Here is a 56,155-nt window from a genome sequence, read left to right as displayed (position 1 = left end):
CGACCTTGCCAGCCGGATGCAGGGCACGCCCGCGGTCGAACTCGATCTGCCGGACGACCGCCTGCTGACCGCGATCCTCGCCAAGCTCTTCGACGACCGCCAGCTCACCCCTGCGCCGGACGTCATCCCCTACCTCGTGAGCCACATCGACCGCTCCTTCGAGGCCGCCCGCCAGGTCGTCGCGCTGCTCGATTCCGCCGCGCTTTCCCGCAAACGGGCCATCACCCGCCCCTTTGCCCGCGACGTGCTGGACAAGGCAGGTCTCTGACGGCACAGTCGTCACCTTATCGTTACGTCGCAATCGCATAAGGGCCCTATGACAAACGCCGATTTCCTCAAGTCAACTGCCCCGGCCCCCGTGACGATCGACGGCCTCGACATCACCGGCCCCGGGCGATTCTTCAACCGAGAGCTCAGCTGGCTGGGCTTCAACTGGCGCGTCCTCGAAGAGGCGCAGAACCCCCGCGTGCCTCTGCTGGAACGCCTGCGCTTTCTGTCGATCTCGGCCAACAACCTCGACGAGTTCTACAACGTCCGCGTCGCGGGCCTGCGCGAGCTTGCCCACGCCGGCAACACCACCCCCGCCGCCGATGGCCTCACCCCAGCCGAACAGCTTGTCCTGATCGACGAGGATGCGCGCAAGCTGTTGGCCCAGCAACAGGGCACGCTCGAAGATCTCCGGCAAGAGATGGAGGCCGAGGGCATCATCATCCTCGACATCGACAGCCTCACGAAAGAGGACCGCGCCCATCTCAGCGAGATCTTCCTCGAACAGGTTTTCCCGGTCCTGTCGCCGCTGGCCGTCGACCCCGCGCACCCGTTCCCGTTCATCCCCAATCTCGGCTATTCTCTGGCGCTCCAGATGCAGCGCAAGTCAGACAAGCGCCCGCTTCAGGCGCTCTTGCCCATCCCCAACCAGATCGACCGCTTCGTCACCGTCCCGTCCGAGCCGGGCCAGTACCGCGCCCTCCCGCTCGAAGACCTGCTGCTTTTGAACCTCGATCACCTCTTCCCGGGCTACACCTACAAGGCCCACTGCAACTTCCGCGTCCTGCGCGACAGCGATCTGGAAGTCGAGGAAGAGGCCGAAGACCTCGTGCGCGAATTCGAGGTGGCCCTGAAACGCCGCCGCCGCGGCGAGGTGGTTCGCCTGAAAATCTCCTCCGGCGCGCCCGAGGAATTGCGCCGCACCATCATGCACAAGCTCGAAGTCCGCCCCGAGGAGGTGGTCGAGGTCGACGGCATGATCGGGCTCGCCGATCTCAAGGAAATGGTGCTCGACAGCCGCCCCGACCTGCTGTGGCCCAGCTTCACGCCCCGCGTGCCGGAACGGGTGCAGGACCATGACGGCGACATGTTCGCCGCCATCCGGCAAAAGGACATGCTGCTGCACCACCCCTACGAGACCTTCGACATGGTCATCCGCTTCCTGACGCAGGCGGCCCGCGACCCCGACGTGGTGGCGATCAAGCAGACGCTCTACCGCACCTCCAAGGACAGCCCCATCGTCGAGGCGCTGTGCGAGGCTGCCGAGGACGGCAAGTCCGTGACCGCGCTGGTCGAACTCAAGGCCCGCTTTGACGAGGCCGCCAACATCCGCCAGTCGCGCCGGCTGGAACGCGCGGGCGCCCACGTGGTCTATGGCTTTCTCGACCTCAAGACCCACGCCAAGATCTCCACCGTGGTCCGGCGCGAGGGCGACAAGCTGGTGACCTACACCCATTACGGCACCGGCAACTATCATCCCATCACCGCCAAGATCTACACCGACCTCAGCCTTTTCACCTGCGATTCCTCGCTGGGCCGCGATGCCACCAAGGTATTCAACTACCTTTCCGGCTACGCCCAGCCCGAAAAGCTGGAAAACCTCGCCATCTCGCCCACCACGCTGAAACCTCGCCTGCTGGAAATGATCGAGGCCGAGTGCGAGCACGCCAAATCCGGCAAACCGGCCGAGATCTGGGCCAAGATGAACTCGATCATCGAACCCGATGTCATCGACGCGCTCTATGCCGCGTCCCAGGCCGGCGTGAAGATCTGCCTTGTCGTGCGCGGCATCTGCGGCATCCGCCCGGGGATAAAGGGGCTTTCGGAAAACATCCGCGTCAAGTCCATCGTCGGGCGCTTTCTGGAACATTCCCGCATCGTCTGCTTCGGAAACGGCGCCGGCCTGCCCTCGAAAAAGGCCAAGGTCTACATGTCCTCCGCCGACTGGATGGGCCGCAACCTCAACCGCCGGGTCGAGACCCTGGTCGAGATCACCAACCCCACCGTCAAGGCCCAGATCGTGGGCCAGGTCATGGCCGCCAACCTTGCCGACGTCGCGCAAACCTGGGTGATGTCCCCCGACGGCAGCTTCCAACGCGAGTTGACCGAGGAAGGCACCTTCGCCTTCAACTGCCACCGCTTCTTCATGGAAAACCCGTCGCTATCGGGCCGTGGCTCCGCCGGGGCGGCGGACGTGCCCAAACTCACCCATACCGACGATTGACCCTTGCGGCCCCCTGTCGCATATAAAGGGTCGTTACCAAGCCGGGGATGTCATGGACGGCACGACCGATCCTGAACACAGCGAATGGGGCCCCTTCGGGCGCCCGCTCTTCGACAAGGACGCGGCCAAGGCGCTCAGCCGTGTGGGCGTGGTCGACGTGGGCTCGAACTCGGTCCGCATGGTGGTGTTCGACGGCGCCGCCCGCAGCCCGGCCTATTTCTATAACGAGAAAATCATGTGCGGGCTGGGCCAGGGCCTGTCGGAAACCGGCCGGCTGAACCCCGAGGGCCGCGAACGCGCGCTGGCCGCCATGAAACGCTTTTCCCGTCTGGCCGAGAACATGGGCACCGGCCCGCTCACCGCCGTCGCCACCGCCGCCGTGCGCGAGGCCACCGACGGCGACGCCTTCCGCGAGGAAATCGAGCGCGAGACCGGCGTCCATCTCTGGGTCATCGACGGCCCCGAGGAGGCGCGCCTCTCGGCCCAGGGCGTGCTTCTGGGCTGGCCCGGCTCTTACGGCCTCGTCTGCGACATCGGCGGCTCCTCCATGGAACTGGCCGAAATCAACGGCGGCCAGGTCGGCCGCCGCCTGACCTCCCGCCTCGGCCCCTTCTCCCTGCAAGAGGTCAAGGGCGGCAAGAAGGCCCGCAAGGCTTTCATCAAGGACACGCTGGAGCGGATGCACGACGAACTGGGCGAGCAGAAGAACCGCCTCTTTCTCGTCGGCGGCTCGTGGCGGGCCATCGCCAAGATCGACATGGAACGCCGCGGCTATCCGCTGCACGTCCTGCACGAATACCGCATGACGCCCAAGGACGTGCGCAAGACCGCAGACTACATCGCCGACAGCGACCCCGAGGATCTGCGCAACCGCGCCGGCGTTTCCTCGCAACGTATGGCGCTTGTGCCCGACGCCGCCGAGGTGCTGCGCCGCCTGGTCAAGACCTTCGGCCCCCGCGACATCGCCATCTCCAGCTACGGCATCCGCGAGGGGCTCTTGTACGAACAGATGCCCCAGCAGCTACGCGACCGCGATCCCCTGATCGAGGCGTGCCGCTTTGCCGAGGCCAAGGATGCCCGCCTGCCCGGCTATGGCCGCGCCATCTATCACTTCGTCGAGCCGCTTTTTCGCAGCGCCCGCCCCGACAAGCTGCGCATCATCCGCGCCGCCTGCCTGCTGCACGACGTCAGTTGGCGCTCGCATCCCGACTACCGCGCCGAGGATTGCTTCGACAACGCCACCCGCGCCAATCTCGGCGGGCTCAAGCATTCCGAACGGGTGTTCCTGGGTCTCGCCCTCCTGCACCGCTATTCCAACAAGCGCGAGGGCACCCAGTTCGAGAAATTGGCCGGGCTTCTGGACGAGCGCGGCCAGCATCAGGCCGAAGTTCTGGGCAAGGCCATGCGCTTTGCCGCGATGTTCTGGCTGCGCAAGGACACCCAGCTGGGCGAGTTGACATGGCATCCCAAGAAGAAACAGCTGGTCCTGCGCCTGACCGAAGAGGCCGTGCCGCTCTACGGCGAGGTGGCGCAGACGCGCCTCGCCTCGCTGGCCGACACGCTTCAGGCCGAGTTCGAGGTCAAGCTGCTGCGCCCGCGCCGCGCCCGGACCTAAATCTCGATCTCGCCGTCGCCATCCGGATCGACGTCATCTTCCAAAGGCATCTTGCGCCGGATAATGATGTCACCGTTATCAAGGATTTCGGGCGCATGATAATTGCTCAGGTCGTCGATCTCGCCCAGCAGGTCGGCAAAGGCCGGGCCCATCTCCTGCACGAAATTGCGCACGGCGGGCTCCATGTCCTGCGCCAGCCCTTCCAGGTCGCGCAACGCCGGCTCCATCTCGCGCATGATGCCTTCCATGAACATCTGCGCACCGCGTTCCATCAGGTTCATGCCCTCACTCTCGCCTTCTTCCTGCGCCAGTACGGGTGAGGCAGTGGCAAGGGTCAGCGACAGGGCGGCAATGGACAGAGTCTGTTTCATACTCCCAATATAGCGCGTTCGGTGACAATTTTAAGATCATAGGTCGATATCCAGCGTGACCGGAAAGTGATCGGACGCCGCCAGCAGCGCATCGCGCAGCTCTGGCACCTTCCAGCATTCGGGATCCTCGAACGGATGCCAGATGCGCCATATCGGCGCCTTCGCCCGCAACCCCTGGAAATCATAATGTAATCCAGCAACGCCTGAAGATAACGCCCCTCGTCCTTCAGATAGAACCGCGCCGAACTGTGCTGCGCGCCAATCCGCTGGTTCAACGCCCGCCGCGCGTGCGGATCGTAAAGCCGCAACTCGCCCGCCTCGGCGCTGCCCATGATCACCTCGATCGACGAGCGGCCAAAGAGGTTCTCGTACTCGTCCAGCCCCGGACCGTCGTTCAGGTCCCCCAGCAGCATCAGGTGCTCGCCCTCTTCCAGATGTGCCCGCACCCGCTTGCGTAACCACACCGCCTGCGCCTGCTGCTTGCGCCGGTTCGCGATGGCCAGCCGCATCACCTCGTCCCGCGTGGTCGCCCCGTGCGGCGCCTTCGATTTCAGATGCGCCCCGATCATGCGAAAGCTGAACCCGCCCCGCACCTCCACCGCCACCTCCAGCGGCGGCTTGGAGAACACCACCAGATCCTCGGTCGCGTCGATATCCAGGTCGATTCGGAACACTCCGTCGAACCGCGGCGCTTCGCTCGATCCCTTCTTGCCGGTCTCCTCGCCCCTCGGGTCATGCCTGCACGTCATTACGTCCGGATCATACAGCAGCGCGATCTCCTGCTGCGTGTCGTTCACGAACCCCATCAGCGCCTTGCGTGCCCGCAAGCCCATCATCGCCGCGAAGCCTTCCAGCGCGGTCACGGTATTGCGCTTGCGGCCACTGTCCGGCGCCTCGATCACCATCACCGCATCGGCATCCATAGCCGCGAACACCATCCCCAGCGCCGCCAGCTGATCGCCCCGCGTCACGCCATACCGCGCCGAGGGCCCGTCATCGTCCAGCACCGCGTCATGCGCATCGAACAGCGCATTGAACCACTCGACGTTATACGTCGCGAACCGCATCGCTCAGGCCGCCTCGCGCTGGATCTGCTCCCACGCGTCGTTCACGTCCGTCAGCCGCTTCTCGGCCAGCTTGATCGCCTCCTGCGGCACGCCGCGTGCCACCATCCGGTCGGGATGCATCTCGCGTACCTTGTTGCGCCAGACCTTGCGGATCTCGGGCAGCGGCGTCTCGGGTGTCACCCCCAGCACGGCATAGGGGTCAGGCTTGGCATCCGGTACGAAACGGCTGCGCAGCGTGCTGAACTCCCGCTCCGGCAGGCCGAATATCTTCGCAACCTCCGACAGGAACACGTCCTCGTTCGGATGGTACACCCCGTCGGCCACCGCGATGTGGAAAAGCCCTTCCAGAAGGTCGTTCAGGGTCGCTTCATCTCCGCCGAACATCGCCTTGATCCGGCGCGCATACTCCTCGAACCCCGCCACGTCCTGCCGCGCCAGGTTGAACACCTTCGCCGCGCCCGCCTCGTCGTCTCGGGCGATCTGGAACACCTCGCGGAACGCCGTCACCTCGTCCCGCGTCACCTGGCCATCCGCCTTGGCCATCTTGGCCCCCAGCGCGATCACGGCAATCGCGAACGCCACCGTCCGCTCGGGTGGCGTGCGCAGACGGTCGAACACGCTGGCCAGCGTCTCGCCACTGGCCAGCGCCGACAGCGCCTCGGATATGCGACTCCAGATCGACATGGCGATCAACCTAAGCCGCGCGGCCTTCGGGGGACAGGAGTTTCTGCATCAGGAAAAGGTCGATGCGCCGCCCGAATTTCAGCCCGGCCTGCGCCACACGCCCCACCTCGGTGAACCCGATCTTGCGGTGAAAGGCGATCGCACCTTCGTTCTCCGCACTGATCCCGCCGATCAGGGAATGCACACCGCCCCTGACCGCGTGATCCTCCAGCGCTTCCATCAGCGTCCGGCCCACGCCCCGGCGCTCGGCTCCGGGGTGCAGCAGCACCGTATGCTCCAGCGTCTCGCGATAGCCCGACCCGCTGCGAAACGGCCCGTAGGTGGCATAGCCCAGCAGCCCGCCTTCGTCCTCGGCCACCAGAAACCCGTGCCCCGCCTCGTCGCGCGTCTTCACGGCCAGCGCAACTTCCAGAATGGTCTTTTCATCTTCGGTAAAGCTGACGGTGGTCTCACGAATGTAGTGATTGACGATCCCGGCCAACGCCTTGGCGTCGCCGGCTTCCGCCGCCCGCACCTTCATGCCAGCACGCACGCCCCGCGCGGCGTGGTCAGCTCGGCCACAAGCGCCGCGGCCCCCGTCTCATAGACGACGCGGCCGTCGCTCAGCACTGGCGCCAGCGCGTCCTCCAACGCCCTCGCATCGGGGTGCGTCACCACCAGCCGGTCCAGCCGGCATCCCGAGGCCGGCAACATCTGCGCCGGATGCTGCGCGCATTGCCATTCGATCACCGCCGGAAAGAGGTTGTCCCACGGCAGCCGCCCATCCTCCGGCACCGCCATCTGCCAGCGCAGTTCTCCTCGCGCCAGCGGCACCGGTACGCCCGCCTGCGGAAAGCGCTCCACCACAGCGCCAAGGTCCGGCGTGTTGCAGATCCAGTTCGTCGGCCTGGGCCGCCCCCCGAACCGGTCCAGATCGAACCACCGCGCGTACCCCGGCTTGGGCGCGTCGGGGTCGATCGCGATGACCTCCAGGTAGAGCCCCTCCTCCAGCCCCAGCAGCATGTTATGCGTGCCGAAATGCGCGTGTTGCCCGCCGGGCCGCAAAGCCACGCCCAGCGCCTCCTCGGCATAGGCGCGGCCCTCGTCCAGCGTCTCGGCCGCCACCGCGAAATGATCCAGTCTCAGCATGTCCTACCCCAATGTCAGCCGGTACAGCACCCAGAGCGCCGCCAGCACCGTCGGATAGAACGTCGCCGCAAATCCAAAGGCCCGCAAGGCCGGCGCGACATGATACCCCACCCAGAACGCCAGCCGCGCCACGGCAAAGCCGATCCCCAGTGCCAGCACCGTGCCCGCGCCCAGGAAGAACCCCACCAGCGGCCAGATGCACAAGGCCAACACAACCTGCTCGACCGTGTTCTGCAAAACGCGCGCATCCACCGCTGCACCGTCCCTGAGCGGCTGACCGTCGATCGCCGCATTGTCAAAGAACCGCCGCTGCGCCAGCCGGCCGATCATCATCGCCAGCACCACGCCGGGGCCAAAGGCCGCCCCCATCAGCGTCGGCTGCATCATCGCCATCGGCACAGGGATCTGGCGGCCGATCCACAGCACCGCAACCGCCCAGACCAGCCCCGCCGCCATGCCGACCAGGATCTTGGAGCGCTTTTGCATCAGGCCGCCCGCGCCTCGCGGATCAGCCGCAGGATATCCTGCGCCGCCTCGGGGATGTTGGTGCCGGGACCGAAGATGGCCTTCACGCCCACGCCTTTCAGGAACTCGTAATCCTGCTGCGGAATGACCCCCCGCAGATCACGATAATGTCGCCCGCGTCCTTCTCCTTCAGCGCATCGATCAGCTGCGGCGCCAGCGTCTTGTGCCCCGCCGCCTGGCTGGAAATCCCGATCACGTGCACGTCGTTGTCGATGGCGTCCTGCGCCGCCTCGTCCGGCGTCTGGAAAAGCGGGCCCACGTCGACGTCAAACCCGATATCGGCGAATGCCGTGGCGATCACCTTGGCGCCCCGGTCATGCCCGTCCTGCCCCATCTTGACGACCAGCATCCGCGGCCGCCGCCCCTCGTCCTCGGCAAAGGCCTCCACCGATTTCTGGATCGCCGCGAACCCCTCGTCGCCCTCGTAGGCCTTGCCATAGACCCCGGCCAGCGTCTTCACCTCGGCGCGGTGCCGTCCGAATTCCTTTTCCATGGCCATGCTGATTTCCCCCACAGTAGCCCTTGCGCGGGCCGCTTCCACCGCGGCCTCCAGCAGATTGCCGCCGTCCCTGGCGCGGCGCGTCAATTCATCCAGCGCCTTGGTGCAGGCATCCTCGTCACGCTCCGCGCGGATACGCTCCAGCGCCTCGACCTGCCCCTTGCGCACCTTGACGTTGTCCACGTCCAGGATGTCGATCGGGTCTTCGCGGTCCTTGCGGTACTTGTTGACGCCGACGATCACCTCGTCGCCCCGGTCGATCATCGCCTGCCGTGTGGCCGCCGATTCCTCGATCCGCAGCTTAGGCATGCCGCTGGCCACGGCCTTGGTCATGCCGCCCATCTCCTCGACCTCTTCCATCAACTCCCAAGCCTTCTCGGCCAGCTCGGCGGTCAGGCTTTCCACGTAATAGGACCCCGCCAACGGATCGACCACCGCCGTCACGCCGGTTTCTTCCTGCAGGATCAGCTGCGTATTCCGCGCGATCCGCGCGCTGAAATCCGTGGGCAGCGCGATGGCCTCGTCCAGCGCGTTGGTGTGCAGGCTCTGCGTGCCGCCCAGAACCGCGCTCATCGCCTCATACGCGGTGCGCACCACGTTGTTGTAGGGATCCTGCTCCTGCAAGCTGACTCCGCTGGTCTGGCAGTGGGTCCGCAGCATCTTCGAGCGGTCGTTCTTGGCCCCGAACTCCGTCATGATCCGGTGCCACAGCAGGCGCGCCGCCCGCAGCTTTGCCGCCTCCATGAAGAAATTCATGCCGATGGCGAAAAAGAACGACAGCCGCCCGGCAAAGCGGTCGACGTCCATTCCCGCCTCGATGGCGGCCTTCACGTATTCCCGGCCATCCGCCAGCGTATAGGCCAGCTCCTGCACCAGGTTCGCGCCGGCCTCCTGCATGTGATAGCCCGAGATGCTGATCGAGTTGAAGCGCGGCATCTCGTTGGCGGTGAACTCGATGATATCGCTGACGATCCGCATGCTGGGTTCGGGCGGATAGATATAGGTATTGCGCACCATGAACTCTTTCAGGATGTCGTTCTGGATGGTGCCCGACAGGGCGCTGCGGTCGTGCCCCTGCTCCTCGCCCGCGACAATGAAACTGGCCAGCACGGGGATCACCGCGCCGTTCATGGTCATGCTGACACTCACCTGGTCCAGCGGGATGCCGTCGAACAGCACCTTCATGTCCTCGACGCTGTCGATGGCCACGCCCGCCTTGCCCACGTCACCCACCACGCGCGGGTGGTCGCTGTCGTAACCGCGATGCGTCGCCAGGTCGAAGGCCACCGAGACGCCCTGCTGCCCGGCGGCCAGGTTGCGGCGATAAAAGGCGTTCGATTCCTCGGCTGTCGAGAATCCGGCATATTGCCGGATCGTCCAGGGCCGCCCGGCATACATCGTGGCCTTCACGCCCCGGGTGAACGGCGCCTGTCCGGGGATGGTGCCAAGGTGCTCCATCCCCTCGACATCTTCCTCGGTATAAAGCGGTTTGACGTCGATCCCTTCAAGGGTCTTCCACGTCAGCTCCTCCAGCTTGCGGCCCTTCAGCTCGCCTTCCGCGATCTTACGCCAATCGTCGGTTTTCGATCCCATCGTCTTGTCCTCTTTTCCTCTGGTCCGGGCGCGGGGTTGTCCCCGTCTTCACCGGTCCGGTTTCCTCTGTCAGCTGCGCCAATCCCTCCGCCCCGGCACGCAGCCAGTAGAGGTCGTCGGCATAGGCCTCGCGCATGTCGCGCAGGGCGGTGTCGTCGAACGGCTGCCACTTGCCCGGCCCCTCGGGCAGGCCTGCCGGAGCGCCGCCGCGGTCCTTCACGATCCGGCGCAGCTGCGGCAGGTTGGGCGCCTGGTTCATCCATTCCCGCGCGTGGGCACGCGGCATCGGGCCAAGACCGGTCATGTGTTCCAGCATCCGCTCCGGAAGTCCGCCGAAAATTTCGTAAGGCATCACGGTCAACTTCACCCCCGGCAGTGCGCAGGCCACGTCGAGAACCACATCGCGCCACAGCCGCGGAGACGCGGCCAGCGCCTCCAGCGTCGCGGTGTCCGGCACGCGGTGGCCGCGTGCCACGCCATAGGACAGAACCGAGGCCCAGAAACTCTCGTGGCTACGGATCGACAGGTAGGCCCGCGTCACCTGTCCGTCCAACGCATGAGCGAACCGCGCCATGCGCTGCCCGATATCGGAATAGAGCCGCCCCTGCCGCAAGCACCGGCGCGGCGCGCCGATCATGTTCTCGTCACTGATCACCAGCACCTTGGCGCCGGCCCTGCGTTCGCGGGCGATGTTGATCGCCACGCGCGCCCGGGCGCGGTCCAGCTGTTCCTGCGGCGGGCGCGGGCTGTCCACCGGGATCACACCGGTCAAGAGCCCGTCGCGCGTCTGTTTCGGACCCCAGACGGTGATCCCCTTGCGCGCCAGCGCAACCCGGTTCTCGGCCAGGTAGGCCTGAAACGTGGTAGTGGCCGTCCTGTGGGCCCCGATATGCAGAACAACGTCCATGATCCCGCGCCTTTCCCGTCTGGCCCGCGTCATGCGGGCGGTCGACCTTGCGTCGCGCCACCCTGCAGCGTGGGACCTGACCATGGGATTAACGGTAAAATTTTCGCGGCCCTGCGGCCAAACGGCCTTCGCATTCGGCGCATTCGCGCCTATATCTGGTCCAGCAGGAGGCCCGATGCGAAAGCTGTTATTCATTACTTTTCTGGCACTTACCGCGTCGGCACTGACGTGGAGCGCGGCCCGGGCGACCGACGGAACCCCGCTCGACGGCATCATCCTGCCGGGCGAAAATGCGGATTTGAGTGAATTTCTCTGGATAAAGCGGCCCGTCGTCGTCTTCGCCGACAACGCCTCGGACCCGCGCTTTGTCGAACAGATGAACTTCCTCACCGCCCGGCTCGAGGATCTCGAGCGCCGCGACGTGGTCGTCCTGACCGACACCGATCCGGCCGCTTCCAGCGCGCTGCGCCGGCAGTTGCGCCCGCGCGGCTTCATGCTTGTGCTGATCGGCAAGGACGGCGAGGTCGAACTGCGCAAGCCCGCCCCGTGGAGCGTGCGCGAGTTGTCCCGCGTGATCGACAAGATGCCCATCCGCCAGCAGGAGATCCGCGACCGGCTGGGCGAGAACTGATCCCCCGCGCGGCTCATGCCCGTTCCCCCGCCGCGACCACCAGAACCCGGTTGGCGCGGTCCATCAGCATCAGCGTGCCCTCGGTCGTCTCATAGGCCAGCACGGTCTCGGGGCGCATCAGCAGGCGGCGGAACTCCACCCCCACCTTGCCCTCCATGCAGGGCCGGGCCTCCAGCCCGGCGCGACGCATCTGCATTCCGAACGTGCGCTGCATGTTGACCGCGTCCACCATCGCCGCATCCGGCGTCATCTCCGGGTCGTCCAGCGCCGCCACGCCCCTCAAGGGCAGCGCGCGCAGCATGTCGGGCACGTTGCGTTCCACCGGCACCGCGGCGCCGATATCCGCACTTACCAGCCGAAACGCCGCCGCAGCGCAGTGCGCCCTGGACGAAAACGCCAGCGTCTCGCCCAGGCTAAACCACGGCGCCAGCCGCGCCCGCATCGACGCCTCGTCATCGCGCGCGCAGGCCCCCAGCAGGACTACGCCCGCCATCGCCGCCGGCAGGATATGAGACCCGCGCAGGTTCACCGCCTCATTCGAACTCCATGATCACATCGTCCACCGCCAGGCTGTCGCCCGGTCCGGCGTTGATCTTGGTCACCACGGCCTTTCTCTCGGCCCGCAGGATGTTTTCCATCTTCATCGCCTCCACGGTGCACAGCGCCTGGCCTTCCTGCACCTCGTCGCCCTCCTGAACGTTCACGCTGACGATCAGGCCCGGCATCGGGCACAGCAGCATCTTCGATGTATCAGCGGCGAGTTTCTCGGGCATTAACAGCGCCAGTTCCGCCTGACGCGGCGTGCGCACATGCACCTTCAGATCCGCGCCCCGGTTGCGGATGCGGAAACCGCCCGAAACCTTGCCGACCTTCAGCACCAGCGTCTCGTCATCCACGTTCAGCACCGCCAGCGCGTCGCCCGGAGTCCAGCCGCTGGACACCCGGTGGCTGCCGCCATCCGCGAAGGTCACGGTCGCGCCGTCGCGATCCGCATCGATACTGACCTCGAAACTGATGCCTTGCAGGCTGACGACCCAGTCCTCGCCCACGCGCCGCTCGTGGTTATCCATCCGGCCCGACACCCGCGTGCGCCGGATCTCCGCCACCCGGTGCATCGCAGCACAGCTGGCCGCGATCCGCCGCAGCGCCGCCTCGTCCAATTCCACGCCCTCGAACCCGTCCGGGTACTCCTCGGCGATGAACGCCGTGGTCATGTCGCCCGACACGAACTTGGGGTGGTCCATCACCGCGCTCAGGAACGGCAGGTTATGCCCGATCCCTTCCAATTCGAAACTGTCCAGCGCCACGCGCATCGCCTCGATCGCCGCGCCCCGGCTGGGCGCCCAGGTGCACAGCTTGGCGATCATCGGGTCGTAATACATGGAAATCTCGCCGCCCTCGTAAACGCCGGTATCATTGCGCACCGCCGTCTCGCCGGCCTCGGCCTCGTCCTGCCACTTGCCCTTGTCCAAGAGCGGCCCCGCAGCCACCTCCACCGGCGGGCGATAGCGCACCAGCCGCCCGATCGAGGGCAGGAAGTTCCGGTACGGATCCTCTGCATAGAGCCGGCTTTCCATCGCCCAGCCCGTCAGCGTGATGTCGTCCTGGCTCAGCGACAGCTTTTCGCCCGCCGCCACGCGGATCATCTGTTCCACCAGGTCCACGCCGGTGATCAGTTCCGTCACCGGGTGCTCCACCTGAAGCCGCGTGTTCATCTCCAGGAAATAGAAGTTCTTGTCGCCATCGACGATGAACTCCACCGTGCCCGCGCTGGAATAGCCCACCGCATGGGCCAGTGCCAGGGCCTGCTCGCCCATCGCCTTGCGCGTCTCTTCGTCCAGAAACGGGCTCGGCGCCTCCTCGATCACCTTCTGGTTCCGCCGCTGGATCGAGCATTCCCGCTCGCCCAGGTACACCCCGTTGCCATGGCTGTCGCACAGCACCTGGATCTCGATATGGCGCGGCTGGGTCACGAACTTCTCGATGAACATCCGGTCGTCGCCGAAACTCGACGCGGCCTCGTTCTTCGACGCCTGGAACCCCTCACGCACCTCCTCGGCATTCCACGCGATCCGCATCCCCTTGCCGCCGCCGCCCGCGCTGGCCTTCAGCATCACCGGAAACCCGATTTCCTCAGAGATCTTCAACGCCTCGTCGGCGTCCTCGATCAGGCCCATATGGCCCGGCACGGTGTTCACATCTGCCTCGGCGGCGATCTTCTTTGACGTGATCTTATCACCCATCGCCTCGATGGCTTTCTTGGGCGGCCCGATAAAGGCCACGCCCGCGGCCTCCAGCGCCTCGGCGAACTTGGGGTTCTCCGACAGGAAACCATAGCCGGGATGCACCGCCTCGGCGCCGGTCTGCTTGATCGCCTCCATCACCTTGTCGATGACGATATAGCTTTCGGATGCGGGCGGCGGCCCGATATGCACCGCCTCGTCGGCCATCTCCACGTGCAGTGCGTTGCGGTCGGCGTCCGAATAGATCGCCACCGTCGATATGCCCATCTTGCGCGCCGTCTTGATGACCCGGCAGGCGATCTCGCCCCGGTTGGCGATCAGGATTTTCTTGAACATCTCACGTCCCCTTTTTTCTTGCCCGCCCCGGCGCGGCCGCCGAACGGGGTGATACGAAAAAGACCACCGCCCCGCTGCCGCGAGGGGTGGTCTCATACAGGTTGAACCGCCCGTGTCCGGGCGCTGAATTCAGGTTACAGGCATTTGTTCGGATAGACCTGGCAGAACGCCACGTTGCCCGCGGCCCCGACGGCCGCGCCCGTGACAAGCGATCCGCCGACGACCGCCGCGGTGCCCAGCCCCGCGGCCCCGCCGAACAGGGCCTGTTCGGGCACGGTGTCGCCGCAGGCCGCAAGCGGACTCGAAAGCCCAAGCAGAAGAAGCGTGGATTTGAAGAACTGCATCGGATTTTGCCTCGCGCGCGATTGTTATGACTGCGCGCACTCAAAGCGATGACGGGGTCGGCGTCAAAGCCGTCTTTGATCCGCCCCCGGATTTGGGCGACCTCTCGCCTATCTCCCGAAGGCCTTGATGTCGCGGCAAAAAGGGCGGCCTTTGCGTCGCTGCAAAAGGCCGCCCATCAGGGGAAGGGTAACGGTTTAGACGGTATGTCTCGGCCCATTGGGGGAAGGCCGCCACTACGAGGCTCACGCTGCCCGCAATCTGCCGTTGCGCCAAGGGACTTTGCTCATCTTTCGCTTGATCGGCTGTAATTCGCGTGAATTCGCAAGGCGTCGGCGGAAACGTGCCTAAATAAGGGACCGAAAAACTGGCACTCATCCTCGGCCTCCCTCGTCGAAGGCGTCGGGAAAGGCGCGCTGTGCCGCCGCGACGTCCAGAACCAGCAGCGCCTCGTAACTTTCCGAATCGAACGGATCTTCGGCCGGCAGCACTTCGCGGCCGAAAAGCCAGCTCAGCCGTCCCGCGTCCAGGTTGCCCCGCTCGAACGGCTGATCCCCGAAATGCTCCCACAACGCGCGGACAAAGGCCGCGTCCGCCCGCTTGTCGGCCGGGCGCCGGTCGCGATAGCGCTCGCGCCGCACGATGGCGGTGGCGCCCTTCGGATTGGCGCGGCGAATGGTGAACTGGAAATCGCTGCCCGGCAGTCGGCCCGGGAACCCGCGGTGCTTGATCATGACCCGCCTCCGCAACCGCGCAGGGACCGCCGGGTCTCGGTCTTGGTCAGGACAGGCCCGAAGGCCTGTCCCTTTCGTGTCTCCGGGCTCTTACTTGAGCTTGCCGGTGTAGGTCGGCTCGGTCGAGATCGGCTCGGGATCGACCACGACGAATTCTTCTTCCTGTTGCTGCTGGCCGCAGGCTGCCACGAGGGCAACCAGACCAACCGCGAGGATGCTCTTGATGCTGTTCGACATACTAGTCTCCTGTCTCTGTACTCCAACAGATGACGCGCATTACGCCCCATCTGTCCCTCGTTCAAGGGATGGGTCACGGGGTTGTAACCAATGCCGAACATAGCCGAATCCGCAGGACATTCATACGTGGCCGGCGCAATCCCGCCCGCCTGTGTCTGGAAAGCCTCAAACCGCTCAAGCCCCGAGCTTTGATCCGCAAGATATTGTGCTTCCATCAGAACAGCTCCAAGATACAGGCGTCGTCACCGACCGAGAAACTCTCGAAAATCTGCGCCACATCGGGGTCGAACCGACCGAATTCCGAAGGCCTGTCGGCCAGCGAAATCACCACGCGATCGGGGGCCTTTTCCGCCAGGTCGATCCGTCCCAGGGCGAAATCGTTGCACAGGTATTCCAGGTCGGCGGTCTGGGTCTCGAAATCCTCGGCCCCGGTGAACCCTTTCGCGACAAAGCGAAAGCGCACGGTCAGCCCGAGCGCCGCCTCGCCCACGATGACCTCCTGCAGCCGGGCCTCCAGCCCCGACGGCAGGACAAGGCGCTCCTCCTGCGCCTCGCCCTGCACTGGGGCGGCCTGCGCCATCAGCGCGGCCAGCAAACCTGCGATCATCCCTCTCATCGCGCCCACCTCGTCCAGCGCGCCACGTGGCGCGGATCGGCCAGCAGCGACGCGATGATTTCCTCCAGCCGGGCGCGGTCATGCCGCCCCTCGATCTGCCCGCCCGCGGTAACGGTCACGCCCTCGCCGGTCTCGGCGACCCGCACCACGGGCGCAAATCCGCGCACGTTCTGCAGCGCGCGCCACAGATCCTGCCGCACCTGGCTCGCCAGCGCCAGCTTGCGCAGCGGGCCAAAGCGCGCCTCGGCACTCACGTCCATCCGCACCGGCACCCGCCGCGCCACCGTCACCACGCCCGCGTCGCGCATGATGTGATATCGCTTGCTCATTCCTTTTCGCCGCATCGACCGTCCTCGTAGGGTGGGTGAAAACCCACCATCCGCGCCCCGTGGGCTTTCGCCCACCCTACGCCATCCTCAAAGCGGAATATTGTCGTGCTTCTTCCACGGCAGCTTGCGCTTCTTGTTGCGCAGTGCGGCAAACGCCCGGCTCACCCGTTTGCGTGTGCTGCGCGGCTGGATCACCTCGTCGATGAACCCGCGTTCCGCCGCCACGAAGGGGTTGGCAAACCGTGCCTCGTAATCCGCCGTGTGCTTGGCGATCTTCTCGTCATCGCCCAAATCCGCACGGTGGATGATCTCGGTGGCCCCCTTGGCGCCCATCACCGCGATCTCCGACGTGGGCCAGGCATAGTTGATATCCCCCCGCAGATGCTTGGACGACATCACCACGTAAGCCCCGCCATAGGCCTTGCGCGTGATCACCGTCACCTTCGGCACCGTCGCCTCGCCATAGGCAAAGAGCAGCTTCGCGCCGTGCTTGATCACGCCGTTGTGCTCCTGGCTGGTGCCGGGCAGAAAGCCGGGCACGTCCACGAAGGTCAGGATCGGGATCTCGAAACAGTCGCAGAACCGCACGAACCGCGCCGCCTTGCGGGAACTGTCGATGTCCAGGCACCCGGCCAGCACCATCGGCTGGTTCGCCACCACGCCCACCGTGCGCCCCTCAAGGCGGATGAACCCCGTGACCATGTTCTTGGCGAAATCCTCCTGGATCTCGTAGAAATCGCCCTCGTCGGCGACCTTCACGATCAGCTCCTTCATGTCATAGGGCATGTTGGGGTTGTCCGGGATCAGCGTATCAAGGCTCGTCTCGGCCCGGTCCGGGTCGTCGAAGAACGGGCGCACCGGCACCGGCTCGCGGTTGTTCAGCGGCAGGAAATCCACCAGCCGCCGCACCTCGGCCATCGCCTCCACGTCGTTCTCGAAGGCCGCATCGGCGACCGAGGACTTTTTCGTGTGGGTCGAGGCCCCGCCCAGCTCCTCCGCCGTCACCTGCTCGTTGGTCACGGTCTTCACCACGTCGGGGCCGGTCACGAACATGTAGGAACTGTCGCGCACCATGAAGATGAAGTCGGTCATCGCGGGGCTGTACACCGCCCCACCCGCGCAGGGCCCGGTGATCACGCTGATCTGCGGCACCACGCCCGACGCCTCGATATTGCGCTGGAACACCTCTCCGTACCCCGCAAGGCTGTCCACGCCTTCCTGGATCCGCGCGCCGCCACTGTCGTTGATGCCGATCACCGGCGCGCCGTTCTGCATCGCCATGTCCATGATCTTGCAGATCTTCATCGCGTGCGTATGCGACACCGATCCGCCCAGCACGGTGAAATCCTGGCTGAAGACATAGACCTGCCGGCCATTGATGGTGCCCCAGCCGGTCACCACGCCATCGCCATAGGGCCGGTTTTTCTCCATCCCGAAATCGGTACAGCGATGGGCCACGAACATGTCGAACTCTTCGAAACTGTCCTCGTCCAGCAGAAGGTCGATCCGCTCCCGCGCGGTCAGCTTGCCCTTCTCGTGCTGCCCGTCGATCCGCTTCTGCCCGCCGCCCAGCCGCGCGTTGCCGCGGCGCGTGTCCAGTTCCTGCAGGATATCTTTCATCGAGGCCCCCTTGGTTGACTGGCGCGACCCTACTGGTTGGGCGCACCCCATCCAAGACAATTTCCGCAAATTTGCCAAACCTCGCGAAGTCCGGCCTGCTAAATTGCAAATCTGCAAATTCTGCTTCGTGGGAACTGACCATATAGCCAGGGTCACTGTCGCCTGCGCGTCCGAACAAGCCCTGCACGCAACTCGGCCAGCATGACCGGCGTCGGAAGTTCGCATATCTGGACATCCCCCGCCCGCCGGGATAGCGCAATTGCATGCCCACCGTCCGCTTCCTCGACCGCACCACCCCGCCGCACATCTTCACCCTGATCGTTCTGGCCGGGATCTCGACGCTGGCGCTCAATATCTTCCTGCCGTCCCTGCCCGGCATGACCGCCTATTTCGAGACGGATTATGGCGTGATGCAACTCGCCGTGGCGGGCTATCTCGGCATCAACGCCATCCTGCAACTGCTGATCGGCCCCATCTCCGACCGTGTCGGGCGCCGCCCGGTGATCCTCGGCGGGCTGGTGATCTTCCTGCTGGCGACGCTGGGCTGCCTGATGTCCACGAACATCTGGGTCTTCCTGATCTTCCGCATGTTCCAGGGCGGCATCGTCGCCGCCATGGTCCTGTCGCGCGCCGTGGTGCGCGACATGGTGCCGGCCAACCAGGCGGCCTCGATGATCGGCTACGTCACCATGGGCATGTCCGTCGTGCCGATGATCGGCCCGGCCATCGGCGGCGCGCTCGACGCGGGCTTTGGCTGGCACGGCAGCTTCTGGGCGCTCATTGCCATGGGCGCGGCCGTCCTCTGGCTGGTCTGGCGCGACCTGGGCGAAACCGCCCCCTTGGAAGGCCGCACCTTCCGCGACCAATTCGCCGAATACCCCGAGCTTTTCTCCTCCTACCGCTTCTGGGGCTACGCGCTGGCCGCCGCGCTCTCCTCCGGCGCGTTCTTCGCCTATCTCGGTGGCGCGCCCTTCGTCGGCGCACAGGTCTTCGGCCTCACGCCATCGGAACTCGGCCTCTTCTTCGGCGCCCCCGCCGTGGGCTATTTCACCGGCAATTTCCTGTCGGGCCGCTTCTCCACCCGGATCGGCATCAACCGCATGGTGTTCTACGGCTCGGTGGCCAACGCCATCGGCCACGCCATCAACCTCGCCACGCTCTATGCCGGGATAAGCACGCCCTACACGTTCTTCGGCCTGATGACGCTGATGGGCTTGGGCAACGGCATGACCATCCCCAACGCCACCGCCGGCGCGCTCTCCGTGCGCCCCAGCCTCGCCGGCACCGCCAGCGGCCTTGCCGGCTTCCTGATGATCGGCGGCGGCGCGGGGCTTTCGGCCCTGGCGGGCGCCCTTCTCGGCCCCGGCACCGGCGCCTTCCCGCTGGTCTGGCTGATGTTCCTGACGGCGCTTGGCGGCATTCTCGCCATCACCCTTGTCATCCTGCGCGAGCGACAAGTGGGCGTATCCTCGATCTGAACGCCGCCCTTGCGCGGATCGCTTTGCAAACCTAAACCTGTGCAGACGCAAACCTGCAAAGCGAGCCGCCCATGGCCACCCAGAAACTCTATGCCGGCGCCAAGCTGCGCGAAACGCGCCAGCGCCTCGCCCTGACGCAAAAGGATTTCGCCGCCAAGCTCGGCGTTTCCCTGCCCTACCTGAACCAGATGGAGAACAACAACCGCCCGGTCTCCACCACGGTGATCCTCGCCCTGGCGCAGGAATTCGGCTTCGATGTGACCGAGCTTGCCACCGGCGACGCCGAACGGCTGGTGACCGACATGCGCGAGGCGCTGGCCGACGCCGTTTTCGCCGACGACACGCCCAGCCTCAGCGACCTGCGCCTCACGGCCTCCAACGCCCCCGCCATGGCCCGCGCCTTTCTCGAACTGCACCGCGCCTACCGCGACACCCATGAACGCCTCGCGTCGCTGGACGAGGCTCTGGGCCGCGAGGATGCCCGCCCCCAGACCTCCCCCTGGGACGAGGTGCGCGACTTCTTCCATTACTGCGACAACTACATCGACGCCGTCGACCGCGCCGCCGAACACTTCGCCGGCCCCGCCTCCGGCCCCCGCCGGATCACCGATCTGGCCGAGTCCCGTCTCGACGCGCTCGGCATCAAGGTGGTGGACAGCGACGACGCGCGCCTGCGCCACTACGACCGCGACGCGCGTATCCTCTACCTCTCGAACCACGCCGAACCCGAAACCCGCCGCTTTCAACTCCTCCTGCAAGTGGCTCTTCTCACTCAGGAAAAGCTGATCGAGGCCACGCTCGATTTCGCCCGCTTCCAGTCACCGGCGGCGCGCGACATCGCCAAGATCGGCCTTGCCAATTATTTCGCCGGAGCGGCCCTGATGCCCTACACCGCCTTCCTGCAGGCGGCCCAACACCACCGCCACGACCTCGAGCGCCTCGCCACCCGCTTCGGTGCCTCCATCGAGCAGGTCTGCCACCGGCTTTCCACGCTGCAGCGCCCCGGCGCCAAGGGCGTGCCCTTCTTCTTCGTCCGCGTCGATCAGGCCGGCACGATCACCAAGCGCCACTCCGCCACGCGCCTGCAATTCGCCCGCTTCGGCGGCGCCTGCCCGCTCTGGAACGTCCACCGCGCGTTCGAGACGCCCGGCCGCTTCCTGCGCCAACTGGCCGAAACCCCCGACGGCGTGCGCTACATCTCCCTGGCCCGCGACGTCTCCAAGCGCGGCGGGCACTATGGCGCGCCCGTCCGCCGCTTCGCCATCGCCCTGGGGTGCGAGGTGAAACACGCCGATGCCCTGGTCTATGCCGACGACCTCGACCTGACGCGCACGCAAGCCTTCGAGCCCATCGGCATCTCCTGCCGCATCTGTGAGCGCACGCATTGTCACCAGCGCTCCGTGCCGCCCCTGGAACGCCGGTTGCAAGTCACGCCCGACGAACGCGGGGTCTTGCCCTACAAGGTAGGATAGCCGCGCGGCAGCCCTAACATACGTCCGTCCCGGACTTGATCCGGGACCTCGTAGGGTGGGTTTCCAACCCACCGCCCCCTGCACAAAAGAAAAACCCCGGCCGAAACCGGGGTCCTCCGTTTCAAACGCAAGGGCCGGGCTATCAGGCCATCCACCAGCGCTCCATCCAGCGCTCGCCGTCCATGTCCCAGTTCGACGCCATCTCGCCATGCGCGACGTTTTCGCTCAGCGCAAAGACATAGTTGGCGAACATCGGGATCACGACACCGCCCTGGTTCGCCACCAAATCCTGCATCTCGAAATACATCTCCCGGCGCTTGTCCTCGTCCAGCTCCGCGCGGGCCTTGACCAGCAACTCCTCGAACCGGTCATTGCACCAGAAGCTGTCGTTCCACGCCGCCCCGCACTTGTAGGCGGTCGCGAACATCTGGTCCTCGACCGGACGACCGCCCCAGTAGACGGCGGAGAAAGGCTTCTTCATCCACACGTCCGACCAGTAGCCGTCCTTGGGCTCGCGCACCACGTTGATGTTGATGCCCGCTTCCTTGGCCGACGCCTGGAAGAGGATCGCCGCGTCCACGGCCCCGCTGAACGCCGCGTCCGACGACGACAGGTTGATGTCGATGCTGTCCATCCCCGCTTCCTTGAGGAAGAACTTCGCCTTGTCGGGGTCATAGGTCTTCTGCTCCAGCTCGGAGTTGTAGAACCGCTGCCCCTGCCCGATCGGATGGTCGTTCCCGACCGAGCCATAGCCGAACAGGATCTTCTCCACCAGTTCCTCGCGGTTGATCCCCCATTTCAGGGCCTGCCGGATGTTGTTGTCCGTATAAGGATCGGTGTTGGTCGACATCGCAAAGGTATAGTGCTGCGTGCCGGCGACCGACTCGATGCTCACGCTCGGATTGCGGCCCAGCAGGCCCGCGGCCTTCAGATCGACCCGGTCGATCGCCTGCACGTCGCCCGACACCAGTGCAGTCGTCCGCGCGTTCTGGTCCACGACCGCCAGCATCTCGATCGTGTCGAACCATGCCACGTCGTCGCGCCAGTGGTTGGGGTTGCGCTCGAACTGGCTGCTGACGCCGGCGTTGAAGTTCTTCAGGATGTAGCTGCCGCAGCCATTGCCCGACTGCCAGTCGATGCCGTCCTCCGACGCCGGGCAGATCACCAGGTGGTAATCCGACAGGATGAACGGAAAGTCGGCGTTGCCGCCATCCAGGGTGAACACGACCGTGTCGTCACCCTCGGTCGCGATGTCGGTGATCGGCGCCACGATCGGCCCCGCGGCCGAGGTCGAATCCTCGCCCCGGTGATGGTTGATCGAGGCCACCACGTCGTCCACGGTCAGCGACTTGCCGTCATGGAACGTCACGCCCTGGCGGATCTTGAACCGCCATTCGCTGGCGTCCTCGGACGCTTCCCAGCTTTCGGCCAGTTCCGGCACCAGCGACCCGTCGGCGGCCACTTCGGTCAGACGACCGTGGACGCCAAAGGACAGCGCGATCATGTAGCCGTTCTCCCACTGGCCCGGGTCCAGCGTGTCCGTCGTCTGGCCGTGGCCCTTGGCCACGCGCAGGTCGCCCCCGCGCTTCGGCGTGCTCTGGGCGAAGGCGCCCATCGGCAGGGCCGCCGCGGCACCCGCCGCAACGGTGGTTTTCAGAAATCCGCGACGGTCCAGAAGTCCGCCCTTGATCAATGACATGTCATGTTCTCCCTTGTTGACACTATCCTGTAATACGTTCTGCGCATGACGCGCATATGTCCCTGAGGATCCGATGCGTATCGGCGCACGCAACTCCCCTGCGCCGCGCCGCGCGTCGTTCCGGATCGCCCGAAAACGACATTGCATCAATCTTAGACGCCACGTGCGACCACGTGCAACGCGAAAGGTCCGGACCTTTTCTTCTCATTCCCCGTCTCCTGTCGATGCAGACAATACGTTTCTTGATTGACGAGTCAATTAAAACTCAATACCCGTTCCCGCCACCACCTGCGGAGGACCAATTGCCCAAGATCGGAATGGAACCGATTCGCCGCTCGGCCCTGGTCGAGGCCACGATCGTCGAGATCGGCGCCCGCGGCTCGCTCGACGTCACGGTCAGCCAGATCGCGCGGCGCGCCGGCATGTCCTCGGCGCTCGCGCATCACTATTTCGGCTCCAAGGAACAGATCTTCGCCGCCGCCATGCGCCACATCCTCACCCTCTACGGGGCCGAGGTGCGCGGCGCGCTCATCATGGCCAAAACGCCCCGCCAGCGGCTCGAGGCCATCGTCCGCGCCAGCTTCGCGCCCGGCCAGTTCCGCGACGAGATGATCGCCGCCTGGCTCAACTTCTACGTTCAGGCCCAGAAATCCGACGAGGCGCGGCGCCTTCTGCATGTCTACCAGCGCCGCCTGCGCTCCAACCTCCATCACGCCTTCCGACAGCTTGCCCCGGCGGACGAGGCCCGCACCCTCACACGTGGGCTGGCCGCGATGATCGACGGTCTTTATATCCGGCAGGCGCTGCACAGCGCACCGCTTTCGGGCGAGAACGCCATCGGTGTGCTGTTGCACTACATCGACACCTCACTTGCCAAAGGCGCCCCCGAATGACACGTCCCAACATCCTCATCTTCATGGTCGACCAGCTGAACGGCACGTTCTTCCCGGACGGCCCCGCCGACTGGCTGCACGCGCCGAACCTCAAGGCGCTGGCCGAGCGGTCCACGCGCTTCAAGAACGCCTACACCGCCTCGCCGCTCTGCGCGCCCGGCCGCGCCAGCTACATGTCCGGCCTCCTGCCCTCGCGCTCGCGCGTCTACGACAACGCCGCCGAGTTCGCGGCCGACATTCCGACCTATGCCCACCACCTGCGCCGCGCCGGCTACCAGACCTGCCTCTCGGGCAAGATGCATTTCGTCGGCCCCGACCAGCTTCACGGCTTCGAGGAACGCCTCACGACCGACATCTACCCCGCCGATTTCGGCTGGACGCCCGATTACCGCAAACCGGGCGAACGCATCGACTGGTGGTACCACAACATGGGCTCGGTCACCGGCTCCGGCGTGGCCGAGATCTCCAACCAGATGGAATACGACGACGAGGTCGCCTACCACGCCACCCGCAAGGTCTACGACTACGGGCGCGGCCATGACGCCCGCCCCTGGTGCCTCACCGTCAGCTTCACCCACCCGCACGATCCTTACGTCGCGCGCCGCAAATACTGGGACCTTTATGAGGGTTGCGAACACCTGCTGCCCGAAGTGCCCGCGATGGATTACGACGACCACGACCCCCACTCGCAGCGCATTTTCGATGCCAACGACTGGCGCAGCTTCACCATCACCGACGAGGACATAAGCCGCTCCCGCCGCGCCTATTTCGCCAACATCTCCTATCTCGACGACAAGATCGGCGAAGTGATGGAGGCCCTGCGCGGCACGCGCCAGGAAGACGACACCATCATCCTCTTCGTCTCCGACCATGGCGACATGCTGGGCGAGCGTGGCCTGTGGTTCAAGATGTCCTTCTTCGAGGGCTCGTCGCGCGTGCCCCTGATGATCTCCGCCCCCGCGATGAAACCCGGCCTCGTCACCGAGCCGGTCAGCAATATCGACGTCTGCCCCACGCTCTGCGATCTTGCCGGCGTCGACATGTCCGAGGTCATGCCCTGGGTCGCCGGCGAAAGCCTTGTGCCCTCCGGCCAGGGCGCGGCCCGCAAAAGCCCCGTCGCAATGGAATACGCCGCCGAGGCCTCCTACTCCCCGCTCGTCTGCCTGCGCCACGAGCACTGGAAATATACCAACTGCGCCCTCGACCCCGAACAGCTCTTCGACCTCGACGCCGACCCCCATGAGCTCACCAACCTGGCCGAGGATCCCGCGCACAAATCCAACCTCGAACGCTTCCGCGTCGAGGCCGCCGCCCGCTGGGATCTCGAGGCCTTCGACGCCCAGGTCCGTGAAAGCCAGGCCCGCCGCTGGGTCGTCTACGAGGCCCTGCGCCAGGGCGGCTACTACCCGTGGGATTACCAGCCCCTGCAACTGGCCTCGGAACGCTACATGCGCAACCACATGGACCTCAACGTGGTCGAGGAGAAACAGCGCTACCCGAGGGGGGAATAGATGCTCACCGTCTATGGCCGCGCCACCTCCTCCAACGTGCAACTCGTCATGTGGACCCTCGCCGAGCTTGGCCTCGACTGCGAGCGGCTCGATTACGGCCACGTCCACGGCGGCCTCGACACGCCCGAATTCGGCGCCATGAACCCGCACCGCAAGGTCCCCGTCCTGCGCGACGGCGACCTCACCGTCTGGGAAAGCACCGCCATCCTGCGCTACCTCGCGTCCCGCTACGGCGGCGGCGGTGCTTTCTGGCCCGCCGACCCCGCCGCCCGCGCGCCCGTCGACATGTGGGCCGAATGGGCCAAGACCACGCTGGCGGCGGGCTTCACCCATCCCATCTTCTGGCCCCGCGTCCGTACACCCGCGAACCAGCGCGACGAGGCGGCCCTCGCCGCCGCCATCACCGCCTTCGATGGCCACCTCGCTCTGCTCGCGGAGCAACTCGCCGACCGCGATTACATCTGCGGCGATCGCCTCACTGCCGCCGACATCGTCGCGGGCCACCTGCTCTACCGCTGGTTCACCATCGACGTCCCCCGCGCGTCCAACCCGACGGTCGAGGCCTATTACGAACGCCTCAGCCGGCGCCCCGCCTACCGAACCCACATCATGGTTCCCTACGACGCCCTGCGCGTGGAAGGCGCCTGATGCCTCTTCCTCTGGCCATAAATATCCCGGGGAGGAGCGGCGAACCAAAGGTTCGACGCGGGGGGCAGCGCCCCCTCCATCCCGCAGCGGGCAGCGCCCCCTCTCCCGCACCCCAAGCTTCGGAGGTCCCTGATGCAAGCCGATTACGTCATCGTCGGTGCCGGCAGCGCCGGCTGCGCCATGGCCTACCGCCTCTCCGAGGCCGGCCATTCCGTGCTCGTCATCGAACATGGCGGCACCGATGCCGGCCCCTTCATCCAGATGCCCGGCGCGCTCAGCTACCCGATGAACATGAAAATGTACGACTGGGGCTACCGCACCGAGCCCGAGCCGCATCTGGGGGGCCGCCGCCTCGCCGCCCCGCGCGGCAAGGTCATCGGCGGCTCGTCCTCGATCAACGGGATGGTCTACGTGCGCGGGCACGCCCGTGACTTCGACCATTGGCGCGACGAGGGCGCCGCCGGCTGGGGCTATGCCGACGTGCTGCCCTACTACAAGCGCCTGGAAAACTGGACCGATGCCGGCCATGGCGGCGACCCCGACTGGCGCGGGCACGATGGCCCCCTGCACGTCACCCGCGGCCAGATGGCCAACCCCCTCACCCGCGCCTTCATCGAGGCCGGGCGGCAAGCGGGCTACCCCGTCACGCCCGACTACAACGGTGAACAGCAGGAAGGATTCGCGCCCTTCGAGATGACCGTCCACCGCGGCCAGCGCTGGTCGGCGGCAAACGCCTATCTCAAGCCCGCCCTCAAGACCGGCAATTGCGACGTCGTCCGCGGCCTCGCGTCCCGCGTGGTCTTCGAGGACGGCCGCGCCACAGGTGTCGAGCTCACCCGCAAGGGCCGGCAGGAGATCATCCGCGCGAATGCCGAGGTGATCCTTTCGGCGTCGGCCTTCAACTCGCCCAAGCTGCTGATGCTGTCGGGCATCGGCCCAGCCGCCCACCTGGCCGAGCACGGCATCGACGTCATCGCCGATCGCCCCGGCGTCGGCGCCAACCTGCAAGACCATCTCGAGGTCTACGTCCAGATGGCCGCCTCCCAGCCGGTCAGCCTCTACAAGTACTGGAACCTGCCCGGCAAGGCGCTCGTCGGCCTCACCTGGCTGTTGGGCCGCACCGGCCCCGGCGCCTCGAACCAGTTCGAATCCTGTGGCTTCATCCGCTCGGCGGCGGGCATCGACTATCCCGACCTGCAATTCCACTTCCTGCCCATCGCCGTGCGCTACGACGGACAGGCGGCGGCCGAGGGCCACGGCTATCAGGCCCATGTCGGCCCCATGCGCAGCGAAAGCCGCGGCACCGTGACCCTCAACTCCGCCGATCCCGCCGCGCCGCCCAGGATCTTCTTCAACTACATGAGCTGCGACAGCGACTGGCGCGATTTCCGCCGCGCCATCCGCCTCACGCGCGAGGTGTTCGCCCAGGACGCCTTCGCCCCCTTCTCCAAGCACGAGATCCAGCCCGGCGCGGATGTCCAGTCCGACGACCAGATCGACGGCTTCATCCGCGAACATGCCGAAAGCGCCTATCACCCCTGCGGCACCTGCCGCATGGGCCGCGCCGACGACCCGCGCAGCGTCGTCGATCCCGAGGGCCGCGTCATTGGCGTCACGGGCCTGCGCGTCGCCGACAGCTCGGTCTTCCCGCGCATTCCCAATGGCAACCTCAACGCGCCGTCGATCATGGTGGGCGAGAAGATGGCCGATCACGTCCTCGACCGCTCTCTTCCGGCGGATAACGCCCAGGCCTGGATCCATCCCGACTGGCAGACCGCACAGCGCTGATCGTGACTTTCGTTTGATCCGCATCAAGGTGCGCGCCCCGGCGCGCGCCTAAGCTCTGCGTCGACACACGAACACCAAGGAGGACCCCAATGTCACACACCCCGCACGAGCTGCACCAAGAATTCCCCGACATGGCCGACCGCATCACCGCGCTGAAAACCTCGGACGCGCATTTCGCCCGGCTGATGGACGACTACCACGCGGTCAACCGGCAGGTTCACGCGGCGGAAACCAATGTGACCCCGGTCTCGCCCGCCGCCGAGACGGATATGCGCAAAAAGCGCGCCCGGCTGAAGGACGAGCTCTACGCCATGCTCACCGCCTGACACACAATTGTTGATCGCGTCTTGCCGCGCCTTACCGGTGCGGTAAGGCCGCCCCCGGCGACCCGTCGCACCGTCGCCTTACGCCCCGGATACCGACGCGATACCGACGTTGCATTCTGGCGGCTGGCAAGCCGCTAACGAATCGTCTCAGAACTTGGTCTGATGCGGCGCCGGCGTCACTCCCCGGCGCTTCAGCACCGCCTCGCGCCAGCTGATGAAACTGACCGATCCCACGATCACCAGTCCGCCCAGAATCACCCACGGATCAAAGGGTTCCGCAAAAAGGTCACGCCCAGCAGCACCGCCCAGACCAGTTGCAGGAAGGTCACCGGCTGGGTCACCGCCAGCGGCGCCGCCCGAAAGGCCAGCGTCATGGTGTAATGCCCGCCCGTGGCAAAGGCCGCCACCCCCATCAGGATCGTCAGCTCCCAGAAGGTCGGCGTCACCCAGTTGCTCAGCGCCACGGGTGCCAGCCCGATCGTCACCGTGATCGACAACATCGCCACGACCAACCCCGGACTGCACTTGTCCGACAACAGCTTGGCCAACAGGTAGGACCCGCCAAAGGCGACCGCCGTGAACAGCATGGCGAAATGCCCTGGGCCAAGGTCGCGAAACCCCGGTCGCAGAATGATCACCGCCCCGATCAGCGCCACCACGATGGCCAGAACCCGCCGAAGCGCCAGCCTTTCGCCCAGGAAAAGCGCCGCGCCCAGCGTCACGTAGATCGGCGACAGATAGTTCATTGCCGTCACGTCCGCCAGCGGGATCCGCGCCATGGCAAAGAACCACAAGCCCACCCCGGCCGAATGCGCGATGCCGCGCAAAGCAAAAAGACCCCACGTCCTGCGATCCAGCCGCAGCCGGCTCAGCGTCCCCAGCATCGGAATCAGAAAGATCAGCCCCAGCACGTAGCGCAGGAACGCCGCCTCCGTGGCGGGAATCCGCGTCCCCAGAAGCTTCACCATGGCGGTCACGCCGACGAACAGAATGCCGGTGACGACCATCCAGAAAACACCCCAGCCGGGCCGCGCATTCAACTCGGAACTCATGGCCGCATAAAGCCTTCGCCCCGCCGGGATGTCGAGCGCAAAAGCACGGGTTTTTCAGAGCTTGTTAACCACCGCCTGCGAGGATTACGCCAAGGCACGCCTTGTCGCGGTGGCAAAATTTTTTCGAAAAATTTTGCGCCCGGCGGCGCGGCAGGCGCTCAGATCTTCTCCTGCGTATATTTGCGCAGTTCCGCCCGCGCCACCTGCCGCCGATGCACCGCGTCCGGCCCGTCCGCCAGCCGCAGGGTGCGCAAATGCGTCCACATCGCCGCCAGCGGCGTGTCCTGGCTGATGCCCTGCGCACCGAACATCTGCACGGCCTCGTCCATGACCTTCAGCGCCACCTTGGGCGCCACCACCTTGATCTGGCTGATCCAGGGCGCCGCGGCCCGCACATCGCCCTGGTCCATCATCCACGCGGCCTTCAGGCACAACAGCCGCGCCTGTTCGATCTCCATCCGGGCCTCGGCGATGTAGTCGAAATTCGCTCCCAGCTGCGCCAGCGGCTTGCCAAAGGCTTCACGCTGCAACGCCCGGCGGCACATCAGTTCCAGCGCCGCCTCGGCCTGCCCGATCGCGCGCATGCAATGATGGATCCGCCCCGGCCCCAGCCGGTTCTGCGCGATCTCGAACCCGCGCCCTTCGCCCAGCAGCATGTTTTCCGCCGGCACGCGCACATCGGCAAAGCGAAAATGCATGTGCCCATGCGGCGCGTCATCCGCGCCATAAACCTTCATTGGCCTAAGCTTTTCAATGCCTTGGCTGTCGGCCGGCACCACGATCATCGAATGCCGCCGGTGCTTGGGCGCGTCGTCACCGCCGGTCTTGACCATCACGATATAAACCGCACAGCGCGGGTCGCCCGCCCCCGTGGCCCACCATTTCTCACCGTTCAGAACATACGCGTCCCCGTCCCGCTCACAGCGCAGCGAGATGTTCGTCGCGTCCGAACTTGCCACATCGGGCTCCGTCATCAGGTAGGCCGAACGGATCTCCCCCTCCAGCAGCGGCTCCAGCCACCGCGCCTTCATCTCCGGGGTGCCGTATTTCTGGAACACTTCCATGTTCCCGGTATCCGGCGCATTGCAGTTGAAGACCTCTGCCGCCATGGGCGTCTTGCCGATCTCCTCAGCGAAATAAGCGTACTCGACGGTGCTCAGCCCCGCCCCACCGTCGCCGTCGGTCAGCCAGAAGTTCCACAGCCCCGCCGCCTTGGCCTGCGCCTTCAACCCCTCCAGGATCTCGGCCTGCCGCTCGGTATAGGTCCAGCGATCCCCCTTCTCGATCTCCTCGTGATAGGGGGCCTCCATTGGCATGATCTCGTCGCGCACCATGGTCCGCACCCGCTCCAGCAGGTCGGCAATATGCGGTCGCATCTCGAAGTTCATCGTGGTCCCTCCCCGGTGGTGGCGCCATTGCGCTGGCGGTGTGATGCCACGCGACCCCGGCCTCGTCCAGACTCGTCCGCCATATGCGCATGAAACCGGCACGTTCCCTGTGTATGTCCAGCCAGGCTGACCGACCGCCCGCCTTGGTTTGGGTGTGTCTCAGAGTGCTTGTGAGGCTCCGGCGCCACCCGGCTCGGAAGCCGCGCTAGCACCCGTCGCGGCCCAGCACCATCACCCAGATCCGCCCCGGCGCCTCGACCAATGCGACGCTTTCGGCCTCGGGCGCCAGCATGTTCTCGCGATGACCGGGCGAGTCGGCCCAGCCGGTCAGGACAGCGTCCAGTCCCCGCTGACCCTCGGCAATATTTTCCGCAATGAAACAAAACCCATAGCCGACTCGGCGGGCGCGGTCCGCGACGCTGCTCCCGTCCGAGCCGGTATGGCTGAAATAGTCCTTGCGCGCCATGTCTTTCGCATGCGCCGCCGCAACCCGCGTCAGCGTGCTGGAGACATTCAACGGCGCGCGGCCCTCCTCGGCGCGGAAGTCGTTGATCCAGTCCAGAGCGTCCCGGCCACGGTCGGTCACGTCCTGCCCTGCCGCCGCCTGGGCGACCAGGGAGACAAGACTTGCCAAAAGTATCGCACGCAATCGCATGGCGCGATCCTAGCGCCGTGTTCCGTTCCGCGCCAGAGCCATCAGACAGATCGGGCGAGGATCTCCAGTGCCGCCTCGTGCTGTTGTCGTCCCGCCGCGGCCACGACGCGCCCGCCGTCATGCGCCGGGTCGCCAGCCCAGTCGGTGACGAACCCGCCCGCGGCCTCGATCACGGCGATGGGGGCCTGGATGTCATAGGCGTTCAGACCCGCCTCGATCACCAGGTCCACCTGGCCGCTGGCCACCAGCGCATAGGCATAGCAATCCAGCCCGTAGCGCGTCAGCCTCACCTGGTTCGAGACCGCGCGAAAGGCCGCGCCCTCGGCCTCGGTCCCCACTTCGGGAAAGGTGGTCAAGAGCGTGGCGTCGGCCAGTGCCCGGTTGCCCCGCGTCTTCAGCAGGCGCTCGCCTCGCGGCCCGGTCATGAATGCGCGGCCGAAACCGCCTTCGAACCGCTCGCCTATATAGGGCTGGTCAATCAGGCCGTAGATCGGGCCGGTCTCATCCGACACTGCAATCAGCACGCCCCAGGTCGGCGCCCCCGCCACGAAAGCGCGGGTACCATCGATCGGGTCCAGCACCCAGGTCAGACCGCTGCTGCCCGGTTGCGTGCCGAACTCCTCGCCCAGAATGCCGTCGTCCGGCCTCAGGTCGGCAAGCACGCCGCGCATCGCCTGCTCAGCCGCCTTGTCGGCAAGCGTGACCGGGTCGTACGCATCCTGGGAACACGCCTTGTTCTCGACCCCGATCCTGTCGCCACGAAACAACGGCAGGATCGCACGCCCCGCGGCGTCGGCCAGCGCGTGCGCGGTGTTAACGATGTCTGAACTTCTGAACGCCATCCTGCCCTCGCCGCGTGATTACACGGCATGGATAGACGGCTTGTCAGATCGGCTCAAGCGACGTCGCTCAGAACCCTGGCAAGGTCGAACAGGCGGCGGCGCTGATTTTCCGGAATGGCGTAGTAGGAGCGGATCAGGTCCAGCGCTTCCTTGTCGCCCAAAAGGTCAGCCGGTATCATGTCGCCGACTTCCTTGTCGCCATTCTCGTGATCAAGACCTTCGAAGAAAAAGCTGACCTCCACGTCCAGAGCATCAGCGATATCCCAAAGCCGCGATGCGCTGACGCGGTTGGCGCCAGTTTCATATTTCTGAATTTGCTGAAATTTGATGCCCACGCTTTGAGCCAATTGCTGTTGCGTCATACCGACGAGCCAGCGGCGGTGGCGAATACGTTTCCCGACATGCACGTCTACGGGGTGCGGCATGGGTAATCCTTTCCTCATATGCCCTGCCGGACGTCAACAACAATATCTCCGACAGGCGTTCCATAAAATTCGGCCGCGCATCCCAGCGACACTGGGCAGAAAGTAAGCGGAGCGAGTATGCATAGCAAGAAGTATTGCACCCCGAATAAGGGATCGGTCCCTTATACCTACAATCTAAGCGAGCAGATACTTCTTTCGTATAGTATGCGCACAACCACAAGGGGCAATTTGACTTCTTTTCGGCTTATCGTTTATTCGGTCGAAGTGCCGGGCACGCCCCGGTTTTTTGTCCGGGGAGACTTGCCATGCGCGCGTTCAGGATCGATTCGCACGATACAACCGCAACCCTGCAAGACATCACGCGCCCGGTTCCCGGCGCGGGCGAAATCGCCATCCGGATCAGCGCCTGCGGCCTGAACTTCGCTGACCTTCTGATGCTCAAGGGCGAGTATCAGGACACGCCCCCTACGCCGTTCACCCTCGGAATGGAGGTGGCCGGCACGGTCGAAGCGCTCGGCGACGGGGTCGAGGGGCCGGCGGTCGGCAGTCGCGTCGCGGTTTTCGGCGGCCAGGGCGGGCTGGCCGAACACGGGTGTTTTCCCGCCGACCGCGCCGTGGCCCTGCCCGACGCGATGAGCTTTACAGATGCCGCTGCATTCCAGATCGCCTACGGGACCAGCCATGTCGCGCTGGACCACAAGGCGCGGCTGCAACCGGGCGAAACCCTGTTGGTGCTGGGGGCGGCCGGCGGCGTCGGTCTCACGGCGGTGGAAATCGGCAAGCTGATGGGCGCGACCGTAATTGCCTGCGCCCGCGGGGCCGACAAGCTCGAGGTCGCACGACAGGCCGGCGCCGACCATGTCATCGACGCCCAGACCGAAGATATCCGGGAGGCCTGCCGTGCCCTTGGCGGGGTCGATGTCGTCTACGATCCGGTCGGCGGGGATCAGTTCAAGGCCGCGATGCGGGCCTGCCGCCCGGAAGCGCGCCTTCTGGCCATCGGCTTTGCCAGCGGCGACGTGCCAAAGATCCCCGCCAACCACCTTCTGGTCAAGAATATCTCGGTACTGGGCCTGTATTGGGGCGGGTATCTCGGGTTCCGGCCCCAGGTCGTGACAGACAGCCTGGCGCGCCTGTTCGACTGGTACAGCGAAGGCCGGCTGAAGCCTCATATCAGCCACGTCTTGCCCCTGAAGGACGCTCAGAAAGGTCTGGACCTGATGCGCACGCGCAAATCCACCGGAAAGGTCGTCGTCACGATGGAATAGGCCGCCGGGGTCACGCCTGCCGCAGAAGCGTCGGCGCGGTCGCCCGGAACCCCTGCCGTACAAGGTCGGCCAGTTGCCGCGTGATCTCATCGCGATTGGTCGCACCGTACATGTTGATCTGCTGAAACCCGAGATCCGGCAACGCCCCTTGCGCGTTGATCGCTTCCTGGTGTGGCGGAATGCTGGTCTCCAGCAGGGCCCCAACGGCAAGGTCCGCGCTGATCAGCGCCTCGACCGAGCGGTCCTCGTCCGACTCGATGGCCAGTTCCCAGTCGATGCCCGCCGCGTCGAGACTGCGCAGCACCGTGGCCCGGAAGATGCAGACGTTGCAGAAACCCAAGCGCAAGGGGCGTTTCCGCCACGCCTGCCCGCCCACGGCCCCGACCCATTTGAGCGGCATCGTCGTCAGCGTCTCGCCCCCCGGGGTCAGCGCCTTCTCGGTCGTCAGGATCAGGTCGACCTCGCCCTTCTTCAGGGCCTCGTGCAATCTCATCGTGCTGGAGGACTTGAGTGCCACGTTCACCCGCGGGAATATGCTGTTGAACGTCTTCAGGACACGGGGCACCACCGGATAGACGATGTCGTGCGGAACACCCAGCGTCAGTTGGCCTTCATAGATCTCGTCCGACAGGCGTCCCACCGCCTCGTCGTTCAGGTCGACGATCCGCCGCGCATAGGTCAACAGCTGCTCGCCCGAGGCGGTCAATGCAATCCGCCGGTTGCTACGGTCAAGCAGGTCTATGCCCAGCATCTCTTCGAGCCGCTTGAGCTGCATTGACACCGCGGACTGCGTCAGGTTCAGCACCTGTGCGGCCCGCGTCACGCCGCCTTGCTCGGCCACTTCGAGAAAAGAGCGCAAGGTTGTCACGTCCAGATTTCTCATACATCACATTCCCTGATGAAACACCGATCAAACATTCATTTTTCAAATAATACCAGAAATGCCATTTATATCAACAGAATTCATGCCGCGTCATGTTTCATCACGAAAACTGAAAGGATATCGTCATGCCCACCCTCTCGCACCGCCGCCATGGTCCATTTCGCGCCAGCCCCCGTCCCAGTCTGCTCGACGCGCTGGAACTTTACCGCCAACGCCGCGCACTGGCCCGGCTCGACGATCATGCGCTGGACGACATAGGTCTGACCCGAGCAGAGGCAGACGCCGAGGCGCGCCGGCCAATTTGGGACATCTTTCGCCGCTGAAGCCTGAACCGACTGTTTCCGCGCGACTTTCGTCCGGATTTGCTTGAAAAGTGGCTGCTGGCAACCGATATTCCATGCAAACCCCTCTACGGGTTTCAATAGGGACACTTACTCGGAGGCTTTAATGGCTCAATTCGAAACGATCCGGACGGCAACAGGTGCGCGTACCGCCGCGATCGACGAAGGCTTGCGCGCCCACATGAACAAGGTCTACGGCACCATGTCGATCGGCATGTTGCTGACCTTTGCGGCCGCCTGGGCCGTGGGCAACAACGCCGCGATGATGGAAACGCTGTTCACCGGCATCACCCGCTGGATCGTGATGTTCGCGCCGCTGATCATGGTCTTTGCCTTCGGCGCAGTGATCAACAAGCTGTCGGCGGCCGCTGCCCAACTGTTCTTCTACGCCTTCTCGGTCGTGATGGGCGTGTCGATCTCGTACATCTTCGTGGTCTTCACGGATTTCTCGATCGCGCAGGTCTTCCTGGCCACATCCGCCGCCTTCGCAGGTTTGTCGCTGTGGGGCTACACAACCAAGAAGGACATCTCCGGCTGGGGCAGCTTCCTGATCATGGGTGTGATCGGCCTGATCGTGGCGTCGATCGTCAACATCTTCATCGGGTCGAGCGAACTCATGTTCGCGATTTCGGCCATCGGCGTGCTGATCTTCGCGGGTCTGACCGCCTATGACACGCAATCGATCAAGAACGAGTATCTCGCGCACGCCCACCATGGCGACAGCGAATGGCTGGGCAAGGCCGCCATCATGGGCGCCCTGCGGCTGTACCTGGACTTCATCAACATGTTCATGATGTTGCTGAACCTGCTGGGTCAACGCGAATAACGACAGCGCACCAGGCTGAAACGAACAATGGGGCCGGTCATCAGACCGGCCCTTTTTCGTGGTCGCTGGCTTCCAGATCACCCGTCCCGGGCCTGACCCGGGACCTCCCGCCGCAATAGCCCCCGGATCAGGTCCGGGGCGGTCGCCACGTCTCGGCGCGCACCATTTGAAAGCCCCCCAAAGCAAAAGGCCGCACCCATCGGTACGGCCCTTGAAAACGCTCGGAGGGAAGATCCTACTTGATCTTGCCTTCCTTGTACTCGACATGCTTGCGCGCGACGGGGTCGTATTTGCGCACCGACATCTTCTCGGTCATGGTGCGGGCATTCTTCTTCGTCACATAAAAATGGCCCGTGCCGGCGGTCGAGTTCAGGCGGATCTTGATAGTGGTCGGCTTCGCCATGGGTATCTCTCCTGCGGCGAGGTGTCAGCCACCCCGCGAAATTCGTCATGAAGCCCGCCTTTTAAACGCGCGGGCCTGCATGTCAACCGGATTCTCCGCGCCTCAGTTCGAGCTGATGCGCGTCGGCATGCGGTAGAAATGATGCACCCCGATCGTCGTGGTCCGGGCGAAGGTGCGCGACCATTTCGGACGCACCGCCTTGGTGTGGTAATGCGTCGCCCCATCGGTCAACTGGCGCTTGGCGCCCTTCACCATAAGGGAGGCCACCTTACCCGCCCGCTCGAAGGCGCGCTTCTCGTTGATCCGGTCGCTGTGTCCGTCACAGGTGTAGGTGAACTGGCATTGATACTTGCGCCCGGTGCCCTGATGCACGACACCACAGATCGTATCGGGAAAGCGGGCGCTGTCGACGCGGTTCATGATGACCTCCGCCACCGCGAACTGGCCCTTGACGCTCTCACCGCGGGCCTCGTGATACAGCGCCTCGGCCAGGCAACGCCACTGCTTGCCGCCCGCTTGGGCCGACTGCGCGGCCAGCCAGGTCCGTGAATAGGTCACGTCCACGCCGGGACGTTCCATGTAACGCGCCACCATGTCCTCGGGGATCGAGCTCAGCACGCGGTTCTCGTGCGCATAAAGACGGTTGATGTCCTGTTCCGCCACGGCAGCGGTCGCAAACACCATCGAAAAGACTGTTGCGAGGATCTTCAAGGCTCGCCTCCTTCAATTTATGACCCTACGGGCCCGTCAAGTCGCAAGCGCCTAAAGCAATAAGTCAAATTCGTCCAGACCGGGCCGGCTCAAGGCAGCTATGCGTCAGGGGGTACGGAAGGAAACCGGCAGGGATCTGCCGCAGATGTGGCGACGATCCGCCCGGGGTCTACCCGATCTTGTCCTTCACGGCCAATTGTGCGGCAGCTAGTCGCGCCACCGGAACCCGGAACGGCGAACAGGAGACATAGTCGAATCCCGCCGTCCGGCAGAAGGCAATCGATTCGGGGTTGCCGCCGTGTTCTCCGCAGATCGACAGGGTCAGATCGGGTGCCACCTCGCGCCCCCGACGTGCTCCGATTTCCAGCAGTTCGCCCACCCCGTCCACGTCCAGCACGTGAAACGGGTCCTCGGGATAGACGCCCTGTTGCACGTAGTGCGACATGAACCGGCCCGCATCGTCGCGGCTGAGACCATAGGTCATCTGCGTCAGGTCGTTGGTGCCGAAGCTGAGGAAGGCCACATGCGGCGCGATTTCCGCGGCTCTCAGCGCGGCGCGCGGGGTTTCCACCATGACACCCAGGCGATAGGTGAAATTGCGGCCGGTCTCGCGGCGCACCGCGTCGGCGACATTGTCGACATTCTGCCGGACCAGTTCGACCTCGCGCATGGCCGACACCAGCGGGATCATGATCTCGGGCACGACCGGGTCGCCTTCCTTGCTGGCCGCGACCGTCGCCTCGAAGATGGCCCGCGCCTGCATTTCGTATATTTCCGGCACGGCGATGCCCAGCCGGACACCGCGCATCCCCAGCATGGGGTTGTACTCCCCCATCGACTCGACCCGCTCGGTCACGTCCGCCACGGGCAGGTCCAGCGCGTCCGCCAGTTCGCGAATCCCCTCGCGGTCCGCGGGCAGGTATTCGTGCAGCGGCGGGTCGAACAGGCGAATGCACACCGGCATTCCCGACATGATGCGGAAAAGATCGATGAAGTCCGCGCGCTGCATAGGCAGCAGCACCTCCAGCGCCGAGGCGCGGTCCTCGCTGGTATCGGCAAAGATCATCTCGCGCATCGCCACCAGGCGGCTGGGTTCCACGAACATGTGCTCGGTCCGGCACAGCCCGATGCCCTGCGCCTTGAAGGTCAGGGCCAGTTCGGCGTCGGCCTGGGTGTCGGCATTGGCCCGCACCTCTATATCGCGCACCTCGTCGGCCCAGCTCATCAGCGTCTTGAAGGTCTCGTCCCGCGCCGCTTCCAGCAGGCGCGGCTCGCCGGCCAGGACCTCTCCGCTGGTGCCGTCAATGGTGATCCGGTCTCCGGATTGCAGGCTGCGCCCGTCGGGAAAGACCAGCCGCTTTCGCTTGATCTGAAAGGTGATGGCCGAGGCGCCGACAACGCAGGGCTTGCCGATGCCGCGCCCGATCACGGCGGCATGGCTGGTGATCCCGCCGCGCTCGGTCAGCACGCCCGCGGCGGCATGCATCCCGCGGATGTCCTCGGGGCTGGTCTCCCGCCGCACAAGGATCGCCGCCTCGCCGCGCGAGTCGGCTGCCTGCGCCTCCTCGGCGCTGAACACGATCTTGCCGGTCGCGGCACCGGGGCTGGCGGCGATTCCCTTGGCCAGAACGTCGCGCCGCACGTCCGGGTCGATCTGGCGGTGCAACAATTCGTTCAGCGCCCGCGGCTCGATCCGCATCAGCGCTTCCTCGCGCGTGATGATACCGTCCTCGGCCAGCGACACCGCGATGGCAACCGCCGCGCGGGCGTTGCGCGCCACGCGCACGCCGTCCAGCAGGTAGACCTCACCGTTCTCGATAGTGAACTCGGCCTGCATCTCTTCGCACAGCTTCTCGCGCATCAATTTGGTGCATTGCTTCAGCCGCGCAAAGGCCTCGGGCGCCAGTTCTTCGAGCGAGGGGCCGCGCGGATCCTTCTGCAGGTAGAGCGCCTCTTTGGTCGCCTTCAGCGCCTCGCGGCCCTGGCTCTGGCTGAGATAGCGTCCGGTGCAGCGCCGGTCGCCCGTCGTGCTGTCCACCAACTGCATCACGCCCGACCCGCACTCGCCCTCGCCCAGCCCCAGCGCCATTTCCTGTACGACAAGGCCAAGGCCCGCATCGGCCGGCGCTCCCTTGGCCTGCCGCAACAGCCGCGCCGTGGTGCCCTGCCACGCCCGCGCCATCGAACGCAGCACACCCAGCAACTGCACCTTGGCATCCTGCGGAAACTCTTCCTCGACTTCGTCCTCGTAGGCGGCAAGCGCCTGTCCGACCGCCTTGACAGGATCGTCGTCAAGCGTGTCGAACATGTCCGGATCGGCCCGCGCGACATGCACGGCGTAGGCCTGCACGAAGCGCAGGTAAAGCGTGGCCGCCGCCGGCTTGCCGATAAGATCCGACAGGTCGACATAGCGCGCGTCGTTCATTCCGATGTTCAGGACAGCCCCCGGTCCGCCCCAATCGGGGTCTTCGGACGAGGGCCGCACGCACAGCAACGCCATGTCGCCGAACGGGTCCAGCAACGCGGCCATGTCCGGCACTTCGCCGTCCGCGATGCATCTCACCGCGTCGAAAGACAGCGCAACCGTGCGCGGAACCGGCAGCTCCAGCCGCACGAGCCGTTGCAGACACTTGGCCCGTCCGCCATGCGTCGGAATCGCGATCGGCGCGTCTGGAGTGATCGGCGTGATATGTTCAGGGCCCTGCTGCACTGCGGCATTTCCTTTTCTGGCCCGCAGAATACGCAAGCCGAATTATTAGGCAAGTCCTGTCGGAAGGCCCGCAGCGGTTTGCCCCGTTACCCTTCCAGCCGCCGCAGATCCGCGGCCTGAAGGCAGATCTGGCGGATGGAATGCAGCATGTTCAGACGGTTGCGCCGGAGGATTTCATTGTCGGAATTGATCTGCACCGCCTCGAAGAACGCGTCGATCGGCCCGCGCAAGGCGGCCATCGCGGCCATGGCGCGGGCGAAATCCTCGTCCTTCTCGGCTGCGGCGATGGTATTCTCCGCGTCCTGCAAGGCCGCAAACAGCGCCTTTTCGGTGTCGTCCTCGGCGAACTTCGGATCCGCGCCAAAGGAATACTCGACCCCGTCCTTCTCCTCCGCCTGCGTCAGGATGTTGTTCGCCCGCTTGAAGCCCTGCACCAGGTTCTCGCCATCCTCGGTCTGCAGCACATCCTGCAAGGCCCGCGCCCGCTTCACCAGAAGCGCCAGATCGTCATTGCCCTCCATCGCGATGCAGGCGTCGATCACGTCATGGCGGATGCCCTGATCGCGCAGGTAGACCTTCAGGCGATCGTGGAAGAAGGAAAGGAGGTCGTGGGCCGTTCTTTCACCAGGCAATCCAATTTCATTCCAATCGACGTTTTTGAAAAGTTCTTCCATGCGCGCTTTCCACTCGTCAGGGTGAGTGTTTGGCGAAATAATTTTTCCTGATTCAGACTGGACCTCACGAACCTGATCAGGCGAAACGCCAAGATACGCCGCGACTTCACGCTCATAAGTCAGGTTCTCTGAAATGATCTCGTCGTGTTCACGTCGCTCAAGCTCAGATATCGCATTCTGCGTATATTCGAGCATCGAAATGTTCAGTTTGTTGCCGAGCACCAACCGGATCACCCCCAACGCCGCCCGCCGCAGCGCAAACGGGTCCTTCGAACCCGTCGGCTTCTCATCAATCGCCCAAAAACCTGCGAGCGTATCCAGCTTGTCCGCCAACGCCACCGCAACCGAAACGGCGCGCGACGGCACTACATCAGACGGCCCAAGCGGCGCGTAATGCTCTTCGCAGGCCGCCGCAACATCCTCGGGCAACCCGGCCTCGGCGGCATAGTAGCGCCCCATGATCCCCTGCAACTCGGGGAATTCATAGACCATCTCGGAACTCAGATCGGCCTTCGCCACCTTCGCCGCCTGTTCCGCCAGATCAGGGTCGGCCCCCACCACCGGCGCGATTTCCCGTGCCAAGGCCGCGATGCGGGCGATCCGCTCGGCCTGGCTGCCCAGCTTGTTATGGAAGGTCACATTCTCCAGGCTTTCCAGCCACGGCCCCATGCCCTCTTGGGCGATACGCAGATCGTTCTCCCAGAAGAAATTGGCATCCGCCAGCCGCGCGGCGAGAACCTTCTGATTGCCGGCAAGGATGGTCGCGCCGTCATCGGCCGTCTCGCGGTTCGCCACTGTCACGAACTGCTCGATCCGGCCCGTCTTCGGGTTGCGCACCGAAAAGAACTTCTGGTGCTCTTTCATCGACGATTGCAACACCTCCGGCGGCAGGTCCAAGAATTCGGCCCCGATCTCGCCCATCAGCGGCACGGGCCATTCCACAAGCCCCGCGACCTCCTGCAACAGCCCCTTGTCCTCGACCACCTCAAGACCACGGGCAAAGGCCAGGTTCGTGGCCTCCTGCCAGATGTGGCCCGACCGTTCCTCGGGGTTCAACACCACACGGGCGCGCTTCAGCTTCGCCGCGTAATCCTCGAAGGACGTGACGGAAAACCGCCCCGGCGCCATGAACCTGTGCCCTTCGGTGCTGTCACCCGCCTTGATGCCATCCACGTCCAGCGGCACGACCTGCACCTCGCCCGCGTCGTCCGTCAGAATGCACAAGATGGAATGCAAGGGCCGCACCCAGCGCAGGCTGCCCGCGCCCCAGCGCATCGACTTGGGCCAAGGGAAATTGCGGATCGTGTCGTCCAGAACTTCGGCCACGATCTCCGCCGCGGGGCGACCGGGCTTGGTGACGGTGGCAAAATAGACCTTGCCCTTCTTCTCGTCGCGCACCTCGAGGTCGTCGCGCGTCACACCGGCACCCCGCAGAAACCCCTCGATCGCATTCTCGGGCGCATCCACGCGCGGCCCCTTGCGTTCCTCGCGCAGCGTCGGGCTCTCAGACAGCAACCCTTCCAGTGCCAGCGTCAGCCGCCGCGGCGTGGCAAAGGCCGCAGCCCCGGCATAGGTCAGGCCCGCTTCGACCAGCCCGTCGGTCACCCGCTTTTTCAGGTCGTCACAGGCCCGCGCCTGCATCCGGGCCGGGATTTCCTCGGAGAAAAGTTCGATCAGAAGGTCGGGCATGATGTCACCGGAACGTCTTGGGTCAACGTCCCGGTGCTTAACGGGCCTGCCACGGCGCGGCAAGCCGATAGACGGCAATTAGCCGGCAGTGGCAGCCCGCGCCTTGGACTCGGCCTTCGCCTTGGCGGCCTGCGCCATGCTTTGAATGTCACTGCTATCGTCCACGCCCGGCACGATCCGATAGCGCGCCTCGACGAAGTTCTCGACACCAAAGCCGATGATGCCCAGCGCGATCACGCCGAGCAGGATCCGCCCACCGGTCAGACCGCGGATATAGTCTAGCGCTCCGCCAAGGCCCATCGCCGAGGACGGGTCGGAATTTATCGCGGCAAAGCCCAGGAATACGCCCACGATGGCCAGCACGATGCCGTAGCTGACAAATCCCCAGCGCAACAGCGGCTCAAGCTTTTGCGTCTTCTCGTTGTTCTGGATGTACCGCTTGTACTTCTTCTTCCAGCCCTTGATGACATAGTGAATCCCCGCGCCAAGAATACCGAGCGCGGCAATCCCGACGATCCACTTGCCACCAGGCATCTGCAGAACCTTCGCAGTCCAGTCCGAAGCACCGTTACCGCCCGAACTGCCACCGACGCCCATCGCAACCGTGGCCATCCCGACGCCAAGGCCCACGTGGATCAGCCCGGTCACGACCAGCGCAAGCCTTTGAAATACGCCTTTTTCCTCGTCACCTCGGTTTTCAAGGTCGAAGTAGGCCGCGATGAAACGCCAGATGCCGTAACAGATGAAGCCCAAGGCCACGAGCCACAACAGAACCTGACCGAACGGCGCATCGCGCAGGGTCTGTAACGCACCCTCGGTGCCCTCCGTATTGCCGCCCCACAAGGCGGCGGACATCGTCAGCCCACCGAGAATGAGGTAGACCAGCCCCCTTGCAGAATAGCCCGCCCGCATCATCGGAATGACCCAGTCGGGTGCTCTCTGATCGGCCATAACGCGTCCTCCGCTGCAATGAAGCATTGATAGGGAAGCGTGCGAAGCGGCCTCAGAGTTCCTTGCTTTATTGCTTAATTTTCGGCTGCGCCCTCGCGCGGCGGGCATTCCTCGCCCACCACGGTGCCGTCATAGGCCTCGTCGCCGCACTCGTTCAGCTCGTGCCAGGCATAGCCGCGACCGTCGTCGGTGACGACCACGACGCGGTCAATTCCATAACCGATATTCTTTTCACCCAGGAACGCCAGCGCAGTGCCCGCCTCCAGTTCGTCGGCAATCGCCTCGGCATCGAAACAATCAAACCAGCCCGGCGCCGTCAGAGGTTCTGCGTCCTCGTACATCTCGTAGGTCTCGGTCAGCATGGCCTGGCTCATCTCGGTCGTGAAACAGGCGCGATAGCGGATCGGGCTGCTGGCCGCGTCGATGGCCTGGAAATCCTCGTAAAGCACCGCCTCGGGCGCGTTTGTGGCAAGGTTCACCATCCGTACGTCATCGGTGCCTGTCGCCTCGACCGGCTCGTAGAAATGGTAAACCTGAAGGTAATACATGGCCGCCCCGGCCAAGAGTGCAATCATGACGATCCCGATCCCGATGACCTTGCCCATCACCCCTGCCCCGCGTCCGGCCTCATGCCGCGTAGCCGCCATCGGCAGTCAGCACATAGGCATCGGCGCATTTCTTGGCCAGCGCCCGGACACGCCCGATATAGGCCTGCCGCTCGGTCACGCTGATCACGCCGCGGGCGTCCAGCAGGTTGAAGATGTGGCTGGCCTTGATGCACTGGTCATAGGCGGGCAGCGCCATGACGATCCGGCGGCCGGTCTTGGGGTCCTCGTCCGGTTGACTGAGTATCCGGTCGCATTCGGCCTCGGCCTCGGCAAAATGGCGCAGCAACACATCGGTGTCCGCCACGTCGAAATTCCACCGTGCGAACTGCGCCTCGGCCTCCAGGAACACATCGCCATAGCTTAGCGCGATGGGCGCATCGGGGTCGTTGAAGGGCATGTCCATCACGTGATCCACGCCCAGCACGTACATCGCCAACCGTTCCAGCCCGTAGGTCAGCTCGCCCGAGACCGGGTGGCAGTCATGCCCGCCCACCTGCTGGAAATAGGTGAACTGACTCACCTCCATTCCGTCGCACCACACTTCCCAGCCAAGGCCCCAGGCACCCAGGGTCGGGCTTTCCCAATCATCCTCGACAAAGCGGATGTCGTGCGTCTCCATGTCGATGCCGATGGCCTCCAGGCTGCCCAGATACAGCGCCTGCAGATCCGGCGGGCTGGGTTTGATCAGCACCTGGTACTGGTAATAGTGCTGCAATCGGTTCGGGCTTTCGCCATAGCGCCCGTCCGTCGGCCGGCGCGACGGCTGCACATAGGCCGCGGCCCAGGGACGCACGCCCAGCGACCGCAGCGTCGTGGCCGGGTGGAACGTGCCAGCGCCTACTTCCATGTCGTATGGCTGCATCACGGCGCAGCCCTTCGCGGCCCAGTAGGCCTGCAAACGCAGGATGATTTCCTGGAATGACCGCGGTTTGCCGCTGCTGTCGATCATGGATTTCCCTCCGGGTCGCCCCTCGTGATCCTCGACCCTTCCCTACGGCGCTCTTACCCAGGGGTCAATTGTCCTGAAACGCCATATTTAGGATGCACCCGCCCGCAGATTTGCTAAAAAGCGGGGAAGAGCAGAAACAACATCAATCTCGGCAAGGGACGTACATGTCGCGCATCTTTCTCACCCTCGCATTTCTGGCCGTCACCCTTGTGGCGCCGATTGCCGCAAAGGCTCAGGTCTTCATCCAGATCGAGGCGCAACCCAGCCTCGCTCAGGCCGAGGCCAGTTTGCGCCGGTATTCGGGCCGGATGCAGGACGTGAACGGATTTGCCCTGGGCGGCGGCTGGTACGGGATCGCGCTCGGCCCATACAGCGAAGAGGATGCCAACACGATCCTGCGCAACCTGCGGTCGTCCCGTCTGATTCCGCGCGACAGCTACATTGCCGAGGCGTCCGAATATGATCGTCAGTTCTGGCCGGTGGGCGCCAACGTCCTGAACCGCCCGACGCAGGAGGTGACCGACAGCACCGCCACCGACAGCGCGACCCAAGGTGCAGAGCAGCAAACCACCACCGTCGAAACGCTGCCCCAGCCTGACCCGGAGCCGCAGCCATCGGACGAGACGGTGCGTGAGGCCCGGGCAAGCGAGGCGGGTCTGACCCGCGTGGAACGCGAGGCTCTCCAGGAGGCGCTGAAATGGGCCGGCTTCTACGGCGGCAAGATCGACGCCGCGTTCGGGCAGGGCACGCGCGGCTCGATGGCCCGCTGGCAGGAAGCGAACAATTTCGAGGCCACGGGCGTTCTGACCACCCGTCAGCGCGCCGAACTCTTCCGGCAATACAACGCGGTCCTCGAAGGTCTGGACCTACGCGTCGTCCGCGACACAGGCGCAGGCATCTCGATGAAACTGCCGACCGGGGTCGTGGAATTCTCGAAATACGAGCCCCCGTTCGCCCATTACGACGCCACGGGCGACATCGACGCTAAGGTTCTGCTGATCAGCCAGGCCGGCGATCGCGCCACCCTCGCGGGCCTTTACGACATCATGCAGACGCTGGAGATCGTGCCGCAGGACGGACCGCGCAACCTCGACGGCGATTCCTTCACCCTGATCGGTGAGAACGCCTATACGATTTCGCATACCCAGGCATGGCTGCGCGACGGTCACATCAAGGGATTCACCGTGGTCTGGCCCGCCGGCGACGAAGAGCGCCGCACCCGGATGCTTGGCGAGATGCAAGAGAGCTTCTCGCGGCTCGACATGGTGCTCGACCCGGCGGCCGGCGCCAACGAAGTGCAAAGCATCGACCTCGTCGCAGGGCTGGAAGTCCGCAAGCCCAAGATTTCGCGTTCGGGGTTCTACGTCGACCGATCCGGAACGGTCGTCACCACGACCGAAGTGGTCGCATCCTGTGGGCGCATCACCCTTGACGAAACCATCGAGGCCGAAGTCCAGACCGTCAACGACGAGACCGGCATCGCGGTTCTGCGCCCGCGCACGCCGCTGGCGCCGCTGGGCGTGGCGGCCTTCCAGCAGAACATTCCCCGCCTTCAGTCGGACGTGGCTGTCGCGGGCTATTCCTATGGCGGCGTCCTTGGCGCGCCCTCGGTCACTTTCGGCCAGCTGGCCGATGTCCGCGGCCTGAACGGCGAACAGGAGATGAAGCGGCTTGCCCTGAATGCACTGGAAGGGGATGCCGGCGGGCCGGTCGTGGATGCGGGCGGCGCCGTGGTCGGGATGCTTCTGCCGGCCCGCGATGGCAGCCGTCAACTGCCCGACGGCGTCAGCTTTGCCGCCAATGCCGAGACGATCCGCCGGGTTCTGGAACAGGCCGGCGTCACGCCATCCGCAACCAATGGCAACGGCCAGATGCCGCCCGAAAGCCTGTCGGAACGCGCCTCGGGCATGACCGTTCTGGTCAGCTGCTGGGAGTAGTCGCGGCAATACCGCTAAAATTGAACGGGAACTTCGCCGTAAGGCCATGTTTCGGCCCAATGCACACCGTTCCAGGCCCCGATACCCCCCTCGGGTGGTGCGGGCGTTGGCCGTAACGATCGGCCATATATCTGGAGTGGATCGAAATGTTCAAATCAATCGTTCTGGGCGCAACCGCGCTTTGCGCTTCCTTCGCATCGACGGCACAGGCCGACCTGTCGTCAGACGTGGCCGCCTCGCTGCACCTCGCAGGCAATGGAAACGCCGCGCCGGCCCTGAACCACCAGGGACAGTGGTGGACCCATCCCAAGGGATGCGAATATTCCCGCGCCGGCCGCGGCGGCGAAGTCGTGTGGTACCTCATCATCAACACCGCCCGCCCCGGCTGCCCCGCCTACATCGTCAGCTATAGCCCTTATAACGACGTCTACTGAGCAGCCCGACCATTTCGAACCGGCTGTTTACCGAAGAGACGGAAGACCGGGCAACAGCCCGGCTTCACCCTCCCGATAACCCGTCTGTCCAAAGCCTACCCTGCAATTCCGGCTTGCACGTGGATAAGCGTCGGGCGATCCGCGTCGAAGGCCGCGCGCACCGCCTGACCCATTTCCTCCAGGCTGCCGGGCTGCACGGCATGGGCGCCGTAGGCTTTCGCCAGCGCGCAGAAGTCCGGATTTCTTGCAACCACCGCGTTGGGCGCGATCTGCGAACGGATCATCGCATCCTCGATCTCTTTCAGCTTGCCGTTGTCCCACAGGATGATCGGCAGCGGCAGGCCGTGTTCCACGGCCGTGCCCAGTTCCTGCACCGTGTATTGAAACCCGCTATCGCCGCAGATCGCCAGGGTCGGCTGGCCGTTCCGCGCGATGGCTCCCCCTATGGCGGCGGGCATTCCATAGCCCAGCGTGCCATAGCCAAAGGGATGATGCCAATGGCCGGGGCGATCCATCGGCCAGACTTCCTTGGCGGCATAGGCGAATTGCGTCATGTCGGAATAGATCATTGTCTCCGCCGGGCATGCCGCGTGCAGCGCCTCGACCACCGGCACGATGCCGGGCCGCTCGGCCACCACTTCCGCCCGCCAGCGCGCCTTGGTCGCGGCCACCGTCGCGGCATCCCATTTCGGCGCGGCTTCGGTGTCCAATGCCTCGGCCAGCGCCTCCAGAAACGCGCCCGCGTCCGACAGGATCGACAAATCCGCATGCGGGTGGTCCAGCTCGACCGGATCGATATCCACGCGGATCATCTGCCCCTTGTGACCCAGCTCATCGCGCCAAAGGTCGATCTCCGACAGTTCCGATCCCACGACCAGAACGAGATCCGCCCTGGCCATGACCTCGGCGCTGTCCGGTCGCGCCAGATAGGCCCCGAAATCGAGCGGCAGATCGGCCCCTGCCACGCCGCGACCGGCATAGGTCGTCATCATGGCCGCGCCACTGCGTTCTACGACGGCCCGCGCCGCCGCCCCGGCCCTTGCGCTTCCGCCTCCGAACAGGATCATCGGTGTCTTCGCGCCGCGCAGGGCCTCCGCGACCCTCTCGACATCACTGGCCCGTGCCACGGCAGGTGTCGGTCGCGAAGCCACCGGTTGCGGCGCCGGGTCGGCCAGGCTTCCGCCCAATGCGATGGGCACCTGAATGTGTTTCGTCCGGGGCCGCGCCGCCGCGAACTCGTTGAACGCGCGATCGACAAGACCATAGGTCGCCTGCGCCGACTTTACCTCAAAGCTCCAGTCGCAGATGCAGCGTGCCGCCCCTTCCTGGTCTATCATCTGATGAAGCTGCCCGCGCCGCGCCGCCGTCTCGTCCAGGCAGCTCGAGATCACCAGCATCGGCACGCTGTCCGAATAGGCCTGCCCCATCGGCGTCATGATGTTGGTCAACCCCGGCCCGGTGATCACGTAGGCCACCCCCGGCTTGCCCGACGCGCGGGCATAACCGTCGGCCATGAAACCCGCCCCCTGCTCATGCCGCGCCAGCACGTGGCGAATTCCGGCCTCCTCGATACCGCGATACATTTCGACGTTATGCACGCCGGGTATGCCGAAGATCACATCGACCCCGCGGGCCTTCAACATGTGCGAGATTTGTGCGCCAAGCGGTCGCTGGGTCATCAGGCCCTCCAGAAAGAAATGGTGAAGATGGCATAGACGGCCAGCAGTTCCAGCCGGCCGATAAGCATCGCGGCGATCAGGATCCACTTGGCCGTGTCATTGAGCGGCTTGTAGGTGCCCGCCGGTCCGATGACTTCTCCCAGGCCCGGGCCGATATTGGCCAGCGCCGAGGCGGCCCCGGACACGGACGTGGTGAAATCCAGCCCGGTCATGCCAAGCGCAACCGAGACCAGCCCCATCGTGACCACGAAGAAAACGAAGAACGACATGACCGAGCTCAGCACGTCTTCGGAAATGGGCCGTCCGTCATATCGCGGCGTGAACACGCCATGCGGCGAGTAGATCCGCTGGAGTTGCGACCGTACCGACGCGAAAAGCAGCTGGTACCGGAAGATCTTGATCGAACAGCTGGTCGACCCGGCGCAGCCCCCGATCAGCCCGACGAAGAAGAACACCGAAACCAGCAATGGGCCCCAGCCCATGTAATCCACGCTGGAATATCCCGTTCCGCTGATGATGGAGGTGATGTTGAACGCGGCCTCCCGCAGGGCCTGCTCGGGATGATGCGGGAACATCGTCAACAGCACCCCGGCGGTGCCGACGGTCAGGAAAGTCAGTGTGATCAGGAACCCGCGCACCTGGCTGTCCTTCAGAACCGCGTTGCTGCCCGCAAGCAGTTGCACGTAGCGTACGAACGGAAGCGCGGCGAGGATCATGAACACCGTCGCCACCCACTCCGCGGGCCCCCGGAAGGTCCCGAACGAGGCATCGTAGGACGAAAAGCCGCCGGTCGACACGGTGGTCAGCGCATGCATCGTCGCGTCGAACGTGTTCATGCCGGTCATCATGTAACAGGCGATGCAGGCCAGCGTCAGCCCGAGGTAAATCACCGATATACGCGACGCGATCTCGGTCGCCCGCGGCAGGATCTTCCCCATCGTGTCGAACGCCTCCGACCGAAAGAGCTGCATGCCGCCCACACGCAGTTCGGGCAGGAACACCATCGCCACGACGATGATGCCGATGCCGCCCAGCCATTGCAGGATACCACGCCACAGGTTCAGGCCCTTGGGCAATGTCTCCAGCCCTGTCAGCACGGTCGCGCCGGTGGTGGTCAGACCGGACATCGCCTCGAAGAAGGCGTCAACGAGCGTGGAATTGGTCGCGCCGAACATGAAAGGCATCGCGCCAAAGATCGGCAGGATGACCCAGACGCCCGTCGTCAAAAGAAAGGTCTGCTGGATCGTCAGGCCCTCGCGGACCCCGTTGCGGCAGGACAGGGCCACAAGCCCCCCTGCAAGAACCGTCAGGATCGCGCTTTCCGCGAAGATCTGCCAGTGTTCGCGCCCTTCGGCGATATCCACCATCATCGGCAGGACCATCGCCAGGCCCAGCGCCATGACCGTCAGGCCAATCACATATCCAACCGGGCGAAAGTCCACCATGGAGCGAAGCCTTGGCCCCGGTACTGAATTATGTCAAGCCGCTCCGCGAGGGCCCGGCACGGCCGGAACCCCGTAGGTCGGACAAGGTCGTCAGGCGTAGAACAGGTCCTGGAACACGTGGCGCACGATGTCTTCGCGCTTGATGCCCATTTGTTGCAGTTCCTCGTCGCTTTTCGCGCTGAGTTCCTCGATCAGGCCACGGCGCGACATGATGCGCGCGTGCTGGTCGAACCGTTCCACGATGCCGTGGAACACGCGGGTGAAAAAGCCGCCGTGGTCAAGATTGGTCGTGCTAGTCGCCATTTGGAAACCTCAAAAGTTTTGCTTCGGTTTCCTCCCTGACACCAAGGTAGGTCCAACGATCGGTCAGCACCACTGTCATACTGGAAACCCTGGCTTGCAACTGGTGCAACCCCGCTCGGTCCACGTCAGCCGACACAAACGCACCCGCCATATCCAGAGGTGCAGGAGCATCAGGAGTCACCTGCATCTTGTTGAAATTCCGGCTGAAAGCGCGCCTCTCCGGTCCGCGGACAGCACGTCGGATCAACTCGGGGCCTCTCGGGTCGCGCCCCCGACTCCGCAGCTCCAAACTCAAACCGCCCTCGGGGACAGATGCCTTTGCAGGCGTCCCGGAGGGCGGCTTCGTCGTCAGGACTGCTGAAGGTTCTTCCCTTCACGGCGGGGCAGTGCGCCGCTGACAGGCGCGGGCCGGCAACCCGGCCCGGCGTCAATGTCGCTCAGGCCGCCCATTCGGTCTGTGTGTCGCGCGTCATTGCCTGCGTGAGTTTTTTCAACTGTTCGGCAACTGTGCGGAACAGGCGGATGAGACCATTTTCGTAGTTAGGATTGGTCGTGGTGGTAGCCATACTGGAAACTCCATGTTCATCTTACAGTTTCCTCCCTGGTAGACAGGTATACCTGCAGACCACGCCCTACCACCGACAAGGTGGAAGCCCCGGTTTGCGCCAAGTGCAATGCTTGACGATCCGAGCAAGCCTTCCGCATGCAGACATTGCCGGAAAACGAGAAACGCGGCCACCGCCTCAGCAGTGACCGCGCCTTTGCTACATATTGGCCGAAGCCGCGTGTTAAGAGTCGGCAGCCTTTCCGGCATTGTCCGAGCGTTCGGGCATCGCCGGTGGGGCCGAGGGCTGACGCGGGCGCTTTGCCCCGCTGTCCTTGTCCGCCGCCTCGGGTTTCGGAAAGGTCGTCACGTTGCTCGGCGCGGCGCTTGCGACCGCTTGTGTTGCGGGTTGCGAAGCCGTTGCCGCGGCGGGCGTCTGTTGCGCTGGCTGTGCCGCCTTGGCGCTGGTTTCTGCCGGGACAGACTTGCTCGCAGGCTTGGCGGCCGGTTTCTGCGCCGGCTTGGTCGAAGCCTTGGTCGCAGGTTTCGCGGCGGGCTTGGTGCTTGTCTTCGCGGCCGTCTTCGCCGCCGGTTTGGGCTCCGCCTTGGGCGCGGGTTTGGCCGCCGGTTTCGATGCCGTCTTCCGGGCAGCCGGCTTTGCCTTGGCTTTCGCCGCCGGTCGCGCCTTTGCGGCGGGTTCCGCCCCGACCGGTGCCGGACCAGGCAGACCAAAGGTCACGCCCATGAACCGAAGCTGCGATTCATAGGCGGCGCGTCCGACCACCTGCATCAGTCGCAGCTGCTTTTCCACGATCATCCCGCTTAGTTGCAGTCCCGTCAAAGACGCCCTCAGGGGTGCCGAATAAAAATACATTGCTCCATCCCGTTTTGAATCGCCCTTTCAGGCATAAATTGCACGGAATTTATAACATCTTTGCAAATGCAGAAAAGACTATGCCGCTTTGCAGCGTACCTTGCATCGCTTTCCGGCGGGCTTTTGCCAAAGGTTTCAGCATAAACCGCGCCGGGACGTCGCCATGCCGCTCACCCGACGTGAAACAGCGTGGTAAACAGTTTCGGGTCCAGGCTTTCCGATGCAAACGTGTCGCCCTGGGTCGTGATACTGACCGCGTCATGGCTGTGCAGGCTTTCCTGGTGGCTGGCGATCACACGGAAATCGCCGATCCGCGCGTCGTTCAGCAACTGCTTGGAAAACAGCCGCGCCGCATCCTCCACGAAAATAGGGTTGGCCGCGTTCAGCTCGGCAAAGGCCTGTTCGTCCTCGCGCTTGACCATGACCTGCGTTTCGGTCGCCACCGCCGTGCGGGCCAGTTCGATCAGGTCCTCGAACCACAGGCAATCCTCGCCCACCACCTCGACCGAAATCCGCGCCACCGACCGCTGGGAATGCGGCGTGGCCAACTGCCTCCGCGCCTGCCGCGCATGCTCGCTCAGTTCCAGCGAACAGGGGCAGGTCGAGGAATAGACATAGTCGAGATGCATGAACTTGCGGCGCACGCCGTCATGCTCCACCAGCTCCATCGCGATATCGTAATACTGGTAACCTTCCAGCCCCGACCGCAGTGAAGTGATCTTCATGGGGAAGGAAAACCGCATCTGGATCCGCGCATCAATGCTGTCCAGATCCGAGATGTAGTCGTCCAGCGCCGATTCGATCACCTCGAAACTGAAGGTCCGCTCGGCATGCTTGTAAAAGCTGCGCATGATGCGGGACATGTTGATGCCCTTCTTCTCGGCCTCCAGGCTGACCGACCCGGTCACCGAGGTTTCGAGCGTCAGGTCACCCCCTCACGGGTGTGAAACCGGATCGGCAGCCGAAAATTCGAAATCCCGACATGCTGCAACTGCTGCCGTGCCCCCTTGATCAGCGAGGCCGGGCCATTCTGCAAATCGGGCAGCGTAGCCCGATAGGCGGCATCGGGCTTGAAGTTTTCCGGATAGGTCCGGCTCAGCGCGGGATAGTTCGACACCTCCCCGCGCGGCAAAAGCCGGGCAATTGCGGGGTCCAGGTCGGCCACCTCCTCGGGGCTTGCGCTCGCCGCCCACGCCCGCAGCACCGACAACGCCTGCGCGGCGTCTTCCCGGTCCAGTACCTCGCCCAGCTTGGTCCGTTGGATATTCATCAGCGGCCATCCCATTGTGTTCTGCCGTCTATCACATAACGCGCGCGCGCGCGAAATCCCAGTCTCGAATGAATTTACGCCAAACGCGACAGCCCGGATCACCTTCGCATGGCGTCTGCGGGTAACCCGCAGGGAGCGCTCCGCTCCCGAAGTGGCTCTTGACATGCAACCATTCAGTTGCATATCTATGCCTTCATGACCGATGTTTTTCACGCCCTCGCCGATCCGACCCGGCGCGCCCTGCTCGACCGGCTCTTTCTCGAGGGAGGCCTCACCCTTTCCGAACTTGCGGAAGGCGCCCCGATGACACGGCAAGGCGTGGCCAAGCACATCGCGATCCTCGAGGCCGCGAACCTGGTCACCGCCGAGTGGGAAGGGCGCAACAAGCGCCATTTTCTCAACCCCGTACCGCTGACCGGCATCGTTCACCGCTGGGTCGGCAAGTTCGAAGATGCCCGCCTCGACGCGCTGGCCGAATTCAAGGCCCGCCTTGAAGACCCTACCGACATGGACAAGAAGGACACCAAACGCCATGGCTGACACCCTCTCCTCCTCGCACGACACCCGCGCCTCCACTGGCAAACCCACGGCATCGGACTTCGTCTACGCCGTCTTCATCCGCGCCGATATCGACACCGTCTGGAACGGTCTGATCGACGGCGAACTCACCCGCCGCTACTGGGGCCACGAGAATCGCTCCACATGGAAGCAGGGCGCGCCGTGGGAACATGTCCGCACCGATGCCGAGGGCACGGTCGACATACGCGGCCGGGTGATCGAGATCGACCCGCCCACCCGCATGGTCTGGAGTTGGGCCATCGGGAAAGAGGCCGACACCCCCGAAAAGCGCTCGCGCGTCACCTACGAACTGGTGGCTCTTGGCCCCGACACCAAGCTCACCGTCCGCCATGCCGAACTCGAACCCGGCTCGCCGATGGACCAGAGCGTGCGCGAAGGCTGGCCGGCGGTTCTGTCGAACCTCAAGTCGATCCTGGAGACAGGCGAGGTGCTGCGCGAGGACGACTGGCCCACTCACGAGCTGCTCGACTGTCCGGAAACCTGATCGCCCGGTTCCCCGTCGCGAGGCCGGCCCACGGGCCGGCCACCGACGCAATACCGACGTGATACCGACGCAATGCCGAGGTGCAGAAACGCCCTCTCAGACCGCCTCCAACGCCTGCATCACGTCGGCAATCAGGTCCTCCGCATCCTCGATCCCCACGCTCAGCCGCACCAGCCCGGGCGTGATGCCCAGTACATCCTTCTGCTCGTCCGAAAGGCGCTGGTGCGTCGTCGTCGCCGGATGCGTGGCGATGGATTTCGCGTCGCCCAAATTGTTCGAGATGATCACGATATTCAACGCGTTCAGAAACCGGAACGCCGCCGCTTGCCCGCCCTTGATATCCAGGGCGATCACCGTACCGCCCTTGCCCATCTGGCGCTTGACCAACTCGTGCTGCGCGTGGCTGGCGTGCCCGGGATAGATCACGCGCTCAAGCCCCGCATGGCCCTGCAACGCATCGGCGATGGCCAGCGCGTTGTCGGCCTGCGCGCGCACCCGCAGGTCGATCGTTTCCAATCCTTTCAGCATCACCCAAGCGGTAAACGGCGACATCGAACCGCCCGTGTGCTTCATGTAAGGCTCGATCGTCTTGCGGATATACTCCTCTGTCCCGAGGATCACACCGCCCAGCGCACGGCCCTGCCCGTCGATATGCTTGGTCGCGGAATAGACCACCACGTCGGCACCCTGTTCCAGTGCCCTCGAAAAAACCGGCGTTGCAAAGACGTTATCGGCCACCACGTTGGCCCCTACCGCATGGGCGATCTCGGCCACTGCCGCCACGTCCACCACCTCCAGTGTCGGGTTGGCGATGGTCTCGAAGAACACGACTTTGGTGTCCTCCCGCACCGCCGCGCGCCACGCCTCCACGTCGGTGCCGTCGACAAAGGTCACCTCCACGCCATAGCGCGTCAGGATCTCCTCCAGCACGTAAAGGCAGGACCCGAAGAGCGCCCGCGCCGACACAACGTGATCGCCGGCCTTCAGCATCGAGATCAGCGCCCCGCTCACTGCCGCCATGCCGCTTGCCGTGGCAAAGGCGGCCTCAGCGCCCTCCAGGCCAGCGATTCGGTCCTCGAACATCGCCACGGTCGGGTTGCCGTAGCGGGCATAGATGAACTCGTCATCGCCCGCCTGCACGAACCGCGCTTCTGCGGCCTCCGCGCTGTCATAGACAAAGCCCTGCGTCAGGAATATCGCCTCGCTCACCTCGCCGTACTGGCTGCGCCGCGTGCCGCCATGCACCAATTTGGTGCGTCTCTTCCACTCGTTTTTCATCATCGACCTCCGGGCGATCCGCCCAAAAATAAAGTCCCCAAGCCGGTCAAGCGAAAGGGGACTTTCATCCTGACCTCTTTAGCGGAGATGTTTAACGTGGCCCGCAATCCGGTAACAAATCGCCACGCTTCTGATCTACGCCCCCGTGCGTTTCCCGTCAACCCGTAGCTGCGCGGCTCGGCTGTGTCCCTGCAGCAGCGTCACGGTGCTGTAACCCTAGCTTCAACCAACCGTCATATGGCTAGAGTAACTGCTGCCCACAAGATGTAGTAGAAAGGGTCGAAAATGCCGCTTTTGCAGATCGACGCCACGTCTCTTGGTCCACGTCTTCATGGTGCCACCCAGCCGATTCTGCCCGCCCTGCGTCGGGCGCTCCGGCGCCCCGGTCCGGTCGTGCTGATGACCCACGGCTTCAAGTACGCCCCCGGACATCCCGCGTCCTGCCCGCACAACCACATCCTTGCGCTCGATCCCAACATCCGAACGTGGAAAGCCAAAAGCTGGCCCCGGGGGCTGGGCTTCGGCGCGGGCGACCCCGCAGAAGGGCTTGCCATCGGCTTCGGCTGGCCGGCCCGGGGCACGATCTGGAACGCCTACAAGCAGGCTGAGGCGGCCGGTCGTTGCCTTGCAGACCTTATTGCGATGATACGCCAGATCGCCCCCAATCGTCCGGTTCACCTCGTTGCGCATTCTCTTGGTGCGCGCGTCGCCCTCGGCGCCCTGCCCCGCCTCCCTGCCGGCGCCGTCGCGCGCGTCCTTTTGCTGAACGGCGCCGAATATGGCGCCGCCGCGCGCGCCGCAATCGAGAGCGCAGCCGGCCGCGCCGCCGAAATCATCAGCGTCACAACCCGAGAGAACGATCTTTTCGATTTCCTGCTCGAACGGCTGATCTCCGCCCCCGAGCATGGCGACCGCAGCCTGGCCCAGGCCCTGCCGCAGCGACCCAACACGCTGACCGTGCAACTCGACCATCCCGATACGCTCCCGTCTCTCGAAAGGGCTGGATTTCGCGTGGCGCCGGGACGCGCGCGGTTCTACTGTCACTGGTCGACCTACCTGCGCGACGGGCTTTTCGACTTCTACCGCGCGCTTCTGCGCCAGCCCGAGCAGACCAGCCTGACCCATCTGCGGACACTGCTTCCCGGGATGCAGGATCCGCGCTGGTCGCGG

The 56,155-nt window shown here is 64.8% G+C and carries 52 protein-coding genes, 4 pseudogenes and 1 riboswitch (2 of these 57 cut by a window edge); of the genes and pseudogenes, 19 read left to right on the top strand and 37 right to left on the bottom strand.

Annotation, left to right across the window (positions count from 1 at the left end):
* The 3 genes in view from ACSQ76_RS08865 to ACSQ76_RS08855 are tightly spaced (at most 52 nt apart) and all read left to right on the top strand, a layout consistent with a single transcriptional unit that may run on beyond the window.
* Positions 1–268, top strand: partial view of an HdaA/DnaA family protein gene (locus ACSQ76_RS08865; RefSeq protein ID WP_437156290.1) — the final stretch only. It extends 407 nt beyond the left edge of the window; the window shows 268 of its 675 coding nt (coding positions 408–675); its start codon lies off the left edge, out of view; its stop codon occupies positions 266–268.
* Positions 269–316: 48 nt separating this feature from the next.
* On the top strand, positions 317–2,491 hold the full coding sequence (locus ACSQ76_RS08860) for an RNA degradosome polyphosphate kinase (protein WP_437156289.1): 2,175 nt from the start codon (positions 317–319) through the stop codon (positions 2,489–2,491).
* 52 nt (positions 2,492–2,543) lie between these two features.
* Positions 2,544–4,106, top strand: coding sequence for a Ppx/GppA family phosphatase (locus ACSQ76_RS08855; RefSeq protein WP_437156288.1), 1,563 nt, complete (start codon positions 2,544–2,546; stop codon positions 4,104–4,106).
* Here ACSQ76_RS08855 and ACSQ76_RS08850 read toward each other — a convergent pair.
* The 8 genes and pseudogenes from ACSQ76_RS08850 to ACSQ76_RS08815 all read right to left on the bottom strand — a co-directional run bounded on the left by ACSQ76_RS08850 (position 4,103) and on the right by ACSQ76_RS08815 (position 10,880).
* Positions 4,103–4,477, bottom strand: coding sequence for a hypothetical protein (locus tag ACSQ76_RS08850; RefSeq protein WP_306129623.1), 375 nt, complete (start codon positions 4,475–4,477; stop codon positions 4,103–4,105). The two genes, ACSQ76_RS08855 and ACSQ76_RS08850, sit on opposite strands and share 4 nt — an antisense overlap.
* 36 nt (positions 4,478–4,513) lie before the next feature.
* Positions 4,514–5,544 (bottom strand): annotated as a pseudogene (locus ACSQ76_RS08845) (endonuclease/exonuclease/phosphatase family protein).
* Positions 5,545–5,547: 3 nt separating this feature from the next.
* The gene (locus ACSQ76_RS08840) at positions 5,548–6,228 is read right to left on the bottom strand and encodes a TerB family tellurite resistance protein (RefSeq protein WP_437156287.1); all 681 of its coding nucleotides are present in this window, start codon (positions 6,226–6,228) and stop codon (positions 5,548–5,550) included.
* Positions 6,229–6,238: 10 nt separating this feature from the next.
* Positions 6,239–6,748 carry an N-acetyltransferase family protein gene (locus tag ACSQ76_RS08835; RefSeq protein ID WP_437156286.1) on the bottom strand — a complete coding sequence of 170 codons (510 nt, stop codon included), beginning with the start codon at positions 6,746–6,748 and terminating at the stop codon, positions 6,239–6,241.
* A complete protein-coding gene (locus ACSQ76_RS08830; protein ID WP_437156285.1) occupies positions 6,745–7,356 on the bottom strand; it encodes a VOC family protein in 612 nt (203 codons plus the stop codon). Before ACSQ76_RS08830 ends, ACSQ76_RS08835 begins: the two co-directional genes overlap by 4 nt.
* 3 nt (positions 7,357–7,359) lie before the next feature.
* A complete protein-coding gene (locus tag ACSQ76_RS08825) occupies positions 7,360–7,842 on the bottom strand; it encodes an MAPEG family protein (RefSeq protein WP_437156284.1) in 483 nt (160 codons plus the stop codon).
* A pseudogene (scpA, locus tag ACSQ76_RS08820) lies at positions 7,842–9,973 on the bottom strand (methylmalonyl-CoA mutase). Before scpA ends, ACSQ76_RS08825 begins: the two are co-directional and overlap by 1 nt.
* A complete protein-coding gene (locus ACSQ76_RS08815) occupies positions 9,945–10,880 on the bottom strand; it encodes a hypothetical protein (RefSeq protein ID WP_437156283.1) in 936 nt (311 codons plus the stop codon). Before ACSQ76_RS08815 ends, scpA begins: the two are co-directional and overlap by 29 nt.
* A 175-nt stretch (positions 10,881–11,055) precedes the next feature.
* Between ACSQ76_RS08815 and ACSQ76_RS08810 the strand changes: the two genes are divergently transcribed.
* Positions 11,056–11,511 (top strand): DUF4174 domain-containing protein, encoded by a 456-nt coding sequence (locus tag ACSQ76_RS08810; RefSeq protein WP_306129631.1) that lies wholly within the window; start codon positions 11,056–11,058, stop codon positions 11,509–11,511.
* Positions 11,512–11,524: 13 nt separating this feature from the next.
* On the opposite strand, the gene ACSQ76_RS08805 is transcribed toward ACSQ76_RS08810, so the two are convergent.
* From ACSQ76_RS08805 to ACSQ76_RS08770, 8 genes are all read right to left on the bottom strand, one after another.
* Positions 11,525–12,040, bottom strand: a complete 516-nt coding sequence (locus ACSQ76_RS08805) for a hypothetical protein (RefSeq protein ID WP_437156282.1) — start codon at positions 12,038–12,040, stop codon at positions 11,525–11,527.
* Between the two features lie 4 nt (positions 12,041–12,044).
* A complete protein-coding gene (locus ACSQ76_RS08800; RefSeq protein ID WP_437156281.1) occupies positions 12,045–14,090 on the bottom strand; it encodes an acetyl-CoA carboxylase biotin carboxylase subunit in 2,046 nt (681 codons plus the stop codon).
* Positions 14,091–14,224: 134 nt separating this feature from the next.
* Positions 14,225–14,434 carry a hypothetical protein gene (locus ACSQ76_RS08795; protein ID WP_306129634.1) on the bottom strand — a complete coding sequence of 70 codons (210 nt, stop codon included), beginning with the start codon at positions 14,432–14,434 and terminating at the stop codon, positions 14,225–14,227.
* A 372-nt stretch (positions 14,435–14,806) separates the two neighbouring features.
* Complete coding sequence (locus tag ACSQ76_RS08790; RefSeq protein WP_437156280.1) at positions 14,807–15,166, bottom strand: hypothetical protein; 360 nt, start codon at positions 15,164–15,166, stop codon at positions 14,807–14,809.
* Positions 15,167–15,256: 90 nt separating this feature from the next.
* The gene (locus tag ACSQ76_RS08785) at positions 15,257–15,403 is read right to left on the bottom strand and encodes a hypothetical protein (protein WP_201455410.1); all 147 of its coding nucleotides are present in this window, start codon (positions 15,401–15,403) and stop codon (positions 15,257–15,259) included.
* Between the two features lie 214 nt (positions 15,404–15,617).
* Positions 15,618–16,019, bottom strand: coding sequence for a DUF6497 family protein (locus tag ACSQ76_RS08780; RefSeq protein ID WP_437156279.1), 402 nt, complete (start codon positions 16,017–16,019; stop codon positions 15,618–15,620).
* Positions 16,016–16,348 carry a hypothetical protein gene (locus ACSQ76_RS08775; protein ID WP_437156278.1) on the bottom strand — a complete coding sequence of 111 codons (333 nt, stop codon included), beginning with the start codon at positions 16,346–16,348 and terminating at the stop codon, positions 16,016–16,018. The genes ACSQ76_RS08780 and ACSQ76_RS08775 overlap by 4 nt, the downstream gene beginning before the upstream one ends.
* Positions 16,349–16,435: 87 nt before the next feature.
* Entirely contained in the window at positions 16,436–17,968 is a 1,533-nt protein-coding gene (locus ACSQ76_RS08770) for an acyl-CoA carboxylase subunit beta (protein ID WP_306129638.1), read from the bottom strand.
* Between the two features lie 263 nt (positions 17,969–18,231).
* Between ACSQ76_RS08770 and ACSQ76_RS08765 the strand changes: the two genes are divergently transcribed.
* Both ACSQ76_RS08765 and ACSQ76_RS08760 read left to right on the top strand, forming a co-directional pair.
* Entirely contained in the window at positions 18,232–19,446 is a 1,215-nt protein-coding gene (locus tag ACSQ76_RS08765; RefSeq protein ID WP_437156277.1) for a multidrug effflux MFS transporter, read from the top strand.
* Positions 19,447–19,517: 71 nt separating this feature from the next.
* The gene (locus ACSQ76_RS08760) at positions 19,518–20,918 is read left to right on the top strand and encodes a helix-turn-helix domain-containing protein (protein WP_437156276.1); all 1,401 of its coding nucleotides are present in this window, start codon (positions 19,518–19,520) and stop codon (positions 20,916–20,918) included.
* Positions 20,919–21,060: 142 nt separating this feature from the next.
* Here ACSQ76_RS08760 and ACSQ76_RS08755 read toward each other — a convergent pair whose 3' ends face one another.
* Positions 21,061–22,617, bottom strand: coding sequence for an ABC transporter substrate-binding protein (locus tag ACSQ76_RS08755; protein WP_437156275.1), 1,557 nt, complete (start codon positions 22,615–22,617; stop codon positions 21,061–21,063).
* Between the two features lie 317 nt (positions 22,618–22,934).
* Between ACSQ76_RS08755 and betI the strand changes: the two genes are divergently transcribed.
* The 5 genes from betI to ACSQ76_RS08730 all read left to right on the top strand — a co-directional run bounded on the left by betI (position 22,935) and on the right by ACSQ76_RS08730 (position 27,783).
* On the top strand, positions 22,935–23,510 hold the full coding sequence (gene betI, locus ACSQ76_RS08750) for a transcriptional regulator BetI (protein WP_437158179.1): 576 nt from the start codon (positions 22,935–22,937) through the stop codon (positions 23,508–23,510).
* Positions 23,507–25,021 carry a choline-sulfatase gene (betC, locus tag ACSQ76_RS08745; RefSeq protein WP_437156274.1) on the top strand — a complete coding sequence of 505 codons (1,515 nt, stop codon included), beginning with the start codon at positions 23,507–23,509 and terminating at the stop codon, positions 25,019–25,021. The genes betI and betC overlap by 4 nt, the downstream gene beginning before the upstream one ends.
* Positions 25,022–25,669, top strand: a complete 648-nt coding sequence (locus tag ACSQ76_RS08740; RefSeq protein WP_437156273.1) for a glutathione S-transferase family protein — start codon at positions 25,022–25,024, stop codon at positions 25,667–25,669. It abuts the gene before it with no gap.
* Positions 25,670–25,801: 132 nt separating this feature from the next.
* Complete coding sequence (gene betA, locus ACSQ76_RS08735) at positions 25,802–27,457, top strand: choline dehydrogenase (RefSeq protein ID WP_437156272.1); 1,656 nt, start codon at positions 25,802–25,804, stop codon at positions 27,455–27,457.
* An 89-nt stretch (positions 27,458–27,546) separates the two neighbouring features.
* On the top strand, positions 27,547–27,783 hold the full coding sequence (locus ACSQ76_RS08730; RefSeq protein WP_437156271.1) for a YdcH family protein: 237 nt from the start codon (positions 27,547–27,549) through the stop codon (positions 27,781–27,783).
* Positions 27,784–27,930: 147 nt separating this feature from the next.
* On the opposite strand, the pseudogene ACSQ76_RS08725 reads toward ACSQ76_RS08730, so the two are convergent.
* From ACSQ76_RS08725 to ACSQ76_RS08705, 5 genes and pseudogenes are all read right to left on the bottom strand, one after another.
* A pseudogene (locus ACSQ76_RS08725) lies at positions 27,931–28,790 on the bottom strand (DMT family transporter).
* A 203-nt stretch (positions 28,791–28,993) separates the two neighbouring features.
* Complete coding sequence (locus tag ACSQ76_RS08720) at positions 28,994–30,223, bottom strand: acyl-CoA dehydrogenase family protein (protein ID WP_437156270.1); 1,230 nt, start codon at positions 30,221–30,223, stop codon at positions 28,994–28,996.
* A gap of 205 nt (positions 30,224–30,428) precedes the next feature.
* Positions 30,429–30,878: a CAP domain-containing protein gene (locus ACSQ76_RS08715; RefSeq protein WP_437156269.1), complete on the bottom strand. Its 450-nt coding sequence runs from the start codon at positions 30,876–30,878 to the stop codon at positions 30,429–30,431.
* A 41-nt stretch (positions 30,879–30,919) separates the two neighbouring features.
* On the bottom strand, positions 30,920–31,720 hold the full coding sequence (hisN, locus tag ACSQ76_RS08710; protein WP_437156268.1) for a histidinol-phosphatase: 801 nt from the start codon (positions 31,718–31,720) through the stop codon (positions 30,920–30,922).
* A 53-nt stretch (positions 31,721–31,773) separates the two neighbouring features.
* Positions 31,774–32,145 carry a helix-turn-helix domain-containing protein gene (locus ACSQ76_RS08705; protein ID WP_306129651.1) on the bottom strand — a complete coding sequence of 124 codons (372 nt, stop codon included), beginning with the start codon at positions 32,143–32,145 and terminating at the stop codon, positions 31,774–31,776.
* Positions 32,146–32,450: 305 nt separating this feature from the next.
* Between ACSQ76_RS08705 and ACSQ76_RS08700 the strand changes: the two genes are divergently transcribed.
* The gene (locus ACSQ76_RS08700; RefSeq protein ID WP_437156267.1) at positions 32,451–33,413 is read left to right on the top strand and encodes an NADPH:quinone oxidoreductase family protein; all 963 of its coding nucleotides are present in this window, start codon (positions 32,451–32,453) and stop codon (positions 33,411–33,413) included.
* Positions 33,414–33,423: 10 nt separating this feature from the next.
* Here the strand turns inward: ACSQ76_RS08700 and ACSQ76_RS08695 are convergent, their stop codons facing one another.
* Entirely contained in the window at positions 33,424–34,296 is an 873-nt protein-coding gene (locus ACSQ76_RS08695; protein ID WP_306129653.1) for a LysR family transcriptional regulator, read from the bottom strand.
* Positions 34,297–34,421: 125 nt separating this feature from the next.
* Between ACSQ76_RS08695 and ACSQ76_RS08690 the strand changes: the two genes are divergently transcribed.
* Together ACSQ76_RS08690 and ACSQ76_RS08685 are read left to right on the top strand one after the other, a co-directional pair.
* A complete protein-coding gene (locus ACSQ76_RS08690) occupies positions 34,422–34,619 on the top strand; it encodes a DUF1127 domain-containing protein (RefSeq protein ID WP_306129654.1) in 198 nt (65 codons plus the stop codon).
* Positions 34,620–34,743: 124 nt separating this feature from the next.
* Positions 34,744–35,463 carry a Bax inhibitor-1/YccA family protein gene (locus ACSQ76_RS08685; RefSeq protein ID WP_437156266.1) on the top strand — a complete coding sequence of 240 codons (720 nt, stop codon included), beginning with the start codon at positions 34,744–34,746 and terminating at the stop codon, positions 35,461–35,463.
* A gap of 235 nt (positions 35,464–35,698) precedes the next feature.
* On the opposite strand, the gene rpmG is transcribed toward ACSQ76_RS08685, so the two are convergent.
* From rpmG to ACSQ76_RS08650, 7 genes are all read right to left on the bottom strand, one after another.
* Complete coding sequence (gene rpmG / locus ACSQ76_RS08680) at positions 35,699–35,866, bottom strand: 50S ribosomal protein L33 (protein WP_050927593.1); 168 nt, start codon at positions 35,864–35,866, stop codon at positions 35,699–35,701.
* A gap of 102 nt (positions 35,867–35,968) precedes the next feature.
* Positions 35,969–36,577, bottom strand: coding sequence for a cell wall hydrolase (locus tag ACSQ76_RS08675; RefSeq protein WP_306129656.1), 609 nt, complete (start codon positions 36,575–36,577; stop codon positions 35,969–35,971).
* A gap of 169 nt (positions 36,578–36,746) precedes the next feature.
* Complete coding sequence (locus ACSQ76_RS08670; protein ID WP_437156265.1) at positions 36,747–39,287, bottom strand: putative PEP-binding protein; 2,541 nt, start codon at positions 39,285–39,287, stop codon at positions 36,747–36,749.
* A gap of 86 nt (positions 39,288–39,373) precedes the next feature.
* A complete protein-coding gene (glyS, locus tag ACSQ76_RS08665; RefSeq protein WP_437156264.1) occupies positions 39,374–41,650 on the bottom strand; it encodes a glycine--tRNA ligase subunit beta in 2,277 nt (758 codons plus the stop codon).
* A 78-nt stretch (positions 41,651–41,728) separates the two neighbouring features.
* A complete protein-coding gene (locus ACSQ76_RS08660) occupies positions 41,729–42,601 on the bottom strand; it encodes a DUF1206 domain-containing protein (protein WP_437156263.1) in 873 nt (290 codons plus the stop codon).
* A 74-nt stretch (positions 42,602–42,675) separates the two neighbouring features.
* Positions 42,676–43,206, bottom strand: a complete 531-nt coding sequence (locus ACSQ76_RS08655) for a DUF6446 family protein (RefSeq protein WP_437156262.1) — start codon at positions 43,204–43,206, stop codon at positions 42,676–42,678.
* A 22-nt stretch (positions 43,207–43,228) separates the two neighbouring features.
* Entirely contained in the window at positions 43,229–44,158 is a 930-nt protein-coding gene (locus ACSQ76_RS08650) for a glycine--tRNA ligase subunit alpha (protein WP_437156261.1), read from the bottom strand.
* 164 nt (positions 44,159–44,322) lie between these two features.
* On the opposite strand from ACSQ76_RS08650, the gene ACSQ76_RS08645 reads away from it, so the two are divergent.
* Positions 44,323–46,095, top strand: coding sequence for a serine protease (locus ACSQ76_RS08645; protein WP_437156260.1), 1,773 nt, complete (start codon positions 44,323–44,325; stop codon positions 46,093–46,095).
* A 146-nt stretch (positions 46,096–46,241) separates the two neighbouring features.
* Positions 46,242–46,529, top strand: coding sequence for a hypothetical protein (locus tag ACSQ76_RS08640; protein WP_306129662.1), 288 nt, complete (start codon positions 46,242–46,244; stop codon positions 46,527–46,529).
* A gap of 95 nt (positions 46,530–46,624) precedes the next feature.
* On the opposite strand, the gene ACSQ76_RS08635 is transcribed toward ACSQ76_RS08640, so the two are convergent.
* The 6 genes and pseudogenes from ACSQ76_RS08635 to folE2 form a co-directional block, all read right to left on the bottom strand.
* Positions 46,625–48,208, bottom strand: a complete 1,584-nt coding sequence (locus tag ACSQ76_RS08635; protein ID WP_437156259.1) for a 5-guanidino-2-oxopentanoate decarboxylase — start codon at positions 48,206–48,208, stop codon at positions 46,625–46,627.
* A complete protein-coding gene (locus ACSQ76_RS08630; RefSeq protein ID WP_306129664.1) occupies positions 48,208–49,653 on the bottom strand; it encodes a TrkH family potassium uptake protein in 1,446 nt (481 codons plus the stop codon). Before ACSQ76_RS08630 ends, ACSQ76_RS08635 begins: the two co-directional genes overlap by 1 nt.
* A 90-nt stretch (positions 49,654–49,743) precedes the next feature.
* Complete coding sequence (locus ACSQ76_RS08625; protein WP_306129665.1) at positions 49,744–49,956, bottom strand: hypothetical protein; 213 nt, start codon at positions 49,954–49,956, stop codon at positions 49,744–49,746.
* 437 nt (positions 49,957–50,393) lie between these two features.
* Positions 50,394–50,522, bottom strand: coding sequence for a hypothetical protein (locus ACSQ76_RS08620; RefSeq protein ID WP_306129666.1), 129 nt, complete (start codon positions 50,520–50,522; stop codon positions 50,394–50,396).
* Between the two features lie 222 nt (positions 50,523–50,744).
* Positions 50,745–51,311, bottom strand: a complete 567-nt coding sequence (locus ACSQ76_RS08615) for a hypothetical protein (protein WP_437156258.1) — start codon at positions 51,309–51,311, stop codon at positions 50,745–50,747.
* A 233-nt stretch (positions 51,312–51,544) separates the two neighbouring features.
* Positions 51,545–52,644 (bottom strand): annotated as a pseudogene (gene folE2 / locus ACSQ76_RS08610) (GTP cyclohydrolase FolE2).
* A gap of 195 nt (positions 52,645–52,839) precedes the next feature.
* Between folE2 and ACSQ76_RS08605 the strand changes: the two are divergent.
* Together ACSQ76_RS08605 and ACSQ76_RS08600 are read left to right on the top strand one after the other, a co-directional pair.
* Positions 52,840–53,184 carry an ArsR/SmtB family transcription factor gene (locus ACSQ76_RS08605; RefSeq protein ID WP_437156257.1) on the top strand — a complete coding sequence of 115 codons (345 nt, stop codon included), beginning with the start codon at positions 52,840–52,842 and terminating at the stop codon, positions 53,182–53,184.
* Positions 53,177–53,707 (top strand): SRPBCC family protein, encoded by a 531-nt coding sequence (locus ACSQ76_RS08600; protein WP_437156256.1) that lies wholly within the window; start codon positions 53,177–53,179, stop codon positions 53,705–53,707. The genes ACSQ76_RS08605 and ACSQ76_RS08600 overlap by 8 nt, the downstream gene beginning before the upstream one ends.
* 96 nt (positions 53,708–53,803) lie before the next feature.
* Here ACSQ76_RS08600 and metZ read toward each other — a convergent pair whose 3' ends face one another.
* Entirely contained in the window at positions 53,804–54,985 is a 1,182-nt protein-coding gene (gene metZ, locus ACSQ76_RS08595) for an O-succinylhomoserine sulfhydrylase (RefSeq protein WP_437158178.1), read from the bottom strand.
* A gap of 57 nt (positions 54,986–55,042) precedes the next feature.
* A riboswitch (SAM riboswitch) is annotated at positions 55,043–55,121 on the bottom strand.
* A 149-nt stretch (positions 55,122–55,270) separates the two neighbouring features.
* Between metZ and ACSQ76_RS08590 the strand changes: the two genes are divergently transcribed.
* Positions 55,271–56,155 carry the 5' portion of a T6SS effector phospholipase Tle3 domain-containing protein gene (locus tag ACSQ76_RS08590; protein ID WP_437156255.1) on the top strand. The gene runs 108 nt beyond the window's last position, so only the first 885 of its 993 coding nucleotides appear in the window; the start codon lies at positions 55,271–55,273; its stop codon lies beyond the right edge, outside the window.

Source organism: Roseovarius sp. B08, assembly GCF_051417955.1.
In the GTDB taxonomy this organism is placed as follows: Bacteria; Pseudomonadota; Alphaproteobacteria; order Rhodobacterales; family Rhodobacteraceae; genus Roseovarius.
Note: the sequence above shows the minus strand (reverse complement) of the source record. Positions and strands in the feature narration are given on the sequence as shown.

What these genes read in the sequence shown, in the direction of transcription:
- ACSQ76_RS08860 (WP_437156289.1), top strand. Translation starts at nt 317, where the DNA reads ATGACAAACGCCGATTTCCTCAAGTCAACTGCCCCGGCCCCCGTGACG.
- ACSQ76_RS08855 (WP_437156288.1), top strand. Translation starts at nt 2,544, where the DNA reads ATGGACGGCACGACCGATCCTGAACACAGCGAATGGGGCCCCTTCGGG.
- ACSQ76_RS08850 (WP_306129623.1), bottom strand. Translation starts at nt 4,477, where the DNA reads ATGAAACAGACTCTGTCCATTGCCGCCCTGTCGCTGACCCTTGCCACT.
- ACSQ76_RS08840 (WP_437156287.1), bottom strand. Translation starts at nt 6,228, where the DNA reads ATGTCGATCTGGAGTCGCATATCCGAGGCGCTGTCGGCGCTGGCCAGT.
- ACSQ76_RS08835 (WP_437156286.1), bottom strand. Translation starts at nt 6,748, where the DNA reads ATGAAGGTGCGGGCGGCGGAAGCCGGCGACGCCAAGGCGTTGGCCGGG.
- ACSQ76_RS08830 (WP_437156285.1), bottom strand. Translation starts at nt 7,356, where the DNA reads ATGCTGAGACTGGATCATTTCGCGGTGGCGGCCGAGACGCTGGACGAG.
- ACSQ76_RS08825 (WP_437156284.1), bottom strand. Translation starts at nt 7,842, where the DNA reads ATGCAAAAGCGCTCCAAGATCCTGGTCGGCATGGCGGCGGGGCTGGTC.
- ACSQ76_RS08815 (WP_437156283.1), bottom strand. Translation starts at nt 10,880, where the DNA reads ATGGACGTTGTTCTGCATATCGGGGCCCACAGGACGGCCACTACCACG.
- ACSQ76_RS08810 (WP_306129631.1), top strand. Translation starts at nt 11,056, where the DNA reads ATGCGAAAGCTGTTATTCATTACTTTTCTGGCACTTACCGCGTCGGCA.
- ACSQ76_RS08800 (WP_437156281.1), bottom strand. Translation starts at nt 14,090, where the DNA reads ATGTTCAAGAAAATCCTGATCGCCAACCGGGGCGAGATCGCCTGCCGG.
- ACSQ76_RS08795 (WP_306129634.1), bottom strand. Translation starts at nt 14,434, where the DNA reads ATGCAGTTCTTCAAATCCACGCTTCTTCTGCTTGGGCTTTCGAGTCCG.
- ACSQ76_RS08790 (WP_437156280.1), bottom strand. Translation starts at nt 15,166, where the DNA reads ATGATCAAGCACCGCGGGTTCCCGGGCCGACTGCCGGGCAGCGATTTC.
- ACSQ76_RS08785 (WP_201455410.1), bottom strand. Translation starts at nt 15,403, where the DNA reads ATGTCGAACAGCATCAAGAGCATCCTCGCGGTTGGTCTGGTTGCCCTC.
- ACSQ76_RS08780 (WP_437156279.1), bottom strand. Translation starts at nt 16,019, where the DNA reads ATGAGAGGGATGATCGCAGGTTTGCTGGCCGCGCTGATGGCGCAGGCC.
- ACSQ76_RS08775 (WP_437156278.1), bottom strand. Translation starts at nt 16,348, where the DNA reads ATGAGCAAGCGATATCACATCATGCGCGACGCGGGCGTGGTGACGGTG.
- ACSQ76_RS08770 (WP_306129638.1), bottom strand. Translation starts at nt 17,968, where the DNA reads ATGAAAGATATCCTGCAGGAACTGGACACGCGCCGCGGCAACGCGCGG.
- ACSQ76_RS08765 (WP_437156277.1), top strand. Translation starts at nt 18,232, where the DNA reads ATGCCCACCGTCCGCTTCCTCGACCGCACCACCCCGCCGCACATCTTC.
- ACSQ76_RS08760 (WP_437156276.1), top strand. Translation starts at nt 19,518, where the DNA reads ATGGCCACCCAGAAACTCTATGCCGGCGCCAAGCTGCGCGAAACGCGC.
- ACSQ76_RS08755 (WP_437156275.1), bottom strand. Translation starts at nt 22,617, where the DNA reads ATGTCATTGATCAAGGGCGGACTTCTGGACCGTCGCGGATTTCTGAAA.
- betI (WP_437158179.1), top strand. Translation starts at nt 22,935, where the DNA reads ATGGAACCGATTCGCCGCTCGGCCCTGGTCGAGGCCACGATCGTCGAG.
- betC (WP_437156274.1), top strand. Translation starts at nt 23,507, where the DNA reads ATGACACGTCCCAACATCCTCATCTTCATGGTCGACCAGCTGAACGGC.
- ACSQ76_RS08740 (WP_437156273.1), top strand. Translation starts at nt 25,022, where the DNA reads ATGCTCACCGTCTATGGCCGCGCCACCTCCTCCAACGTGCAACTCGTC.
- betA (WP_437156272.1), top strand. Translation starts at nt 25,802, where the DNA reads ATGCAAGCCGATTACGTCATCGTCGGTGCCGGCAGCGCCGGCTGCGCC.
- ACSQ76_RS08730 (WP_437156271.1), top strand. Translation starts at nt 27,547, where the DNA reads ATGTCACACACCCCGCACGAGCTGCACCAAGAATTCCCCGACATGGCC.
- ACSQ76_RS08720 (WP_437156270.1), bottom strand. Translation starts at nt 30,223, where the DNA reads ATGAACTTCGAGATGCGACCGCATATTGCCGACCTGCTGGAGCGGGTG.
- ACSQ76_RS08715 (WP_437156269.1), bottom strand. Translation starts at nt 30,878, where the DNA reads ATGCGATTGCGTGCGATACTTTTGGCAAGTCTTGTCTCCCTGGTCGCC.
- hisN (WP_437156268.1), bottom strand. Translation starts at nt 31,720, where the DNA reads ATGGCGTTCAGAAGTTCAGACATCGTTAACACCGCGCACGCGCTGGCC.
- ACSQ76_RS08705 (WP_306129651.1), bottom strand. Translation starts at nt 32,145, where the DNA reads ATGCCGCACCCCGTAGACGTGCATGTCGGGAAACGTATTCGCCACCGC.
- ACSQ76_RS08700 (WP_437156267.1), top strand. Translation starts at nt 32,451, where the DNA reads ATGCGCGCGTTCAGGATCGATTCGCACGATACAACCGCAACCCTGCAA.
- ACSQ76_RS08695 (WP_306129653.1), bottom strand. Translation starts at nt 34,296, where the DNA reads ATGAGAAATCTGGACGTGACAACCTTGCGCTCTTTTCTCGAAGTGGCC.
- ACSQ76_RS08690 (WP_306129654.1), top strand. Translation starts at nt 34,422, where the DNA reads ATGCCCACCCTCTCGCACCGCCGCCATGGTCCATTTCGCGCCAGCCCC.
- ACSQ76_RS08685 (WP_437156266.1), top strand. Translation starts at nt 34,744, where the DNA reads ATGGCTCAATTCGAAACGATCCGGACGGCAACAGGTGCGCGTACCGCC.
- rpmG (WP_050927593.1), bottom strand. Translation starts at nt 35,866, where the DNA reads ATGGCGAAGCCGACCACTATCAAGATCCGCCTGAACTCGACCGCCGGC.
- glyS (WP_437156264.1), bottom strand. Translation starts at nt 41,650, where the DNA reads ATGCCCGACCTTCTGATCGAACTTTTCTCCGAGGAAATCCCGGCCCGG.
- ACSQ76_RS08660 (WP_437156263.1), bottom strand. Translation starts at nt 42,601, where the DNA reads ATGGCCGATCAGAGAGCACCCGACTGGGTCATTCCGATGATGCGGGCG.
- ACSQ76_RS08655 (WP_437156262.1), bottom strand. Translation starts at nt 43,206, where the DNA reads ATGGGCAAGGTCATCGGGATCGGGATCGTCATGATTGCACTCTTGGCC.
- ACSQ76_RS08650 (WP_437156261.1), bottom strand. Translation starts at nt 44,158, where the DNA reads ATGATCGACAGCAGCGGCAAACCGCGGTCATTCCAGGAAATCATCCTG.
- ACSQ76_RS08645 (WP_437156260.1), top strand. Translation starts at nt 44,323, where the DNA reads ATGTCGCGCATCTTTCTCACCCTCGCATTTCTGGCCGTCACCCTTGTG.
- ACSQ76_RS08640 (WP_306129662.1), top strand. Translation starts at nt 46,242, where the DNA reads ATGTTCAAATCAATCGTTCTGGGCGCAACCGCGCTTTGCGCTTCCTTC.
- ACSQ76_RS08635 (WP_437156259.1), bottom strand. Translation starts at nt 48,208, where the DNA reads ATGACCCAGCGACCGCTTGGCGCACAAATCTCGCACATGTTGAAGGCC.
- ACSQ76_RS08630 (WP_306129664.1), bottom strand. Translation starts at nt 49,653, where the DNA reads ATGGTGGACTTTCGCCCGGTTGGATATGTGATTGGCCTGACGGTCATG.
- ACSQ76_RS08625 (WP_306129665.1), bottom strand. Translation starts at nt 49,956, where the DNA reads ATGGCGACTAGCACGACCAATCTTGACCACGGCGGCTTTTTCACCCGC.
- ACSQ76_RS08620 (WP_306129666.1), bottom strand. Translation starts at nt 50,522, where the DNA reads ATGGCTACCACCACGACCAATCCTAACTACGAAAATGGTCTCATCCGC.
- ACSQ76_RS08605 (WP_437156257.1), top strand. Translation starts at nt 52,840, where the DNA reads ATGACCGATGTTTTTCACGCCCTCGCCGATCCGACCCGGCGCGCCCTG.
- ACSQ76_RS08600 (WP_437156256.1), top strand. Translation starts at nt 53,177, where the DNA reads ATGGCTGACACCCTCTCCTCCTCGCACGACACCCGCGCCTCCACTGGC.
- metZ (WP_437158178.1), bottom strand. Translation starts at nt 54,985, where the DNA reads ATGAAAAACGAGTGGAAGAGACGCACCAAATTGGTGCATGGCGGCACG.